This window comes from Arthrobacter sp. LFS091, from assembly GCF_047977885.1.
GTDB lineage: Bacteria > Actinomycetota > Actinomycetes > Actinomycetales > Micrococcaceae > Arthrobacter.
This window is the reverse complement of sequence record NZ_JBFPFP010000005.1, coordinates 344,345-391,734: the sequence shown is the minus strand read 5'-3', so window position 1 is coordinate 391,734 and position 47,390 is coordinate 344,345. Positions and strand designations below refer to the sequence as shown.

Annotated in this window: 45 protein-coding genes and 1 riboswitch (1 of these 46 cut by a window edge); of the genes, 12 read left to right on the top strand and 33 right to left on the bottom strand. The window is 63.4% G+C overall.

The window, feature by feature from the left end:
* From ACNQOP_RS12040 to ACNQOP_RS12015, 6 genes are all read left to right on the top strand, one after another.
* Positions 1-364, top strand: a 364-nt coding sequence (locus ACNQOP_RS12040; protein ID WP_416404563.1) for a transketolase-like TK C-terminal-containing protein, incomplete at its 5' end; no start/stop codon positions are given.
* Between the two features lie 184 nt (positions 365-548).
* On the top strand, positions 549-1,793 hold the full coding sequence (locus ACNQOP_RS12035; protein ID WP_211713534.1) for a PucR family transcriptional regulator: 1,245 nt from the start codon (positions 549-551) through the stop codon (positions 1,791-1,793).
* Positions 1,794-1,881: 88 nt separating this feature from the next.
* Complete coding sequence (locus tag ACNQOP_RS12030) at positions 1,882-2,811, top strand: ACP S-malonyltransferase (protein WP_416404562.1); 930 nt, start codon at positions 1,882-1,884, stop codon at positions 2,809-2,811.
* Positions 2,808-3,869 carry a beta-ketoacyl-ACP synthase III gene (locus tag ACNQOP_RS12025; protein ID WP_257371061.1) on the top strand — a complete coding sequence of 354 codons (1,062 nt, stop codon included), beginning with the start codon at positions 2,808-2,810 and terminating at the stop codon, positions 3,867-3,869. Before ACNQOP_RS12030 ends, ACNQOP_RS12025 begins: the two co-directional genes overlap by 4 nt.
* 116 nt (positions 3,870-3,985) lie before the next feature.
* Positions 3,986-4,231 carry an acyl carrier protein gene (locus ACNQOP_RS12020; RefSeq protein WP_175320862.1) on the top strand — a complete coding sequence of 82 codons (246 nt, stop codon included), beginning with the start codon at positions 3,986-3,988 and terminating at the stop codon, positions 4,229-4,231.
* Between the two features lie 130 nt (positions 4,232-4,361).
* Positions 4,362-5,597: a beta-ketoacyl-[acyl-carrier-protein] synthase family protein gene (locus ACNQOP_RS12015; protein ID WP_235522075.1), complete on the top strand. Its 1,236-nt coding sequence runs from the start codon at positions 4,362-4,364 to the stop codon at positions 5,595-5,597.
* A gap of 93 nt (positions 5,598-5,690) precedes the next feature.
* Here the strand turns inward: ACNQOP_RS12015 and ACNQOP_RS12010 are convergent, their stop codons facing one another.
* The 17 genes from ACNQOP_RS12010 to ACNQOP_RS11930 all read right to left on the bottom strand — a co-directional run bounded on the left by ACNQOP_RS12010 (position 5,691) and on the right by ACNQOP_RS11930 (position 18,979).
* Positions 5,691-6,194, bottom strand: coding sequence for a DUF3145 domain-containing protein (locus tag ACNQOP_RS12010; protein WP_026005636.1), 504 nt, complete (start codon positions 6,192-6,194; stop codon positions 5,691-5,693).
* A gap of 236 nt (positions 6,195-6,430) precedes the next feature.
* Positions 6,431-7,366, bottom strand: a complete 936-nt coding sequence (locus tag ACNQOP_RS12005) for a tyrosine recombinase XerC (RefSeq protein ID WP_416404561.1) — start codon at positions 7,364-7,366, stop codon at positions 6,431-6,433.
* Between the two features lie 54 nt (positions 7,367-7,420).
* A complete protein-coding gene (gene dprA / locus ACNQOP_RS12000) occupies positions 7,421-8,650 on the bottom strand; it encodes a DNA-processing protein DprA (RefSeq protein ID WP_416404560.1) in 1,230 nt (409 codons plus the stop codon).
* Positions 8,647-10,188, bottom strand: coding sequence for a YifB family Mg chelatase-like AAA ATPase (locus tag ACNQOP_RS11995; protein WP_416404559.1), 1,542 nt, complete (start codon positions 10,186-10,188; stop codon positions 8,647-8,649). The genes dprA and ACNQOP_RS11995 overlap by 4 nt, the downstream gene beginning before the upstream one ends.
* Positions 10,189-10,554 carry a YraN family protein gene (locus ACNQOP_RS11990; RefSeq protein WP_284987125.1) on the bottom strand — a complete coding sequence of 122 codons (366 nt, stop codon included), beginning with the start codon at positions 10,552-10,554 and terminating at the stop codon, positions 10,189-10,191.
* A 101-nt stretch (positions 10,555-10,655) separates the two neighbouring features.
* Entirely contained in the window at positions 10,656-10,991 is a 336-nt protein-coding gene (locus ACNQOP_RS11985; RefSeq protein ID WP_235522071.1) for a DUF2469 domain-containing protein, read from the bottom strand.
* A 79-nt stretch (positions 10,992-11,070) separates the two neighbouring features.
* Complete coding sequence (locus ACNQOP_RS11980) at positions 11,071-11,832, bottom strand: ribonuclease HII (protein ID WP_416404558.1); 762 nt, start codon at positions 11,830-11,832, stop codon at positions 11,071-11,073.
* Complete coding sequence (gene lepB / locus ACNQOP_RS11975; RefSeq protein WP_416404557.1) at positions 11,832-12,638, bottom strand: signal peptidase I; 807 nt, start codon at positions 12,636-12,638, stop codon at positions 11,832-11,834. Before lepB (ACNQOP_RS11975) ends, ACNQOP_RS11980 begins: the two co-directional genes overlap by 1 nt.
* Positions 12,639-13,316: a signal peptidase I gene (gene lepB / locus ACNQOP_RS11970; RefSeq protein WP_235522068.1), complete on the bottom strand. Its 678-nt coding sequence runs from the start codon at positions 13,314-13,316 to the stop codon at positions 12,639-12,641.
* A gap of 79 nt (positions 13,317-13,395) precedes the next feature.
* Positions 13,396-13,749, bottom strand: a complete 354-nt coding sequence (gene rplS / locus ACNQOP_RS11965; protein WP_014922079.1) for a 50S ribosomal protein L19 — start codon at positions 13,747-13,749, stop codon at positions 13,396-13,398.
* Between the two features lie 267 nt (positions 13,750-14,016).
* Complete coding sequence (gene trmD / locus ACNQOP_RS11960; RefSeq protein ID WP_416404556.1) at positions 14,017-14,817, bottom strand: tRNA (guanosine(37)-N1)-methyltransferase TrmD; 801 nt, start codon at positions 14,815-14,817, stop codon at positions 14,017-14,019.
* Positions 14,818-15,372, bottom strand: coding sequence for a ribosome maturation factor RimM (gene rimM, locus ACNQOP_RS11955; protein ID WP_257369284.1), 555 nt, complete (start codon positions 15,370-15,372; stop codon positions 14,818-14,820). It lies immediately after the preceding gene.
* A 130-nt stretch (positions 15,373-15,502) separates the two neighbouring features.
* Complete coding sequence (locus ACNQOP_RS11950; RefSeq protein WP_235522066.1) at positions 15,503-15,745, bottom strand: RNA-binding protein; 243 nt, start codon at positions 15,743-15,745, stop codon at positions 15,503-15,505.
* A gap of 1 nt (position 15,746) precedes the next feature.
* The gene (gene rpsP, locus ACNQOP_RS11945; protein ID WP_024817151.1) at positions 15,747-16,169 is read right to left on the bottom strand and encodes a 30S ribosomal protein S16; all 423 of its coding nucleotides are present in this window, start codon (positions 16,167-16,169) and stop codon (positions 15,747-15,749) included.
* A 231-nt stretch (positions 16,170-16,400) separates the two neighbouring features.
* A complete protein-coding gene (locus ACNQOP_RS11940; RefSeq protein WP_235522065.1) occupies positions 16,401-16,838 on the bottom strand; it encodes a hypothetical protein in 438 nt (145 codons plus the stop codon).
* A 106-nt stretch (positions 16,839-16,944) separates the two neighbouring features.
* Entirely contained in the window at positions 16,945-17,817 is an 873-nt protein-coding gene (locus ACNQOP_RS11935) for a VOC family protein (protein WP_284987119.1), read from the bottom strand.
* A gap of 79 nt (positions 17,818-17,896) precedes the next feature.
* On the bottom strand, positions 17,897-18,979 hold the full coding sequence (locus ACNQOP_RS11930; protein WP_416404555.1) for an amidohydrolase family protein: 1,083 nt from the start codon (positions 18,977-18,979) through the stop codon (positions 17,897-17,899).
* A gap of 84 nt (positions 18,980-19,063) precedes the next feature.
* Positions 19,064-19,171, top strand: a riboswitch (TPP riboswitch).
* Between ACNQOP_RS11930 and thiC the strand changes: the two genes are divergently transcribed.
* On the top strand, positions 19,167-21,014 hold the full coding sequence (gene thiC, locus ACNQOP_RS11925; RefSeq protein ID WP_416404554.1) for a phosphomethylpyrimidine synthase ThiC: 1,848 nt from the start codon (positions 19,167-19,169) through the stop codon (positions 21,012-21,014). Its footprint overlaps the riboswitch before it by 5 nt.
* Here the strand turns inward: thiC and ACNQOP_RS11920 are convergent.
* A complete protein-coding gene (locus tag ACNQOP_RS11920; protein ID WP_235522062.1) occupies positions 20,997-21,719 on the bottom strand; it encodes an alpha/beta fold hydrolase in 723 nt (240 codons plus the stop codon). The two genes, thiC and ACNQOP_RS11920, sit on opposite strands and share 18 nt — an antisense overlap.
* A gap of 59 nt (positions 21,720-21,778) precedes the next feature.
* The gene (gene ffh, locus ACNQOP_RS11915) at positions 21,779-23,356 is read right to left on the bottom strand and encodes a signal recognition particle protein (RefSeq protein WP_235522061.1); all 1,578 of its coding nucleotides are present in this window, start codon (positions 23,354-23,356) and stop codon (positions 21,779-21,781) included.
* A gap of 165 nt (positions 23,357-23,521) precedes the next feature.
* On the opposite strand from ffh, the gene ACNQOP_RS11910 reads away from it, so the two are divergent.
* Positions 23,522-24,922 (top strand): glucose-6-phosphate dehydrogenase, encoded by a 1,401-nt coding sequence (locus ACNQOP_RS11910; RefSeq protein ID WP_416404553.1) that lies wholly within the window; start codon positions 23,522-23,524, stop codon positions 24,920-24,922.
* A gap of 98 nt (positions 24,923-25,020) precedes the next feature.
* Here the strand turns inward: ACNQOP_RS11910 and ACNQOP_RS11905 are convergent, their stop codons facing one another.
* Together ACNQOP_RS11905 and ACNQOP_RS11900 are read right to left on the bottom strand one after the other, a co-directional pair.
* On the bottom strand, positions 25,021-25,359 hold the full coding sequence (locus ACNQOP_RS11905) for a P-II family nitrogen regulator (protein WP_017199639.1): 339 nt from the start codon (positions 25,357-25,359) through the stop codon (positions 25,021-25,023).
* Entirely contained in the window at positions 25,356-26,678 is a 1,323-nt protein-coding gene (locus tag ACNQOP_RS11900; protein ID WP_257369055.1) for an ammonium transporter, read from the bottom strand. Before ACNQOP_RS11900 ends, ACNQOP_RS11905 begins: the two co-directional genes overlap by 4 nt.
* Positions 26,679-26,903: 225 nt before the next feature.
* Between ACNQOP_RS11900 and ACNQOP_RS11895 the strand changes: the two genes are divergently transcribed.
* Complete coding sequence (locus tag ACNQOP_RS11895) at positions 26,904-28,124, top strand: MFS transporter (RefSeq protein ID WP_416404552.1); 1,221 nt, start codon at positions 26,904-26,906, stop codon at positions 28,122-28,124.
* A gap of 65 nt (positions 28,125-28,189) precedes the next feature.
* On the opposite strand, the gene ftsY is transcribed toward ACNQOP_RS11895, so the two are convergent.
* Both ftsY and smc read right to left on the bottom strand, forming a co-directional pair.
* Positions 28,190-29,395 (bottom strand): signal recognition particle-docking protein FtsY, encoded by a 1,206-nt coding sequence (ftsY, locus tag ACNQOP_RS11890; RefSeq protein WP_257369057.1) that lies wholly within the window; start codon positions 29,393-29,395, stop codon positions 28,190-28,192.
* 20 nt (positions 29,396-29,415) lie between these two features.
* The gene (smc, locus tag ACNQOP_RS11885; RefSeq protein WP_416404551.1) at positions 29,416-32,994 is read right to left on the bottom strand and encodes a chromosome segregation protein SMC; all 3,579 of its coding nucleotides are present in this window, start codon (positions 32,992-32,994) and stop codon (positions 29,416-29,418) included.
* Positions 32,995-33,344: 350 nt separating this feature from the next.
* On the opposite strand from smc, the gene ACNQOP_RS11880 reads away from it, so the two are divergent.
* Complete coding sequence (locus ACNQOP_RS11880) at positions 33,345-38,234, top strand: DUF4082 domain-containing protein (RefSeq protein ID WP_416404550.1); 4,890 nt, start codon at positions 33,345-33,347, stop codon at positions 38,232-38,234.
* Positions 38,235-38,302: 68 nt separating this feature from the next.
* Here ACNQOP_RS11880 and ACNQOP_RS11875 read toward each other — a convergent pair whose 3' ends face one another.
* The 8 genes from ACNQOP_RS11875 to coaD all read right to left on the bottom strand — a co-directional run bounded on the left by ACNQOP_RS11875 (position 38,303) and on the right by coaD (position 44,574).
* A complete protein-coding gene (locus ACNQOP_RS11875; RefSeq protein WP_284987110.1) occupies positions 38,303-39,331 on the bottom strand; it encodes a TolB family protein in 1,029 nt (342 codons plus the stop codon).
* Complete coding sequence (locus ACNQOP_RS11870) at positions 39,328-40,620, bottom strand: MFS transporter (protein WP_416404549.1); 1,293 nt, start codon at positions 40,618-40,620, stop codon at positions 39,328-39,330. Before ACNQOP_RS11870 ends, ACNQOP_RS11875 begins: the two co-directional genes overlap by 4 nt.
* A gap of 8 nt (positions 40,621-40,628) precedes the next feature.
* Positions 40,629-41,405, bottom strand: coding sequence for a hypothetical protein (locus ACNQOP_RS11865; RefSeq protein WP_416404548.1), 777 nt, complete (start codon positions 41,403-41,405; stop codon positions 40,629-40,631).
* A gap of 30 nt (positions 41,406-41,435) precedes the next feature.
* Positions 41,436-42,407 (bottom strand): bifunctional DNA-formamidopyrimidine glycosylase/DNA-(apurinic or apyrimidinic site) lyase, encoded by a 972-nt coding sequence (gene mutM, locus ACNQOP_RS11860; protein WP_284987108.1) that lies wholly within the window; start codon positions 42,405-42,407, stop codon positions 41,436-41,438.
* A 3-nt stretch (positions 42,408-42,410) separates the two neighbouring features.
* Positions 42,411-43,121 (bottom strand): ribonuclease III, encoded by a 711-nt coding sequence (rnc, locus tag ACNQOP_RS11855; protein WP_235521510.1) that lies wholly within the window; start codon positions 43,119-43,121, stop codon positions 42,411-42,413.
* Positions 43,122-43,144: 23 nt separating this feature from the next.
* Complete coding sequence (gene rpmF, locus ACNQOP_RS11850; RefSeq protein WP_011775139.1) at positions 43,145-43,348, bottom strand: 50S ribosomal protein L32; 204 nt, start codon at positions 43,346-43,348, stop codon at positions 43,145-43,147.
* Positions 43,349-43,381: 33 nt separating this feature from the next.
* Positions 43,382-43,909 carry a YceD family protein gene (locus ACNQOP_RS11845; RefSeq protein ID WP_235521511.1) on the bottom strand — a complete coding sequence of 176 codons (528 nt, stop codon included), beginning with the start codon at positions 43,907-43,909 and terminating at the stop codon, positions 43,382-43,384.
* Positions 43,910-44,073: 164 nt separating this feature from the next.
* Complete coding sequence (gene coaD, locus ACNQOP_RS11840; RefSeq protein ID WP_416404547.1) at positions 44,074-44,574, bottom strand: pantetheine-phosphate adenylyltransferase; 501 nt, start codon at positions 44,572-44,574, stop codon at positions 44,074-44,076.
* Between the two features lie 35 nt (positions 44,575-44,609).
* Here coaD and ACNQOP_RS11835 point away from each other — a divergent pair, with 35 nt between their 5' ends.
* Both ACNQOP_RS11835 and ACNQOP_RS11830 read left to right on the top strand, forming a co-directional pair.
* Positions 44,610-45,881, top strand: coding sequence for an aminotransferase class I/II-fold pyridoxal phosphate-dependent enzyme (locus ACNQOP_RS11835; protein WP_416404546.1), 1,272 nt, complete (start codon positions 44,610-44,612; stop codon positions 45,879-45,881).
* Complete coding sequence (locus ACNQOP_RS11830; protein ID WP_257369287.1) at positions 45,878-46,663, top strand: spermidine synthase; 786 nt, start codon at positions 45,878-45,880, stop codon at positions 46,661-46,663. The genes ACNQOP_RS11835 and ACNQOP_RS11830 overlap by 4 nt, the downstream gene beginning before the upstream one ends.
* Positions 46,664-46,676: 13 nt before the next feature.
* Here ACNQOP_RS11830 and rsmD read toward each other — a convergent pair whose 3' ends face one another.
* Both rsmD and ACNQOP_RS11820 read right to left on the bottom strand, forming a co-directional pair.
* Positions 46,677-47,243, bottom strand: a complete 567-nt coding sequence (gene rsmD, locus ACNQOP_RS11825) for a 16S rRNA (guanine(966)-N(2))-methyltransferase RsmD (RefSeq protein WP_284987106.1) — start codon at positions 47,241-47,243, stop codon at positions 46,677-46,679.
* A gap of 39 nt (positions 47,244-47,282) precedes the next feature.
* Positions 47,283-47,390, bottom strand: partial view of an ATP-dependent DNA helicase RecG gene (locus tag ACNQOP_RS11820; RefSeq protein WP_416404569.1) — the 3' portion only. Its footprint extends 2,148 nt past the window's final position; 108 of the gene's 2,256 nt are visible here — the last part of the coding sequence; its start codon lies off the right edge, out of view — the gene reads right to left on this strand; the stop codon is at positions 47,283-47,285.

Sequence of the window (47,390 nt, the reverse complement as noted above, 5' to 3'; positions counted from 1 at the left end):
AGACCACGCCTTCCTCAACCCCGGCCAACCCGCACCCACCCCCTTCATCACCGAACAACTCGCAGGCAAAACCGGACCCGTCATCGCCGTCACCGACTACATGAAAGCCGTGCCCGACCAAATCCGCCAATACATCCCCAACGACTTCGCCTCCCTCGGAGCAGACGGCTTCGGCTTCTCCGACACCCGCCAAGCCGCACGCCGCTACTTCAAAAACGACACCCACTCCATCGTCGCCAAAACCCTGCAACTCCTCGCCGCCAAGGGCGAAGTTGCGGAGGACGCACTGGAGAAGGCCATCGAGAAGTATCGGCTCCTGGATGTCAACGCCGGCACCACCGGCGGAGCAGGCGGCGACGCCTAAATAGTTGCCGGGCACGTCCCGCAACAACAGCAGTACCGCGACGGCGGCTTCCACCGAAAGGTGGGGGCCGCCGTCGGGCTTTAAGGGGGCAACCAGGGTGCCCGGCAGGAGGTGACGGGCAGCAACGTCAGTTGTAGCCTTCTCACAAATGGAGCTTGCCCGGGATGGGCCGTATGCTCGTTCCATGGCAGAGCCCGTCAAAACAACTTCCAAGCGCAAGGCAGCAACCCCGGCATTGTCGCCTGAAAAGGCCGAAACCCTGCGGCAGCTGCGCGCCAACGTTGGGCAACTGTCCACCAGCACCATGCGAAAGCTCGAGAAGTCACTGCCCTGGTACAGCCGCCTGAGCTCGGACGAGCGCTCGGCGCTGGGATTGGTGGCCCAGAATGGCATCGCCGCATTCGTGACGTGGTACGAGCGTCCGAGCTCGCCGTCGTGGATCCTCACCGATGTCTTTGGTAATGCCCCCACCGAACTGACGCGCTCCATCAGCCTGCAAAAGGCGCTGCAGCTGATCCGCATCGTCGTCGAAGTTGTCGAAGACCAGGTACCCGTGATCGCTCCGGAGTCGGACCAGCCATCGTTGCGCGAAGCGGTCCTGCGATACTCGCGGGAGGTCGCGTTTGCGGCAGCGGACGTTTATGCGCGTGCAGCTGAATCGCGTGGTTCCTGGGACACACGCCTTGAGGCCTTGATCGTAGATGCCATTCTTCGAGGCGAAAACACTGACGCTTTGCGGTCCCGGATCGCTGCCCTGGGCTGGAAAGCCCAGGAGAGGTTCACCGTCATGGTGGGCAATTCGCCGTCGGAACCCAGCGCCAGTTACGTCAGCGAACTGCGCCGGACGGCCGGGCGCTTCGCCGAGGACGCACTGGTGGGAATCCAGGGCGACCGGTTGATCCTCATTCTGGGCGGGGTACAGGACCGGGACACGGCCTACGTCAAACTCAGCGAATTGTTCGCCCCCGGCGCCGTCGTGTACGGACCCGAAGCCGGTTCGCTGGTCGAGGCGAGCAGTTCGGCACAAGCGGCTTTCGCGGGCCTCACGGCCGCCCGCGCCTGGCCTTCGGCCCCGCGCCCGGTGGCGGCCGATGACCTGCTCCCCGAACGTGTGGTCTCGGGCGATGACGCGGCCCGCAGGTCGCTCATCAAGAACATCTACCGGCCCCTTCTGGCGGCCTCCAATGGCTTGGTGGAGACTCTGGGAACCTACCTTGAGCTGGGGCATTCCCTGGAGGCCACAGCCCGGGAACTGTTCGTGCATGCCAACACTGTGCGCTACCGTTTGAAGCGTGTCTGCGACGTCACAGGCTGGGATCCGCTCCTGCCCAGGGAGGCGTTTGTGCTGCAAACGGCCCTGGTTGTAGGCCGGCTTTCGGCCCAACCCAAAGCCGCCCCGGAACGTCACGCGTCGCGTTCACAGAACTGAACCGTTGTAGACTTCCTACAAACTGACCCAGTGAGCTTGGTGTACCAAAACACCAGTGGATCACGTGGCAATTTGGAAAGCTGGATACGTGCTTGCAATCGTCTGCCCTGGACAGGGCTCCCAGACCCCCGGATTTTTGGCCCCCTGGCTGGAACTCCCCTCCGTCGAAGGCCAGTTGGCCTCCCTGAGCGAGATCGCAGGCATTGACCTCAAGGCCCACGGCACCACCTCTGACGAAGAAACCATCAAGGACACCGCAGTAGCGCAGCCGTTGATTGTTGCAGCCGGCCTGGTAGCTGCAAGTTCGCTCTTCGACGTCGAGCTCAGCAGCCTTCCGGTCATCCTGGCCGGCCACTCCGTCGGTGAGATCACGGCTTCCGCCCTTGCCGGCGTCCTGACCGACGCCGAAGCCATGACTTTCGTCCGTGAACGCGCCAACAGCATGGCAGCGGCAGCGGCAGTGACTCCCACCGGCATGAGCGCCGTGGTAGGAGGCGACCCCGCCGAGGTCCTGGCAGCCATTGAAGCTTCCGGCGCAACTCCGGCCAACGTCAACGGCGCGGGCCAGACAGTCGCGGCCGGCACTTTCGACCAGCTCAAGGCTCTCGCAAACAACCCGCCGGCCAAGGCCCGCGTCATTCCCCTTAAGGTTGCGGGCGCATTCCACACCTCGCACATGGCCCCTGCGGTGAGCGCTTTGGAAGCCCTCAAGCCATCGTTGTCGCCCCAGAGCCCGTCCGTCCCGTTGCTGTCGAACTACGATGGCCAGGAAGTTACGGATGGCACGGCGGCCGTCGAGAGCCTCATTGCACAGGTCTCCCGGCCCGTTCGCTGGGACAAGTGCATGGAAACAATGGTCAAGCGCGGAGTCACGGGCGTCATCGAGCTTGCACCCGCCGGGACCCTTGCCGGCCTCGCCAAGCGCGGCATGCCCGGCGTGAAGACCGTTGCAGTAAAAACCCCGGATGACCTGTCCGCGGCTCTTGCACTTTTCGCTGAATTGGAAGGACAGGCATGAGCACCCCGGTACTGAACAAGACTGCGGTCAATGAGAACGCCCGCATCCTGGGCATCGGCGCCTACCGGCCCGACGTCATAGTCACCAACGAGGACGTTTGCCAGTGGATCGACTCTTCCGACGAGTGGATCCGCCAGCGCACCGGCATCATCACCCGCCACCGCGCCGCCGCGGATGTCAGCGTGATCGACATGGCCGAAGGTGCTGCGCGCGAAGCAATCCAGCAGGCCGGAATCGAACCGTCCCAATTGGGCGCAGTCATTGTCTCGACCGTGACTCACCCTTACGCCACGCCGTCGGCCGCCGCCGCCCTCACCGAACGTTTGGGCGCGACGCCGGCACCCGCCTTCGATATCTCGGCCGCCTGTGCCGGGTACTGCTACGGCGTGGCCCAGGCTGATGCCCTGGTGCGCTCCGGCGCAGCGCAGTACGTCCTGGTGGTCGGCGCCGAGAAACTCTCGGATGTTATCGACAACCACGAGCGCACCATCTCCTTCCTGCTTGGCGACGGCGCAGGTGCAGTGGTTGTTGGCCCGTCCGACACCCCCGGCATTGGCCCGTCCGTCTGGGGTTCCGATGGAAGCAAATGGGACGCCATCGGCATGACGCACTCGCTGGAAGACGTCAAGAAACTTGGTGAGTCCGCACGGCACTCCGACGAAATCGACGACCCCGCCATTCTTTCGGCCACCCAGGATGTCTGGCCCACACTGCGCCAAGATGGCCAGACCGTGTTCCGTTGGGCCGTGTGGGAGATGGCAAAGGTAGCCCAGCAAGCCCTGGACGCTGCAGGTATCGACGCCGCAGACCTCGCGGCATTCGTTCCCCACCAAGCGAACATGCGCATCATCGACGAGATGGTCAAGAAGCTGAAGCTCCCCGAGTCCGTTGTCATCGGCCGCGACATCGCCCAGGCCGGCAACACATCAGCCGCTTCCATCCCGCTGGCCACACACCGCCTACTCAAGGAAAACCCGGAACTGAGCGGCGGCCTTGCCCTGCAAATCGGCTTCGGAGCGGGCCTGGTCTTCGGGGCGCAGGTAGTAGTCCTGCCGTAGAACCTGGAGTCCCGGTGGCCTCCAGCCAACTGAATACGACTTACAAACCCAAACCGTAACCGCGGTTTGCCCCCCTTTCCGGCAGTAGCCGGTACAAACAAGAAAAGGAGCCAACAATGGCTAGCAACGAAGAGATCCTGGCCGGCCTGGCTGAAATCGTCAACGAAGAAACCGGCCTTGCCCCCGAAGCCGTGGAACTGGACAAGTCCTTCACCGAGGACCTGGACATCGACTCCATCTCCATGATGACCATCGTTGTCAACGCTGAAGAGAAGTTCGGCGTTCGCATCCCCGACGAAGAGGTAAAGAACCTCAAGACCGTCGGCGACGCCGTCAGCTTCATCGCAAACGCACAGGCTTAGTCCTGACAACGCTGTGCCGGGCCGGGATTCCTCCTTGCGCCCGGCACAGCCGCAATAACGCCCAGAGTTTTTCTTGCCTCCCCCCGTGCATCCATCGGGAGGGCAGGCTGATCCGACAGAGAGTGATCGCATGGCACGCAAAGTAGTCATAACCGGTCTGGGGGCCACCACTCCCATCGGCGGCGACGTACCCACAATGTGGCAGAACGCGCTGAAAGGGGTCTCCGGCGCCCGTACGCTCGAAGATGAGTGGGTGGCCAAGTACGACCTCCCCGTCCACTTTGCTGCCCGGTGCTCGACGCCGGCCCTGGACGTCCTGAGCCGGGTGGAAGCCAAGCGCATGGACCCTTCCACGCAGTTTGGTGTCATTGCCGCCCGTGAGGCATGGGCGGATTCCGGTATCGGCGAGATCGACCACGACCGCTTGGCAGTGGCCTTCGCTACTGGCATCGGCGGCGTCTGGACGCTCCTGGACGCTTGGGATACCCTCCGTGACAAGGGTCCCCGCCGGGTACTTCCCATGACAGTCCCCATGCTGATGCCCAACGGCGTAGCCGCTGCCGTCAGCCTGGACCTCGGCGCCCGCGCTGGAGCACACACGCCTGTTTCGGCCTGCGCGTCCGGCACGGAAGCGCTCCACCTTGGCCTGGACCTGATCCGGTCCGGCAAGGCTGACGTGGTGGTCTGCGGTGGCGCTGAAGCAGCCATCCACCCGATGCCTTTGGCGGCGTTCTCCTCCATGCAGGCGCTCTCCCGCCGGAATGACGAGCCGGAGCGCGCTTCGCGCCCCTACGACATCGACCGTGACGGCTTCGTCATGGGTGAAGGTGCCGGAGCTTTGGTCCTCGAGGCCGAGGAGCACGCCATCGCCCGCGGAGCACGGATCTACGCAGAGCTTGCCGGAACCTCGGTGACCGCGGACGCTTACCACATCACGGCACCGGACCCTGAGGGCCTCGGCGCTACAAGGGCCCTCAAGGCTGCCATGTTCGACGGCCGCATCCAGGCTGAAGACGTTGTCCACGTCAACGCCCATGCCACGTCGACACCGGTGGGCGACAAGCCTGAGTACACTGCACTGCGGGCTGCCCTTGGCACCCACGTGGACAATGTGGCGGTCTCTGCCACCAAGTCCCAAATGGGTCACCTGCTGGGAGCTTCCGGAGCCGTTGAAGCCGTCCTGACGGTTTTGGCTGTCTACGAACGAAAGACACCGGTGACCATCAACCTCGAGAACCAGGACCCGGAGATCCCCCTCGATGTCGTGACCTCCGTTCGCGACCTGCCAGCGGGCGATATCGTCGCTCTGAGCAACTCCTTCGGCTTCGGCGGACACAACGCTGTCATCGCTGTCCGAAACGTCTAGAAGCACTGTCCAGGCCCCGGCCTGAAGACATGAAGAGGGCCCCGCCATCCGGTGGGGCCCTCTTCATTGCTATGGGGTGGTGTTTGTCTCGAGTCAGCCGACCTGGTGCAACCAACGCACGGGTGCGCCTTCGGCTGCGTGCCGGAACGGCTCGAGTTCCTCGTCCCACGCTTCACCGAGCGCGAGGGACAGTTCATGGTAAACGGCTGAGGGATCCCCCGCACCGGACTCGTAGGCATAGCGAATGCGATCTTCAGTGACCATGATGTTCCCGTGCACGTCTGTGACGGCATGGAAAATACCGAGCTCGGGTGTATGGGACCAACGGGCCCCGTCGACGCCCTGGCTCGGCTCTTCGGTAACCTCGTAGCGCAGGTGGGCCCACCCTCTTAGGGCAGACGCCAACTGCGCCCCCGTGCCGGGCGTACCGGTCCACGACAGCTCAGCCCGGAACATCCCGGGCGCAGCAGGCTGAGGGGTCCACTCAAGATCGGTCCGCTTGTCCACGACCGATCCGATGGCCCACTCAACGTGCGGGCAAAGTGCCGTCGGGGCCGAGTGCACAAACAAGACACCGCGGGTTGTTGCAACAGACATTCCATCCTCCATAGCTGTAGGTACGTCTTCCCCAACGACCTCTGCCTGGATGTTTGCTGTTGCTGCGGGTGCCATGAAATTCAAGCGTGCCCTGACAGGCTATTCATTTATATGAAGTGCTACTGACGATATTGGCACAGATATAACCCTCAAGTGTGCATTGAAGGTTTCCCCGTGGTGCTTTCATTTTGCCGTACGCTGCCGGTTTCCGCCAGTGCGGAGTTTACTTGCGCGCGTCACGCACGTGGGTGCGCTTGCTGGTAGCTCTTCCGCAGCCGATCCACGGAAACGTGCGTGTAGATCTGTGTCGTCGCGAGGCTGCTGTGGCCGAGGATTTCCTGCACAGCCCTGAGGTCCGCACCCCCGTCGAGCAGGTGGGTGGCGGCACTGTGCCTGAGCGCATGGGGGCCGGTGGCCGAAGTATCACCCAGATCCTGCAGCATTTTGTTCACCACTGCGCGGATTTGTCGTGGATCCACTCTGCCGCCCCGTGCCCCGAGGAACAATGCGGGTCCGCTCAAGGCAGTCACGACGGCTGGCCGCCCTCGCCTCAACCAGTCGTCGACGGCGACCGCCGCCGGGACACCGAATGGCACCGTGCGCTCCTTGTTACCTTTGCCCAGCACCCGGAGTGTCCGTCGGTCAGGATCGAGGTCATCAACGTCCAAGCCCGCGAGTTCACCTACGCGGACTCCGGTGGCATACAGCAGTTCCACCATGGCACGGTTCCGCACGGCCGTGGGACCGCCCTCCTCGGCCGCCGTTGTCAGGTCATCCACCATCCTGGTCACCTGCTGTTGGTGGAGGACGCCCGGCAGGGACTTTTCCCGCTTGGGGGCCTGCAACCTGACGGCGGGATCAACGCCAATCAGCTCTTCCCGCAACGCCCACGAGGTGAACGATCGTGCGGTGGCTGCTCGGCGGGCCAATGTGGCCCTGGCCATGCCTGCTTCGCTCTGGGCACCGAGCCAGCGTCGAAGGGAACCGAGCTCCAAATCTCCGAGCTCTCCGACACCTTCCTGAACAGCAAAACCGAGAAGGCTCTCGACATCGGCAATGTAGGCACGAACGGTGTGCGCAGACCTGGCGCGTTCCCCCGCCAGATAGCGCCGGAATCCTTCAACTGCGCTTTGCAGCGATTCTGGTAATGATTGGCCATCCACCCTTCCCACTGTGCCAGTAGCGGGTATCAACAGGCAGCATCAACATACCCTTCCTCGGCCCGGCTAGGCATTCTTGGCTCTCTTCCACGTTCCACGGTCCGAAGTGGCGAGCCCCAGCGCATTCAACCGTGCCAGCCCTGCACGGACGGCGTCGGGACTGAGTCCGGCCACCACCGTCAGTTTCTCTACTGAACTGGCGGATCTTAGCGGGAGGGCATCCAGGAGAATGAGGTCCTCCAGGCACAAGCCGTCGTGTACTGCGGGAGGAGATTCTTTCTCTCCACCGTCCATGTCCCCCATTGCGCCCGCCAGCTCGGCGATCTCCCCGGCATCAGTTACGCATACTGCTCCGCCGTCCCTGAGGAGGCGGTGGCAACCGGCGGAATTGGCACTGTGCACCGACCCTGGGACAGCTGCCACAGCCCTGCCCAACGTCTCAGCGTGGTGGGCTGTGTTGAGGGCCCCCGAACGCCAGCGCGCTTCCACTACCACGGTGACCGAAGCGATTGCGGCAATGAGCCGGTTCCTTTGGAGGAACCTGTAGCGAGTGGGAGCCGATCCGGGCGGTACCTCCGCGATCACAGCTCCCTGCGTCGACACGGCCCTGAGTAATTCTTCATTGCCCGACGGGTAGAAACGATCAACCCCGCCTGCCATGACCGCAATGGTGGGTATGTCGGCACTCCCACCGCTCAAGGCCCCACGGTGCGCATGGGCGTCAATCCCGTAAGCGCCGCCTGAGACCACCGTGTATCCGCGTTGCGCAAGGGTGTAGGCGAAGTCTCCGGTCACTGATGCGCCATAGCTGGTACTGTCCCTTGAACCAACAAGTGCCACGGCCTGTCGGGCAGTGGGAAACGGCTGCTCGTTGCCCCTCCACCACAGGCAAAGTGGCTCCTGCAGACCGAGGTCGGCCAGCTGCGCCGGCCACAGCTCATCTCCTGGAACAATGACTCTCCCACCCAAGCGCCGCATTGTCTCCATGTCGCGCTCAGGGGCGAGGTCGGCGACGCGCGGTGCCCAACGCCGGAGGCTGGCGGCGAGGCCTGGCCACGTGGCAGGGCCTCCCTCGTCCATGAGGAGCTCGGAGATTTCCTGCTCCAGCGTGGGCCCAGTACCCAGTTCCCCCGTTGCCACTCCCAGGGCATCGATGGCTCCGACAGCCCGCACCAGGGCCAGGCCCACTGAGTCTTGCGGCTCCATGAGCCGCGCCAGCGCCGCCCGGGCTATGCGTTCCTTTTCCTGACTGGTTGTTGGCACGTGGCTTGGTCCTTTCGTGTAATTGCGTCTCATGCTGCGGATGCAGCCTGGCGGAGTCCGAGGCCCTGTCCGATGTGGTTGATATCCGGCCTGTCCGTTTGGTCCAGGTCCGCCAGTGTCCAGGCCAGCCGAAGGACGCGATCGTAGCCGCGCGCTGTCAGTGCACCTCGTTCAAGGGCAATGTCCAGCACCCGAGTGGTTCCCGGAGGTAACTTCAGCTCTCCGCGCAGCACGCGACCGGGCACCTGCGAGTTGGCCTCGAGACCGAAAGGTACAAGGCGCTCCAGCTGCCGTGACCGCGCCGCCAGTACCCGGTCCGCGACTGTGGCGGTGTCTTCTTCTTGTGACGCACTGCCAAAGTCCGCCAGTGACACCCGCTCCACCTGCAGTTGAATGTCCACCCGATCCAGCAGTGGACCCGATATGCGCCCGAAGTACCGGCGCCGCATCATCGCCGTACATGTGCAGTCCGTCCCTTTGCCGGTCGCCTTGCCGCACGGACACGGATTCGCGGCCAGTACCAGCTGGAACCGGGCCGGATAGGCTGCAGTGCCCGCCGACCTGTGGATGACCAGTTCGCCGCTTTCCAGCGGCTGGCGGAGGGCATCGAGTACCCGGCGCTCGTATTCCGGTGCCTCATCCAGGAAAAGGACGCCCCGGTGTGCCCGCGACGCCGCACCTGGACGGGGAAGTCCCGAACCGCCACCGATAATGGCCGCCGCAGTGGCGCTATGGTGGGGGTTTTCAAAAGGGGGCCTGCGGATCAAGCGCGCCGCTGACGACTGGATCGCGGCCAGGGAGTGGATTGCGGTGACTTCCATGGCAGCCGTATCAGCCAAGTCAGGCAGCAACCCGGGCAACCGTTCGGCCAGCATGGTTTTACCGGCCCCCGGCGGTCCGGTCAGGAGCATGTGGTGCCCGCCGGCTGCAGCGACTTCCAAGGCCCTGCGCGCCTCTCCCTGCCCCGAAACGTCACAGAGGTCAGGCTCCGGGAACCCGGTGGTGTCGTCATCCTCGGCAGTGTCAGTCCCCGATGGCTCGTAGTCCAGTACGAGGTCCTTGGGGTCTGCACCGAAATCGTAGGCGAGCCGCGCGAGCGTTTTGTACCCGTGAACCTTTGCCCCGGGCACCAGCGACGCCTCGGCGGCATTCGCCTCCGCCACGACGATGTCCGGAAAGCCTGCCTGCACGGCGGCCATAACCGCCGGGAGGATTCCACGAACAGGACGCAGCCGTCCATCCAGGCCAAGTTCTGCCATGAACACCGTCCTGCCAATGGAGCGGACATCGTTGGCTGCACAAAGGACAGCCATGGTGATGGCGAGGTCGAAGCCGGATCCCCGCTTAGGCAGTGAAGCCGGAATCAGATTGGCCGTGATCTTTCGCCGGCTCAGTGGGATGCCGGAGTTCTGGGCGGCGGAACGAATCCGTTCCTTGGCCTCGTTCAGTGCCGCGTCCGGAAGGCCCAGGATCACGAAACTCGGGAGCGTTTGTCCAATGTCCGCTTCGACCTCGACGATGTAGCCATTCAAGCCAACCAGGGCCACGCAGTAGCTGCGCCCCACCCCCATCTAACCCACACCCCGCAGGTGCTCCAGCAGGGGTCGCCCGATGCCGTCGTCGACAACGCCAACGACGTCAATGCGCCGGCGCAAGGCCCTCACCTCGTGGGCACGGCACCACGACGACGCGAGCCGGTGCAGGCGGGCCAGCTTGGCTGGACCTACGGCTTCGAACGGATGTCCGTAATCCAGGCTTCGACGGGTCTTGACCTCAGCGACTACGAGGATGTCGCCCTCGAGGGCCACAATGTCAATTTCGCCGTCCGTGCAGCGCCAGTTGCGATCTATGATCCGCATTCCCTGGGTCTCCAGGAACTCAGCGGCCAATGCTTCGCCATGTTGGCCAAGCAAGTCTTTTGCTCTCATGACCATCACCTCCGCTACCAGCTTTCAGGCTGGCAACGGCGGACGGCAGGGGGTCACTGCGCTATGTGGGTAACTCCCCGGTAGTCACGCTTGTGGAGGAACACTTGGGACTAGTTGCCAAGGTCGCCGAGTCCGCCGTCCTTCGGTAGCGCCAGGTCTTCACTCTTCGGAAGTTCTTCCACGTTGACGTCCTTGAAGGTGATGACCCTGACGTTTTTCACAAAGCGGGCCGAGCGGTACACGTCCCATACCCAGGCATCCTGCAACGTGAGGTCAAAGTAAACTTCACCATCCGCGCTGCGGGCCTGGAGGTCAACATGGTTGGCAAGGTAGAACCGCCGCTCAGTTTCGACTACGTAACTGAACAGTCCGACGACGTCCCTGTATTCACGGTAGAGCTGCAGCTCCATGTCGGTTTCATAGTTCTCAAGGTCCTCGGCGCTCATGCTTCCATCTTGCACCATCTTCAGGACGTGACGCGCCACCCGGGCCCGGCCTGGGGCTTGGGAGCGTCCATGGAGCGGATCAGTCGGCTCCGGAGCTGGTCAGGTTCCAGCTCGTCCGGTGGTAGGCGCTGGGACCTTGCTGCCGGATCATCTCCCTGTGGGCGGAGGTGGCATAGCCCTTGTTGACATCCCACCCGTAGGCAGGCAGCTCGGAGTGCAGGTCAACCATGATGCGGTCCCTGGCCACTTTGGCCAGGACACTGGCTGCCGCGACACTGAGGCAGCTCATGTCGGCCTTGACCTTGGTGTGGACGGGAGCTTCGCAGGCGGGACCCGCTGGGGTGTCAAAGAGGGAAGCCTGGACCTCGGGTGAAAGCCAGTTGTGGCTGCCATCCAGTAGCACGATGTCCGGGGTGATCCCGCCGGCCAGGATGTCGAACCACGCCCGCGTACCTGCCAGGCGCAGCGCGGCGATAATGCCGATCTCATCGATTTCCCGGGAACTCGCGTGACCCACGGCGCATGCCACAGCCCAGTCCCTGACCAAGGGCTCAAGCCGTTCGCGGTCCTCGGGCTTGAGCAGTTTGCTGTCCCGGACATCGGCCAGCAGGCCATGGTCGGCGAGGTTCACCACGGCGATCCCCACGCTCACGGGACCGGCCAACGCGCCTCGGCCTACCTCGTCCACGCCCGCAAGCAGGCTCACACCTGGAGCCAGGAACGTACGTTCGTGGTCAAGGGTGGGAAACCCAACGGCTTTCTTTGCCTTGGGCGCGGCTTTCTTGCCCTTGGATTTCGCTGGGGACTTGCCCGTCGTGACGGCTGCCGTGGTGGTTGTCATTACTTGGTCGCTGTTGCCTTGGGGACATCCCGGAAGACGTCTGAGTGGTTGTCGAGTATTGTCCATCGACTCACAGGCCACGCGATGACGGTCGCTTTACCTTCAATGTCGTCGATGTTGATGAACCCGCCGTTGACTTCCTGGTGAGCCCGGGAATCGGCCGAGTGGTTGCGGTTGTCGCCCATGACCCAGACCTTCCCTTCAGGAACCACGACGTCGAATGCGCTCGGTTGGGGAATTTCCGCCGGGTTAATGTACGTCTCATTCAGCGGCACCCCGTTGACGCTGACGCGTCCTTGGGCGTCGCAGCAGGAGACGTGGTCGCCGGGGAGGCCGATGACACGCTTAACGAGGTGCTGATCGGTGTTATCGGCCATCAGCCCCACGAATTCGAGGCTGTCGTTCAACCAGTCCATGGGCCCGGCGGGCTTTTGCGGTACGGGTTCGAGCCAGGCCTGGGTGTCCTTGAACACCACTACATCACCGCGGGACAGGTCGAACGGGCCCGGAACCAGGAGGTTGATGAAGATCCGGTCGTTGACATCCAAGGTGCTTTCCATGGATTCCGAGGGGATATAGAACGCCCTGAACAGGAAAGTCTTGAGCAGGAAGGACAGCACCAAGGCAATCGCTACAACGGTGACGATCTCTTTCACCCAAACGAGGACGGGATTCCTGTGCGTCTTCCCGGGAGCATCAGCGTCATCCGGGCTCGTCTCCGCCAAGCCGGCAGTACTTGCCGTTCCGTCCGAGAGCCGTGCGTCGTCGTCGTACCTCTCAGGGTTCCCGGGAGCTTTGTCCGGCATCTACTGTCCGTTCTTCAAAGGTGTTTCAGCCTGCGCGGAGCGAGGCATCTCTGCAAATCTATCAAGTGGCCAGACGATCTGGACCGGCCGGCCGATAACCCGTTCCACGGGCACCATACCGCCGCCCGGTGCACCCAGCAGTCCGCGGGAGTCCGCTGAACGGGAACGGTGGTCGCCCATCAGCCACAGACGACCCTCCGGCACCACGACGTCGAACTTCTGCTTGCTGGGTTCATCCCCTGGGTACACATAGGGTTCATCAACAGGCTGATCGTTGACTGTGAGTCTTCCGTCGGCCGAGCAGCACCGGACGTGGTCGCCGGCGACTCCTATGACCCGCTTGACGTACGTGGTGTCACTTCCCGTAAGTCCGAACCACTGGCTCGCCGCAGAAACCGCATCGACCAACGGGCCTTGGCCGCTGCTGAGCGGAGCGAATGAACCGCGGCCATCGAAAACGACCACGTCACCCCGGCGGATTGGCTCCGACGCGTAGGCCGTGCGGGAAACAAGGATCCGGTCCCCGGTTCCGAGGAGGGGTTCCATGGATTCGGAGGGAATGTAATAGACATCCAGCCACAACGAGCGCACCAAACCACTGATGGCGACAGCAAGGACCAGTGCGAGCAAAACAAAACGCCAGCCCTGTTTCCGGGGCTGGCGTTCTGATGTGTCCATGACTCGTATCCCTGTTGCGTTGCGGATTGCTCCGGAACTACCGGGCACGAATCCTGGACCCGTTGCGTAAGTCGCAGGACTACTTGGCGAAGTCGCGCTTTTCCTTGATCTTCGCAGCCTTACCGCGCAGTGCACGCATGTAGTAAAGCTTGGCGCGGCGGACGTCACCCTTGGTGACGACCTCGATCTTGTCGATGATCGGGGAGTGTACCGGGAAGGTACGCTCTACGCCGACACCGAAGGAAACCTTGCGAACGGTGAAGGTTTCGCGAACGCCGTCACCCTGGCGGCCCAGGACGAAGCCCTGGAATACCTGGACACGGGAGTTCTTGCCTTCGATGATGTTGACGTGAACCTTGAGGGTGTCGCCCGCACGGAACTCAGGAACATCGTTACGCAGCGATGCTGCATCTACGCTATCGAGGATATGCATTAATCCACTCCTGGTGAACGCCACAGGTCATTCACTTTGGGTTACGGCGGACAAGCCCGGGGGCACTTAAAGCCACCGGAAATTTCCGCCGAAGTTTCTTAGTGTCCGGTTCCGCCACTGATTGGCGTCACCGGGTTGCCCGACTGTTGGCTGAACTCCCCCTGTGGCAGGTGTCAGCCCAGCAGACACAAGGGTTAATTCTGCCATATGCGCTGCCGTCGGGCCAACTGTCAGGTCCCTTGAACGTTCGACGGCGGGAGCGCGCCCTTAGTTTGCGGCGTCGCCACCGGGCCGCGGACGCAAACGGCCGTCGACGACGTCGTACCCGAGGTCCGCCAAAGCGTTGCGGTCAGCGCGACTCAACGCACCGGCGTCGAACGCTTCCAGAAGGTCCGGACGGCGCTCGGCTGTCCGCCTGAATTGCTCGTGGCGGCGCCATTGGGCGATCTTGCCGTGGTTGCCACTGAGCAGGATGGCGGGGACCTCATGGTCGCGCCATGCGGAGGGCTTCGTGTACACCGGGTATTCCAGCAAACCGTCGGAGTGGGATTCCTCAACCAAGGACTCAGGATTGCCGACAACCCCCGGGAGGAGGCGCCCAATGGCTTCCACCATGGCCAGCACGGCTACTTCGCCACCGTTGAGAACATAGTCTCCAAGGCTGACGGGACGAACCGTGAAGTGGTCCTGCGCCCAGTCGATGACGCGCTCGTCGATGCCTTCGTAGCGTCCGCAGGCAAAGACGAGTTGGTCCTCTTCGGCAAGTTCGTAGGCCAGGGCTTGGTTGAACCTCTCCCCTGCCGGCGAAGGAACGATCAGTACGGGCTTGGAACCTTCACGGGCCCCTGCTACGGATTCGAGGGCCTGGGCCCACGGCTCAGGCTTCATCACCATCCCTGCCCCACCGCCATAGGGGGTGTCATCCACGGTGCGGTGCCTGTCCGTGGTGAAGGAGCGGAGATCGTGAACGTTAAGTTCGAGCAATCCGTCCTGGCGGGCCTTGCCTATGAGCGAAAGCTCAAGCGGGGCAAGGTATTCGGGAAAAATGCTGACGACATCAATCCTCATTCAGGCATCATCCCCGGTGCCGTCCTTGGACTCCTCCGCGGTGGACTCGTTGATCTCAAATAGGCCGGCAGGAGGGGTGACCAGGATGTAGCCGTCCTCGACGTTGACTTCAGGCACGATCTCGTCGACGAATGGAATAAGGATTTCCTTGCCGTCCGGGGTCTTGACCGTCAGCAGGTCCTGGACCGGGAGCGTGGTGAGTGCAGCGATGGTGCCCACAACCTGCGAGCCAACCCGCGCTTCAAGGCCAACGAGCTCGTGCTCATACCAGCCTTCATCATCGTCCTCGTCATCCAGTTCCTCGGTTTCGATGAAGAGCTTGGCGCCGCGGATGACTTCGGCAGCGTTGCGATCGGCAACTTCCTCGAAGCCCAGCAGGAGGATGTCCTTGTTCCACCGTGCGCTGCGGATGGTCAGGGGGCCGGCAGAGGCCGGCTCCACGACAAACTCGGTACCTGCGACAAAGCGCTCCGACGGGGCGTCGGTGAGTACCTGCACCGTGACCTCGCCGCGGATGCCGTGGGGTTTGCCGATCCGGGCCACCTGGAGCTGCATGGGTTCCTCTGAATTCTTGTTGTTCCCGCGCCGCCAGGCAGCCACGGTAATGAATGTTGGATAAAGCAATCCGGCCCCTCCACCATATTCGGTGAAGGGGCCGGACCTAAGACAAGATGTGCTGAGCGCGTTACCGGCGACGGTCGGTGTCGACGACGTCGACCCTGACCTGCTCGCCACCAGCCAAAGCCGCAACAACTGTGCGCAGTGCGCGGGCTGTGCGTCCTTGACGGCCGATTACCCGTCCGAGGTCCTCTTGGTGAACTCGCACCTCAAGGGATTCCCCGCGGCGGTTGTTCTTGGCACTGACCTTGACATCCTCAGGACTGTCAACGATCCCACGAACCAAGTGCTCGAGCGCTTCGGACAGCAACTTACTCAGCCTCGGTGGTCTCTGCTTCAGCCTCGGCCGGAGCCTCAGCAGCTTCGTCCTTCTTGGCCTTCTTGGTGATGGCTTCCGGGATGATGACGGAACCCTTCTCCGGTGCTACGAAGGCTTCCTTCGGAGCTTTGGTCTTCAGGGTGCCTTCCTGGCCCGGCAGGCCCTTGAACTTCTGCCAGTCACCGGTGATCTTGAGGATCGCAGCAACCTGCTCGGTCGGCTGGGCGCCAACGGACAGCCAGTACTGGGCGCGCTCGGAAGCGACCTCGATGTACGACGGCTCTTCGGTGGGGTGGTACTTGCCGATTTCTTCAATGGCACGGCCATCGCGCTTGGCGCGGGCATCCATGACGACGATGCGGTAGTACGGTGCGCGCATCTTACCGAAGCGCTTAAGGCGAATCTTTACGGCCACTTTTGTGGTCACTCCTGTTTCTGAAACGAGGTGAACCCGACGTTCTGCACCCGTGGGGCGGGCCATACTGGACGGTTCGAAGGACAAGATACGGGCACGGAGAGAGGGGCCGCACCGATCAAGTACCTGTCCATTGTGCCAGATGCCCGGTGCAATTACGACTTAGGCCGCAAAGGGTGGCGTGTTCTTGGTCACTCCGGACGGATCGTATCCGCGAAAACCGGGCAACTGTCAGGCGGACCAGACGTAGAGTCCGGAGCGGTCGGCTTTTTCCACATCCGTGGCGAGGGCGGCCAGTTGCTGGACGTACTGGCGCGATTGGGTAGCGTCAAAGGGCATGTCGTCCTGGGCGGCCCAGGCCGCAGCAACATCATCAAGGACGTTGCCATCGCCCTCACTTTCATAGGTGAGCAGTTCGGCAAGCGCGCGCACCATGGCCTCGGGAACTCCGAGGAGGGCATCACTCGTCACATCCACCAGGGCGAGCTCATAGTCTGCTCCCGCAGCATGGACGGCCTGTCCGGCGAGGTCGCCCAGCTGTTCTACCTCAAAGTCGGTGATGCCTTCGATCCTGACGGCGGGGCCCGTGGCTTCGGCACCGCGATCCAGTGCGGCTGCCCGTTTGAGTGCTTCGTCGTGGGTGGCTACAAATATTTCGGCAAAGCCCATGGAAAGTACTCTCAATCCTTCGTGCTGACGGGGCGGCGGCACGGGAACCGAAAGGTTCCGCGCCGTCAATGCCCAGCTTAGTGCAGCCATGGGCTGCCAGGACGATTCAGCGAACGGCGACGCGCAGCTTGTTCCGCCATGGGTCGTCGAACCGAAGCTCAGCGCCGGTGTGGTGGTTCTGGACGCCCGCCACCTTCAGCCGGTCCGCCAGCATCGCGACGTCATCAGCCGTGGGGACCTCGATCAGGACTTCCCCAAGCCCCAGCGTGTCCTTTCGGGGTCCGGCACCGCGACTGTTCCACACGTTCATGGCCATGTGGTGGTGGTACCCACCGGCGGAAACGAACAAGGCCTGGCCGTGCCAGCCCGCCGTCCGCTCGAACCCCAGGGTTTCCACATAGAACCTTTGCGCAGTTTCAACGTCCCCCACTTGGAGGTGCACGTGGCCGATCCCGGCGGCTGCCTCCCGCTGGCCGGTCACGGCAGCCTCACTCAGGTGCTGCTGCAGGAACCGCTGCGGCGGGAGTGCGACGTTGTCCATGACGACGTTCTTGCCGTCCCACTGCCACAGTTCGCGGGGCTTGTCATAGTAGAGCTCAATACCGTTGCCCTCGGGGTCGGTGAAATAGAACGCCTCGCTGACCAGGTGGTCGGCGCTTCCGGCAAAGGCGCGCGGCTCGTATTCTGCCGCCGTGGCAATGGTGGCCGCCAGGGATGGCTGGTCCTCAAAGAGGATGGCGGTGTGGAACAGGCCCGCTTCCCCACGGCCCGGGATCTGCAGACCTGAGGCAGGCGCCAGGTGGACAACAGGCTTTCCCGTGCGGCCCAAGTACAGTCCGCCATCCTGCTCGGCCACGATGTCCAGGCCCAAGGCGCGCTGGTAGTAGTCGCTCATGACCTTCATGTCGCCTACCTTGAGCATGACGGTGCCCATGGTGAGTTCGGCAGGAAGAAGATCCTGGCTGTTTGCTGTAGTCATGTGAAGCTCCTGGGTTTGAGGCTGCCGCCCTTTCGGCACCTTCTACTAGTACTAAATTACTTGAAGCTTCAATTTATTCCTAACGGATGATCCCGCCACGTAAAACGATGTGCTGGAGTTCGGCCACGGTGTTGAGGGCGACCCGCGGATCTTCACGGCAGAGAACGACGTCGGCACTCGCCCCTTCGCTGATGGCTTCGGCACCCAGCCACGCCCTTGCGCCCCACGTTGCGGCCTCCAGGACAGCGGAAGGCGGCAGGCCGGCGTCGTGCAGTTCCTTCATCTCGTCCGCAATCCGGCCGTGCTTGATCACGCTGCCGGCATCGGTGCCCGTGTAGATGGTGACACCGGCTTCGAAGGCCTCCAGCACGCGGTCGTGGCGGCGTTCCCACAGCTTCGCCATGTGATCTGCGTAGACGGGGAACTTGGGCGCGGCCTGGGCGGAAATCTCCGGAAAAGTCGCAATGTTGACCAGCGTAGGGACAATCGGAACGCCCTGCTCCACAAGCCGCGGAAGGTGCCGCGGCAAGAGGCCCGTAGCGTGTTCGATGCAGTCGATATTGGCGTCCAGCATGTCGTCAATGGTGTCTTCTGCGAAGCAGTGGGCCGTAACCCTGGCTCCCTCATCGTGCGCGGCCGAAATGGCGTCCTTGACCAGCTTGGCCGGGAAGGACGCGGCCAGGTCACCAATGCCGCGATCGATCCAGTCGCCCACGAGTTTCACCCAGCCATCGCCGTCACGGGCTTCTTTGCGGACGGTCTCCACGAGCTGTTCGGGATCGATTTCATGGCCCAGTCCTCGGAGGTACCGCCGGTCCCTGGCTATATGCCGGCCAGCCCTGATCAGTCGCGGCAAATCCGCGCGCCCTTGGACCCAGCGCGTGTCACTGGGCGATCCGGCATCACGGATCAACAGTGTGCCGGCCGCCAGGTCTGCCCTTGCCTGGGCGAGGGTGGTCTGCTCATCAACCGCACCGCCCGGCCCCAAACCGATGTGGCAGTGGGCGTCGACAAAGCCGGGCAAGACCCAGCCGTCGAGCACAACGTCCGGTGCCGCCACCGGCTGGATGAACGTCAGGCGACCGTCAACGGACCACATGCCCCTGCGCTCCCTGCCTGCTGCTACGAGCACCGTACCGCTGAATTCGATGATGTTGGCCATGGCAAAAAGCCTAGCCCTGTACGTGCCTGGCAAGCCTGCAACGCCATATGACTGTGCGGCCGCAGGCAGCTGTGGTAGCTTCGTCTACGACCACACGGGGGCCCCTGCAGGGGCTGAGATCGGACTGAGGCAGTCTGCGACCGTTGAACCTGTCCGGGTAATGCCGGCGAAGGAAGTGAGCAGTCCCTTGAGCACCACAGAAACACAGCACAGCCCTGCCCAAAACGCGACCGTCGTTAAGACCGGGGCACCGGAAACCGTGACGCAGTCGCTGAAATCCCACTCGCTGGGGTGGCTTGAAGATCCCGAACATGGCATTCGCGTTCCTGTCACCGAGATCGCACTGGAACCCTCCCCCAATGGCCAAGCCAACCCGCCCCTGCAGGTTTATCGAACTGCCGGACCGGGCAGTGATCCGAGAGTCGGGCTGGAACCGTTCCGTGCACCCTGGATCGAAGGCCGGGGCGACACGGAGCCGTACTCGGGCCGTGAAAGGAACCTGCTCGACGACGGCAAGTCCGCGGTCCGGCGCGGTGCGGCATCGGCGGAGTGGAAGGGCGCACAACCGGTGCCCCGCCGCGCCGTCGAGCAGAAGACCGTCACACAGATGCACTACGCCCGGAAGGGCATCGTGACGGAGGAGATGCAGTTCGTGGCCTTGCGCGAGAACTGCGATGTCGAATTGGTCCGCAGCGAAGTTGCCGCCGGACGCGCCATCATCCCCAGCAACATCAATCACCCGGAATCCGAACCGATGATTATCGGCAAGGCGTTCCTGGTCAAGATCAACGCCAATATTGGCAACTCCGCGGTGACCAGCTCCATCACCGAGGAAGTCGACAAACTGCAGTGGGCGGCGCAATGGGGTGCCGATACGGTCATGGACCTCTCCACCGGCGATGACATCCACACCACGCGGGAATGGATCATCCGCAACTCCCCTGTTCCAATCGGCACGGTTCCCATTTATCAGGCACTCGAAAAGGTCAACGGCGAGGCCAATAAGCTCACGTGGGAGATCTTCCGCGACACCGTGATTGAACAGTGCGAACAAGGGGTGGACTACATGACCGTCCATGCCGGGGTGCTGCTGCGCTACGTCCCGTTGACTGCCAATCGCGTCACCGGCATCGTTTCCCGCGGCGGCTCGATCATGGCCGGCTGGTGCCTGGCCCACCACCAGGAGAACTTCCTCTACACCCACTTCGACGAACTGTGCGAGATCTTCGCCAAGTACGATGTCGCCTTTTCGCTCGGCGACGGGCTGCGTCCCGGCTCCATCGCGGACGCCAATGATGCCGCGCAGTTCGCAGAGCTGGACACCCTTGCCGAGCTGACCCAGCGGGCGTGGGAGTTCGATGTCCAGGTCATGGTTGAAGGCCCGGGGCACATCCCCTTCCACTTGGTACGTGAAAACGTCGAACGCCAGCAGGAACTGTGCAAGGGTGCCCCGTTCTACACACTGGGCCCCTTGGTCACGGATGTGGCGCCCGGCTACGACCACATCACCTCGGCCATTGGCGCGACCGAAATCGCCCGCTACGGCACGGCAATGCTCTGCTATGTGACACCCAAGGAACACCTTGGCCTGCCGAACAAGGACGACGTCAAAACCGGTGTGATCACCTACAAGATCGCCGCCCACGCCGCTGACCTCGCCAAGGGGCACCCTGGCGCGAACGAGCGCGACGATGCACTGTCCAAAGCCCGCTTCGAGTTCCGCTGGCGCGACCAGTTCGCCCTGTCCCTCGATCCTGTGACAGCCGAGGCGTTCCACGACGAAACCCTGCCCGCCGAGCCGGCCAAGACCGCACACTTCTGCTCGATGTGCGGGCCGAAATTCTGCTCCATGCGGATCAGCCAGGATATCCGCGATGAGTACGGTTCAGCTGAAGCGCAGGCCGCAATCGCCGGCATGTACAGCGGCATGAGGGAAAAGAGCCAGGAGTTCCTGGCTTCCGGCGGGAAGGTCTACCTGCCGGAACTGCAGGTACCCGGCACTGCGGGCAATGGCAGCTCAGGACGCCTGAACTGACATGGCCCGTCCCACGTCCGCGACAAACGAGCGGATGATGTGATCGCCATCCACTGAATCCTGGGGCCGGTGCCCGCCCGCTGCTACCCGGCGGAGGGCGCCGGTCTCCTGGAGGTATCCCGCAATTTCCTCGTAAAGCGGCTCCCAACCACCCGTAAGGACCAAGGTGGGAACGCCGGGCACAATGTGAAGCGGTGCCTCCCATGGCGGTGCCTGGAGCCTGAGGCGCCGCGCAGACTTCCGGGCCTCCGGCGTGTCCAGTCCCCCGGTTTCGGCCGAGAAAGCCCTGCGGAAGTATTCCCGCTGGTAGTCGGCGTCGTTCAATTGTGCCCGGACGTCGAACAACGGCTCCATCAGCGCACGGTGGGAGGCCGTGGCCGGCAGTTCGGCTGTCAGCGACAAGCACGCCGGCTCCACCAACGACAGCGAATGCACAAGATCAGGACGCTCAATAGCTGCCAGCATGGCGGAAATGGCGCCCTGTTCGTGCGCCACGACGTGGCCTCCACCGGCATCGGCCAACGCATTGATCACGATGGCGACATCTGCTGCCACATTGGATGGCGCCGGTTCCTCGACCGCCGAAAAGCCGTGCCGCCTCAGGAACAGGGCGTCATAGGCCAGCGCCATGCCGTGTTGCTTCGGCCATGCTGCGGCGCCGAAACTCCCCAGGCCGTGAACGAAGACTACGCGCTGCTTGTGCATTGGTTCAGCCTATTCCACGGCTCTGACATCCCAACTGCCTGGCAGCTGGGACGCACTGTCTACTTACCGAGGAACTTGTCGAAGCCCTTGGGAAGGTTCAGCGACGACGGGTCGAAGTCCGCCGCGCCTTGCCCAAAAGCCGCGCCCGTGGGGGCCGCTGAAGCAGCGTTTGCCCGTTTGGCCTCCGCATCGCGAAGTTCCTGGGCTGCCTTGGCCGGGTTGCCGGACCGTGCCTTCTTCTTGGGAGTGTTCTTCCCGTTCTTGCGTCCGCCAGGGCCACCGAGGCCGGGCATCCCAGGCATACCCGGCATGCCACCGCCCTGGGCCAGCTTCTTCATCATCTTCTGTGCCTGGGCGAAGCGTTCCAGCAGGCCGTTGACCTCGGAGACATGCACGCCGGAACCCTTGGCGATGCGGGCGCGGCGGGAACCGTTGATGATCTTGGGAGCAACACGCTCGTGCGGTGTCATGGAACGGACGATCGCCTCGACGCGGTCGATCTCTTTTTCGTCGAAGTTCTCCAGCTGCTGACGGATGTTTTGAGCACCCGGCATCATCATGAGCATCTTCTTCATGGAGCCCATGTTGCGGATCTGCTGCATCTGGGCGAGGAAGTCGTCAAGGGTGAAGTCTTCCTGGTCGGCGAACTTCTTCGCCATCCGGGCGGCTTCATCCTTGTCCCATGCCTTCTCGGCCTGCTCGATCAGGGTGAGGACGTCACCCATGTCGAGGATGCGGGAAGCCATGCGGTCCGGGTGGAAGAGCTCAAAGTCGTCCAGGCCTTCGCCGGTGGAGGCAAACATGACGGGCTTGCCGGTCACGGACGCCACGGAAAGCGCGGCACCACCGCGGGCGTCGCCGTCGAGCTTTGACAGGACGATGCCCGTGAAGTTGACGCCCTCGTCGAAGGCCATCGCCGTGTTGACGGCGTCCTGGCCGATCATGGAGTCGATCACGAACAGGACTTCGTTGGGGATGATCGCCTGGCGGATCCGGCGTGCCTGATCCATCATTTCGGCGTCGACGCCCAAGCGGCCGGCGGTATCAACGATCACGACGTCGTGAAGCTTCTGGCGGGCTTCCTCGACGCCGGCCTTGGCGACGGCGACCGGGTCACCGGCAGGGTGTTCAAGTTCCGAGGTAGCGCCGGGGTGCGGAGCGAAAACCGGGACACCGGCACGCTGGCCAACAACCTGGAGCTGCGTCACTGCATTGGGACGCTGAAGGTCGCAGGCAACCAGCATGGGGCTGTGGCCCTGGGCCTTGAGCCACTTGGACAGCTTGCCGGCGAGGGTGGTCTTACCGGCACCCTGGAGGCCCGCGAGCATGATGATGGTGGGGCCGTTCTTGGCCAGGCGGATCCGGCGGGTCTCGCCACCGAGGATTTCCTTCAGTTCCTCGTTGACGATCTTCACGATCTGCTGGCTGGGATTCAGTGCACCTGAAACTTCGGCACCGAGCGCGCGTTCACGGATGCGTCCAGTGAATTCGCGGACCACCGATACGGCGACGTCCGCATCCAACAGGGCGCGGCGGATCTCCCGGACCGTGGCATCGACGTCAGCCTCGGTGAGGCGGCCCTTGCCACGGAGGTTCTTGAAGGTTGCTGTCAACCGGTCAGAGAGTGAATTGAACACGCGCCGTGCACTTCTTTCGATGGTCTACGAATGGCGGCCAATGCGGCACGCCAGAGTCTTGACGATTCTTGCCCCGGCACGATGACTCAACTACGGGATGACTCAACTACGGGACTCGACTATCTAGGGTACCAAGTCGCACCTCCAAGATGGCATGCTGGCACGGTGACCAGTAAAACAACTGTAAAAACATTGCTCATCCTCGGAGCATCCGGAGACTTGACGGGCAGGCTGCTGCTCCCGGGCCTTGCTGGACTGTTGGCCGCGGGTGGCGCTCCAGGCTTGCGTTTGGTGGGAGCCGGCTCTGATCCTTGGTCTCCGGACCAGTGGAGGGAACGGGTCGACGGCGCTTTCGCCGCCGCGTCGAAGGAAGCCGACGCCCAAGGCAAGGCGGCTTTGGCTGCCGTGGCCGGCAGCACCGAATACCACCAGCTGGACGTGACGGCCGAGGGACCGCTGGCAGAGTTGCTGTCGCAGCTGGAGGGTCCGGTCGCGATCTACTTCGCGTTGCCGCCCCACGTCAGCCAGAAGGCCTGCGAGGTTTTGCACCCTGGACAGTTGCCGGCCGGAACCCGCCTGGTCATGGAAAAGCCATTTGGATCAGGTACCGAATCGGCGCGCGAATTGAACAAGACGCTGGCTGCGCTGGTGCCGGAGGACCACATCCATCGGGTGGACCATTTCCTGGGCAAGGCAACAGTGCTGAATATCCTCGGCCTCCGCTTCGCCAACAGGTTCCTGGAACCGGTGTGGAACCGGGACCACATCGAAAAAGTGGAGGTCATCTTCGACGAAGACCTCGCCCTTGAGGGCCGTGCCCGCTACTACGACACCGCCGGCGCGCTCCGGGACATGATCCAAAGCCATCTCCTGCACATCATGGCGTTCCTGGCCATCGACGCGCCGGCCACCATTGGGGAACGCGACCTGCGGGACGCCGTCGCCACCGTATTGCGTGCCAGCAGCATCAAGGCCCCCTACAACCTGTCGACGCGTCGTGCCCGGTACACGGCAGGAACCCTGGGCGAACGTACCGTGCCCGACTACGCCGCGGAGGAAGGCGTGGATCCTGCCAGGAACACCGAAACCCTTGCGGAAGTCCGGGTGGACATCGACAACTGGCGTTGGAGCGGCGTCCCGTTCATCCTCCGCTCGGGCAAGGCCATGGGACAACGCCGCAAGGAAGCAGTCATCACGTTCCGCCCGGTCCCCCACCTCCCCAAGGGCTTCTCCGGCGTGGACTCCCCCAATCAGTTGCGGATCGGTTTCGGGCCCGACGTTTTGGAGCTCGACGTCGATGTCAACGGCCCCGGTGACATCTTCAACCTTGACCGCGCAAGCCTGGTGGCCGAACTCAACGCGGCCGGGATGCTGCCCTACGGCGAAGTGCTCGAAGGCATCCTGACAGGCGATCCGCTCCTGTCCGTCCGGGGCGACACCGCTGAGGATTGCTGGCGGATCATCGAACCCGTCCTCAATGCTTGGGCGAACGGCGAGGTGCCCCTGGAAGAATACGCCGCCGGCAGCGCCGGGCCCGCGAACTGGCCCACCGGCGTCGAGGACTAAACGTCGAAGACTAAACAAGGCAACACAAAGCGGGCCGGGTACCTTGTCTGGTACCCGGCCCGCTGCCGGTGTTTGAGTAACGAGTGGTAGCCGGTGGCCTAGATGGCCGCCGCGCCCCGTTCACCCGTCCGGACCCGGACTGCTTCATAGACATCCACGGTCCATACCTTGCCGTCGCCGGCCCTGCCGGTATTCGAGCTGGCGATGAGGACATCCAGGATGTCGTCCGCCTGTTCGTCCGTGGCCAGGACCTCGATCCGGATCTTTGGCAGCAGGTCCACGTTATACTCGGCTCCGCGATACACCTCGGTGTAACCCCGCTGCCGGCCGTAGCCGCTGGCTGCACTGACCGTCAGGCCCTGAACCCCGTATGCTTCGAGGCCTTCCCGGACTGCTTCGAGCTTTTCGGGACGGACGATCGCTGTGATGAGCTTCATGCCTGGACACTCTCCTTGCCTTCTGCGGGAGCCTTCTCTTCGGACTTTCCGGTCATCGCCTCATGGAGCGGCTGGAAGCTGCCCCCGTGGCCGTTGACGCCGAACTCGTACGCCGTCTCAGCGTGCAGGCTGAGGTCGACGCCCACGTTCTCCTGCTCAGTGGAGACCCTGAAGCCCATGGTCTTGTGGATGGCGAGGGCGATGATTGCCGTCATGATGGCCGAGAAGACGATTGCGATGCCTGCCGCTGCGAGCTGTGCCCACAGTTGGGTCAGGCCGCCGCCGTAGAAGAGGCCGCCGGCGGTGACGCCTTCGCTCGGAACTGCAATGAAGCCCAGAGCCACCGTGCCGATGATGCCGGATACGAGGTGGACACCCACGACGTCCAGGGAGTCGTCAAAGCCCCAACGGAACTTCAGTCCAACCGCCAGGGCGGAAGCGACACCGGCCACAACGCCCAGTCCCAGTGCACCGACCGGGCTGACGTTGGCACAGGCGGGAGTGATGGCCACCAGGCCGGCAACCACACCGGATGCTGCGCCCAGGGAGGTGGGGTGTCCGTCGCGGATGCGTTCGGTGATGAGCCAGCCGATCATTGCCGCTGCGGGAGCTGCGAGGGTGTTGACCCAGATCAAGCCACCCTGCTCAGCCGTGGTCGCTGCGCCGCCGTTGAAACCGAACCAGCCAAACCATAGGATGGCCGCACCGAGCATGACGAACGGGATGTTGTGGGGGCGGTGGTTCGGGTCTTTACCGAAACCGCGACGGTTACCGATGATCAGGACCAGGACAAGTGCTGCCACACCGGCATTGATGTGCACCACGGTGCCGCCGGCGAAGTCGATTGCCGGGCCGAGGGCCTTTCCGATTGCACCCTCCGGGCCGAACAGGCCGCCACCCCACACCATGTAGGCCAGGGGGCAGTAGACCAGCGTGACCCAGACCGGGACGAAGATGGTCCACGCGCCGAACTTGGCGCGGTCTGCGATTGCGCCACTGATGAGCGCAACAGTAATGATGGCGAAGGTGGCTGCGTAACCGACCTTGATCAGGCCATCAGGGGTGGAAATGCCTTCGAGGCCGAAAGTGGCGAACGGGTTGCCCACGATTTCAAGGAAGCCTTCGCCTGAGCTCATCGATGCGCCCCACAGCACCCAGACAACTCCGACGATGCCGATGGAGATGAAGCTCATCATCATCATGTTCAAGGCAGCCTTGGCGCGTGTCATGCCGCCGTAGAAAAATGCCAGACCAGGTGTCATGAACAGCACGAGTGCCGCCGCCACCATGACCCATACGTGACCTGCGGTAAGTTCCATGGTGCACGTTCCTCTCTTGCTTTGGTTCTGCGGTTCTACCGCTGTCCTGACGCCTTTTGCGTCCTGCTTAAGAGTTTTGTGCCGCTGTGTTTCACCTGCGCAGGTTTTATATTGCGGGCCGGTTACAACAACCTCCCCAACGTAAATGGTGCATATCCCCGCTGTTACGGATATGTTTCAGGCGTCAGACTTCACCCGAAAACCAACCCGAAGGACCCCAACCGCATGACCCAACCGCCCAGATCCGTCAAAGCACCAAGGATCCGGCCTGAGAAGACTCCCCTGCCACGCGACATCAAGGTGATGTTGGCCGCGGCGTTCCTGATTGCGTTGGGCTTCGGCCTGGTGGCACCCGTGCTGCCCCAGTTCGCCACCACTTTTGACGTTGGTGCAACTGCAGCCGCCGTGATCGTGAGCATCTTCGCTTTCATGCGCTTGGTCTTCGCCCCGGCCGGCGGTGCTTTGATCGGCAGGTTCGGTGAGCGAAACGTCTACGTTTCAGGTCTTCTGATTGTTGCCGTGTCCACAGCGGCATGCGCCTTCGCCCAGGATTATTGGCAACTGCTGATCTTCCGTGGGCTCGGTGGTGCGGGCTCTGTGATGTTCACCGTCGCGGCCATGGGCCTGCTGATCCGGCTGGCTCCGCCCGAACGCCGCGGGCGGGTATCGGGGGCGTATGCCTCGGCATTCCTGATCGGCAGCGTGTTGGGTCCGGTTGTGGGCGGCTTGCTTGCGGGCTTCGGACTCCGCGTTCCATTCCTTGCCTACGCAGGAGCGCTGCTCGTGGCTGCTGCGGTGGTCCGCACCATGCTTAGCGGCGAGGGACAGGCCGCGACCAATGCAAACCCAGCTCCTGCCATGACCCTGAAGGAAGCACTTGCAGACTCGGCCTACCGCGCCGCAGTGTTCTCCAGTTTCGGCAACGGCTGGGTGACTTTCGGGGTTCGCATGGCCACCATCCCGCTGTTTGCGGCGGCGGTGCTGCAGTCGAAGCCGGAGACGGCTGCCTGGGCACTGGCCATCTTCGCGGTGGGCAATGCCAGCGCGCTGACATTCTCCGGGCGGCTGGCGGATGCCTGGGGACGGAAACCCCTGGTGGTGCCCGGACTCGTCATCACAGGGTTGGCTACTGCCGTGATCGGCTTGACCACGGATTTGCTGGCCTTTCTTGCCGCTTCGGCTGTGGCGGGATTCGGCTCAGGTTTGCTGGGGCCGGCGCAACAGGCCGCCGTCGCCGATGTCATTGGCCGGGGACGTTCCGGCGGCAAGGTCCTCGCAGTGTTCCAGATGGCCGCGGACACCGGCGCCATTATCGGCCCCATCGTCGCCGGGCTTTTGGCCGATGTTCTGGGCTACGGCTGGGCATTCGGCATTACGGGTGCGGTGCTGCTGGTGACTGCCATCGCGTGGCTCCCCGCGCGTGAACCCCTGGGAAACAAAAACTGACCGACAGCAAGAGGTGCGGAACACCCCTGCTGCCGGCCAGTTAACCGTGTTGTGCTGCTGAGCTGCTAGTTGAGCAGCGCGTCCACGAAGCTTTCCGCATCGAACGGTGCGAGGTCATCCGGGCCTTCGCCCAAGCCAATGAGCTTCACCGGAACACCCAGCGACTTCTGGATGGCCACCACAATGCCGCCCTTTGCCGTACCGTCCAGCTTGGTCAGAACGATGCCGGAGATGTTGACCACCTCAGCGAAAACGCGGGCCTGGTTGAGGCCGTTCTGGCCCGTTGTGGCGTCCAGGACCAGCAGGACCTCGTCCACCTCGGCGAGCTTCTCGATGACCCGCTTGACCTTGCCCAATTCGTCCATGAGGCCGGTCTTGTTCTGGAGTCGTCCGGCGGTATCCACCATGACGACGTCGACTTCCTGGTCGATGCCGGCCTTGACGGCCTCGTAGGCAACCGACGCCGGGTCCGCCCCTTCAATGTCCGACTTCACGGTGGGCACGCCCACGCGCTGCCCCCACGTAGCGAGCTGCTCGGCTGCGGCAGCACGGAATGTATCAGCAGCGCCGAGCAACACGTCCTTGTCTTCAGCCACGAGGACACGGGCCAGCTTTCCCACCGTGGTGGTCTTGCCCACGCCGTTGACGCCGACGACAAGGACGACGGCGGGCCGGTCGCCCTTGCGTTCGACGTTCAGGGAACGGTCCATGCCCGGGTCCACCAGCTTGATGAGCTCTTCGCGCAGCATGGCCTTGACCTCTTCCGGGCTGCGGGTACCCAGAACCTTGACACGTTCACGAAGCGCGTCAACCAACTGCATGGTGGGTTCGGTGCCGAGGTCGGCGAGCAGGAGAGTCTCTTCAACCTCGTCCCACACGTTTTCGTCGATTTTGTCCCCGGACAGAAGCGCCAGGAGGCCTTTACCCAGGATGTTGTTGGATTTGACCAGGCGGGCACGGAGCCGGTTCAGGCGGCCCTCGACGGGGTCCGGTGTATCAATGGCGATGGTTTCGAGCCCGGCGGCGTCGTCGGGAACATCGGTGCCGGCAACCGTTCCGTCAAAGGTGGGTGCCGGTGCTTTGACGGCGTCCGGGTGGTCCTCCACCAGAGTTCCGCCGCCTGCTGCCGAGGACTGGACGGGGTCGTTGGCGTCCCGCGGCCCAGGGTATTTGGCCCCGGATTTCCGGGCCTTCAGCAGTACCGGCACGAGTCCGCCGACCACTACGAGCGCAGCGACAATGGACAGAATTATGGGAAGGAAATCGTTCACTCCCCTACCTTCTCATATTGCTAAGCCCCGGCACCGAGCCTCTGGCTGATGACGGTGGAGACTCCGTCGCCGCGCATGGTCACCCCGTAAAGGGCGTCCGCTACCTCCATGGTGCGCTTTTGGTGGGTGATCACGATCAGCTGGCTGGACTCACGCAGTTCCTCGAAAATGGTGATCAGCCGGCCCAGGTTGGTGTCGTCCAATGCGGCTTCAACCTCATCCATGACGTAGAAGGGCGAGGGCCGCGCCTTGAAGATTGCCACCAGCAGCGCAACGGCCGTCAGGGAACGCTCGCCGCCGGAAAGCAGCGACAACCTTTTGATCTTCTTACCGGCAGGCCGTGCTTCCACTTCAATTCCCGTGGTGAGCATGTCGTCGGGATCGGTCAGGACAAGCTTGCCTTCGCCCCCTGGGAACAGGCGCGCGAAGACGTGGTCGAACTGGGCGGACGTGTCAGCAAAAGCCTCGGTGAAGACTTGCTGGACGCGGTTGTCCACTTCCTTGATGATGTCCAGCAGATCCTTGCGGCTGGACTTAAGGTCCTCCAGTTGGGAGCTGAGGAATTGGTGGCGTTCTTCCAGTGCGGCAAATTCCTCAAGCGCCAGGGGGTTCACTTTTCCCAGGGATGCGAGGTCGCGCTCAGCCTTCCTGAGCCGTTTCTCCTGCTCCGCGCGGACGAACGGGACTCCTTGAACCACTGGTTCGCCATTCTCATCCACCGGTGCCCGCAGCTCGGCCCACTTGTCGGTGGTGGTTCCGGCGGGCAGGGGCACGGGCTGGTCCGGACCGTAATCAGCAATCAATTGTTCAGCCGATAGCCCCAGTTCTTCGATGGAGCGCGTTTCCAGGGCTTCGATGCGCAACCGCTGCTGGGTGCGCGCCATTTCGTCCCGGTGCACGGAGTCGGTCAGCTCAGCGAGTTCCTTGGCCAGGGCATCGTTTGCAGAGCGGACCCCTCCCAGTTCCCGCTCCAACTGCTCACGCGTTTGCTCCGCAAGATCTCGCTCACGCCCGGCAAGGTCAACTGATATGTCCACGAAGCGCAGGGTCTGCTCCACAGCCGACGCGACGGCGGCCGCTCGTTGAGCCTGGGCACGTCGACGCTGTGCCCTGCGCGCGGCCTCTTCACGGGCGCGTCGCTCGGTAGCGGCAGCACGCTCCAGGGATGCCGCCCTGTTACTGATGGCGCCGAGTTGTTCTTCCGCAGTCCGGAGGGCCAGCCGGGCTTCGGTCTCCAGCGCACGGGCAGTCCTGGCCTGCGCTGCGAGCTCGTCACGCTGGTCCGTGGACGGCTCTTCCTCGGGAGCTTCCTGGGCCGCTGCAAGGCGTTCCGCGGCGACTTCAAGGTCCAGTTGGGCCTCGGCGATATTGGCCTCGGCCTTTGCCATGGACGCGGCAAGGCGGTCGCTTTCGCCAACGGCGCTGCGCAGGATGGAGTTCAGGTGCCCCAACCTCTCCGCGACGGCGGCCAGGCGGGCATCCGATTCGTGCAGCCGTTCCAGCGCGGCGTCGGCGCGGTCCTGTGCTTCGGCGCGCCGGGCCTGGGCGCCGGCCAGGGCAAAGCGTCCACGCTCCAAACGGGCAGTAACCTCCTGGAGGCGGGCCCCGGCGTCGTCCACTGCTGCCTGGACTTCCAACAGCGACGGTGCGTTCGTTGAGCCGCCCACGACGGTGAGGGTGGTCAGGACATCCCCCTCCAAGGTGACGGCCGTAAGGTCCGGCCGTTCCGCGACCAGCGAGGCTGCCGCCTGGACGTCATCGACGACGACGGTCCCGGCCAGGAGCGCCAGCGTACCTTGGGCAGCGGGGTCGCCGATTTTCACGACGTCGGCAACCCAGCGACAACCGTCCGGAAGCGGGCTGCTGCTCCGAAGGGCCTGAACGTCGGTTCCACCGTCGGCCAAGAGCAGCGTCGCACGTCCGGCGTCGTCCTGCTTCAACAACCCGATGGCGGCAACAGCGTCGGCGGCACCGCCAACCACTACCGCGTCGGAGGCGCTTCCCAGGGCGGCGGCAACGGCGGCCTCGTATCCCGGTTCGACGCTGATCATGGCTGGCAGCGGACCAAGGGTCCCCTCCGCCGCGAGGAGCCGGCCGGAGCCGTCCTTGCGTTTAAGTCCCAACTGCAGTGCGTCCCGACGGGCCGTCAACGAGTCACGCTCGCGAACAGCGTCCCGCTCGGCAGCTTTGAGCTCTTCGATCTCCGCGAGGACTGCGTCCAGGACCTCGGTGGCTTCCTCATACTCGGCGTCGAGGCTCTCTTCCCCATCCTCGACACCGGCCACTTGGGTTTCCAGTGCCGTGAACTCGCTTTGGGCCTTCCGGCGCCTTTCGTTGCCCGACGCAAGAGACTCCCGGAGCCGGCCGCGCTCAGCTTCGGCAGCTTCTGCACGGGAACGTGCCGCGGCCACCTGGCCAGCCAGCCTGGCCAGGCCCTCCCTGCGGTCTGCCGCAGCCCTCAGCATTGCGGTAAGCCGCTTGTCCTCCGCGGCCGCGAGCGCTTCCGCCCCGTCCTTGGCGACGGTGGCTTCGAGGAGCGCCGCTTGCTTGGCGAGGATGTCATGTTCCAGTGCCGCTTGTTCCTCACGGACGCGCGCCGCTTGCCGTTCAAGCTGGTCCGGATCGCGCCCAGAGTCCACGGCCCCTTCGGAAGAACCGAGGAGCCGACGGCGTTCGGTAGCCAGGGAGCCAAGGGATCGCAGGCGCTCCCGCCCGGCGGAGAGCTGATACCAATGGTCGCGGGCCGCGTTGAGCCGCGGGGTCGCCTCTGCGGCCTGCTGCTCCAGGGCCGCCTGACGTTGACGGCCCACCAGCAGGCCGGCCTCGACCACCTGGCGCCGTTCCTTGAGTGCAGCTTCGTCGGCGACGTCCTGTTCGAGGGAGGTTGTCAGTTGCACGAGGTCGTCCGCGAGGAGCCGGGCGCGGGCGTCCCGGACGTCGAACTGGACCGTCTGTGCCCGTCGCGCGATCTCCGCCTGCTTGCCCAACGGTGTGAGTTGCCGTCGGATTTCCGCAGTCAGGTCGCCAAGCCGGGCAAGGTTGGCCTGCATGGCCTCGAGCTTCCGGACCGTCTTTTCCTTCCGGCGGCGGTGCTTGAGGATCCCGGCTGCTTCCTCGATGAAGCCCCGACGGTCTTCAGGGGTGGCATGCAGGACACGGTCCAACTGCCCTTGCCCGACGATGACATGCATTTCCCGGCCGAGGCCTGAGTCGGACAGCAGCTCCTGGATGTCCAGGAGCCGGCATGGCGCACCATTGATGGCGTATTCAGACCCACCCGTGCGGAAAAGGGTGCGGGAGATCGTGACTTCGCTGTACTCGATAGGGAGGGCGTTGTCAGCGTTGTCAATGGTGAGGGACACATGTGCCCGCCCCAAGGGAGGGCGGCCTGACGTCCCGGCGAAAATCACGTCTTCCATCTTGCCGCCACGCAGCGTTTTTGCGCCCTGCTCGCCCATGACCCAGGCCAACGCGTCCACCACGTTGGATTTGCCCGAGCCGTTGGGGCCGACGACGGCGGTGACGCCGGGTTCGAAGTCGAACGTCGTGGCCGACGCAAAGGACTTGAATCCGCGGACAGTCAGACTTTTCAAATGCAAGGCGCTTCGGTTCTCCTGGATGGACCGTTGGTTGTATCCCCAAATCTACTGCCGATAGGGCGAAATACAGGGATCTGATGCCGGAATGCCTTGCGGGCGGCCAGCCGCACCCCTACACTCCTGCCAAGGGTTACATGGACTTTTCGTTCCGGTGATCCGGCCCAGGCTCGAACTGTTGTTGGCCTGCACCGGATCCGGTCCCGTTTTTCGGAACGACGCGCCCATGTGGCGAACCCGTGTTCCACAACTGAAGATCTAGGTTTGACCCTGGCTGGGGAGTGACAAGCCGGGACCTGCGCATTACCCCGCGGGCCCGTCTTAGCTATCGGCGTACCACTCCAGGAGTTCTGATGCCCGGTCCTTCAGCTTCCCGACCACAGCGAATCTTCAAGGGTCTCCTTTTGCCCGTGGTGATCGCCCTGGTGGGGGCCCTTTTGCCCCTCAGCGCAACGACGGCGATGGCTGTGGGACCCTGCGACCCCGTGGTGAACGCGGTGGCCTGTGAAAATTCGAAGCCCGGCAGCCCGCCCTCGGAGTGGGACATCAATGGCGCGGGCGATGACACCATCCAGGGCTTCGCCACGGACATCAGCGTCAATGCCGGCCAGCCCATCCGGTTCAAGGTCGACACCAAGGCGCCCACCTACACCATCGCGATTTACCGGACCGGCTGGTATGGGGGCAACGGAGCCCGCAAGATCGCCGATGTGACACCGTCCGTATTGCGCCAGACCCAGCCGGCCTGCCGCAGCGATGTCACCACCGAGCTTTACGATTGCGGTACCTGGGCCGTTTCGGCAACGTGGCAGGTTCCGGCGACAGCTGTGTCCGGTGTCTACATCGCGCTCCTCACACGCCCTGATACCGGCGCAAAGAGCCACATCACGTTCATTGTCCGCAATGACGGCAACCGTTCCGCCGTCGTCTTCCAAACGGCGGACGAGACCTGGCAGGCCTACAACACGTACGGCGGCTCGGACTTCTATCAAGGTGCCGCGAACGGCAGGGCCTACAAGGTCAGCTACAACCGGCCGATGGCAACCCGTGATGGTCCGAACGGGCGGGACTTCTACTTCGCCAACGAATACCCGATGGTCCGTTTCCTTGAACAGAACGGCTACGACGTCAGCTACATCAGCGGCCTGGACGCGGACCGCAGCGGCGCGGAGCTGCTGAACCACAAGGTGTTCCTTTCGGTGGGGCACGATGAGTACTGGTCCGGTCCGCAACGGGCCAACGTCACCGCCGCCAGGGACGCCGGCGTGAATCTTCAGTTCCTTTCGGGGAATGAGATGTATTGGCGGACCCGGTTCGAACCCTCAACAGTGGACGGCACAGCGAACCGCACCCTGACCTGCTACAAGGAAACCTGGGGAAATGCCAAGATCGACCCCAGCACCCAGTGGACAGGCACGTGGCGCGACCCCCGTTTCGCCTCGCAAGCCAACGGTGGTGGCCTGCCCGAGAACGCGGTGACCGGGACCATGTACATGTCCAACCACTCCGACTTGCCTATTACCGTGAGTTCGGACGAAGGCAAGACAAGGCTTTGGCGGAATACGTCCCTGGCATCGTTGCCTGCAGGTTCTTCCACGGCGCTGGCAGCCCACACGGTGGGTTACGAATCCGACGAGGACCTGGACAACGGCTTCCGGCCAGCCGGCCTGGTCCGGTTGTCAACCACTGTGGGAAGTGTTCCCGAGTACCTCCAGGACTTCGGCAATACCGTCAAGCCGGGCAATACCACCCATAACGTGACCCTCTACCGGGCAGCAAGTGGCGCCCTGGTCTTCTCAGCCGGCAGCGTCCAGTGGACGTGGGGGCTGGACCAGGAGCACGACGGCGCCGGCGCACCTGCCGATGCCAGGATGCGCCAGGCGCAGGTCAACTTACTCGCCGACATGGGCGCACAACCCGCCACCCGGGCAGCCGGCCTTGTTGCCGCTGTTGCGAGCACTGACACCACCAAACCCACCGCAACCATCTCTGCTCCGGCCAACGGTGCCACGGTGGCACAAGGCAGCAGCGTCACCGTTACGGGAACTGCCAGCGATGTTGGAGGCGTCGTGGCCGGCGTCGAAGTCTCCACCGACGGCGGCACAACCTGGCACCCGGCCCAGGGTAAGACGAGTTGGAGTTACACCTACGTGCAGAAGGGCCTTGCCACGGCAACCGTCCAGGCACGGGCCATCGACGACAGCGCCAACGTGGGTGCTGCCGTGAGCCGCAACCTCACCCTCAACGGCCCCTACAGTGTCTTCGGCCAAACAGTTCCCGCTGTCCAGGACTCCGGTGATGGCGGGGCTTATGAAATGGGCTTGCGCTTCACGCCCTCTGTGGATGGCTTCATCACAGGCGTCCGTTTCTATAAGAGCACCGCCAACACCGGAACCCACACAGGCTCCTTGTGGAGCTCCACCGGCGAGCGCCTGGCCACGGCCACATTCACCAATGAGACCGCTTCGGGGTGGCAATCAGTCCTGTTCGCCCAAGCAGTCCCCGTGGCTGCAGGCCAGAAGTACACAGCCTCGTTCTGGGCCCCCAACGGCCACTACGCCACCAAGGACTATCAGTGGGCCAGCTTTGGTTTCACTGACGCCCCGTTGAAGGTAGCGGGCGGATTCGGGGCGGAGCCGGCCGGCGTGTACAGCACATCGCAAAGTTTCCCGACCACCAGCTACAACGGTGGCAACTACTTCGCAGACGCCATCTTCAGCACTGTAGATACCTCCCCCATGACAGTTTCGGGCCAGACACCCATCCCGTCGTCGTCGAGCGTAGCGGTCGACACCAAAGTGAGCGCGGTATTTTCCAAGCCGGTCACCCCGGCCAGCGTCCAACTGACGTTGCAGTCGCCGTCCGGGCCAGTAGCGGGCACTACCGCATATGACGCCGCCACGCGGCGGGCTACTTTTACGCCGTCGAGCGCATTGGCGTTCAGTACCCAGTTCACGGCAACCTTGGCAGGCACTGACTCCACCGGTGGTCCAGTGACGGCGGGTGGGACCTGGTCCTTCACGACGGCGGCGACCCTCCCGGTTCCCGGCGCGTGCCCCTGCAGCCTTTTCGATGACTCTGTCACACCAGGGATAGCGGAACTGCGGGAAGGCGTACCCGTAACCCTTGGTGTGAGGTTCTCGAGTGTTTCGGCAGGCCAGGTGCTTGGCGTCCGCTTCTACAAGTCCGCCGGCAACACGGGCACCCACAACGGCGCCCTGTACACGGCAACCGGCCAGCAGCTGGCCACGGTCGCGTTCACCAACGAAAGCAGTTCCGGATGGCAGACGGCCATGTTCAGCCAACCCATCCAGATGGCTGCGAATACGGACTACATCGTGTCCTACAAGTCCCTGACCGGGACGTATTCGGCCACGACCAACGGATTCGGTTCGGGTATGAGCGTAGGACCACTGCGGGCACCTTCTGACGCTGGCGCTTACACGTACAGCGGAGATTTTGCTTCCTCCAGGTCCACAACCAGCTACTTGGTGGACGTCGTGGTCACAGTGCCGAACACTCCATTCACTGTGGGTTCCCAATCGCCGTTGCCCAACGCCTCCAGTGTCCCCCTGAACACCACGGTCAGCGCCGTGCTCTCCGAGGCCGCCGTAGCGTCGAGCGTGAGCACGACGTTGAAAGTAACCGGCGGAGCCGCCGTAGCCGGGACGTCCAGCTACGATCCAGCAACGCGTAAAGCCACGTTCACTCCCACAGCCGCCCTCGCAGCAGGGACGGGTTATACGGCCACGGTGACAGCTACGGCGCAGTCCGGTCAGCCGATGTCGGGCGGCGGGACCTGGACCTTCACCACGGTTCCGGCACCGAGGACCCCTGGTGTGTGCCCATGCACTCTGTACCAGGACACGGTGACGCCAACGACGCCGGATGCCAACGACGGCGTGCCGTTGTCCCTGGGCGTCAGGTTCGCGAGCGACACAGCCGGGCAAGTCACCGGCGTGCGCTTCTACAAGGCGGCCGGCAACACCGGCACGCACACCGGTTCGCTCTACACCGTCAGCGGACAACTGCTCGCTACCGTCACATTCACCAATGAATCCAGCAGCGGATGGCAGACAGCCGTGTTCAGTCAACCGGTGAACATCGAGGCCAACACGGAATACGTGGCAGCGTACAAGTCTCCCACCGGCAGTTACTCCTACTCTGCGGGCGGATTCGGTCCGGGCTTCACCAGTGGACCGCTGCGCACGGACACAGATTCTGGAGAATATGCCTACAACAGCGACTTCCCCAATGCGTCCACCACTGCCAGTTACCTGGTGGACCTGGTCTTCGCTACGCCAACAGCACCCCTCACTGTAACGGAGCAGGTTCCGGCACCGGGCGCCACGGACATCCCCACCGACGTGAAACCGTCCATCACCTTCTCCTCCGGGATCAACGCCGGTTCGTCCTTTACCCTGACGGCTAACGGCTCATCCATTGCCGGCACGGCCGCTCTCTCCTCCGATAGCCGGACGGTCACGTTCACGCCGGCCGGCCCCCTTCCCAACAGCACGGTCATCTCAGCCAGCGTGGCCAACGTGGTCTCCCAACAGGGGCAGGCGTACCCCACCACCAACTGGCAGTTCACAACTGCAGCCCCGACCGTCCAGGTGTCCACCATCTTCGGTTCACTGACCCCCCAGACAGCGTCCGCCTCGGATGCCCTGTCTGTGGAGTTGGGCACGGCCTTCACCGTTTCCCAGGCGGGCAACGTCACGGGCATCCGTTTCTACAAGGGGACCGGAAACACAGGAACCCACGTCGGCTCGCTCTGGAACTCGGCGGGCACGCGGCTGGCACAAGTGACCTTCACCAATGAGACGGCAACAGGATGGCAGACCGCCACACTGGCCACGCCCGTGGCGTTGTCGACCGGCCAGACCTACGTGGTTTCCTACCGTGCCCCCGTCGGCCGGTACTCGTATACGCAAGGCTTCTTCAACCAGACCTGGACGTCCGGCGTCTTCACCGCTTCCGGGCCCAATAACGGGCGCTACCGGTACGGCTCAGGAGGCGTCATGCCGGCCAGCTCGTTCGGGGCGACGAACTACTTCGTGGACGTTGTCTACTCAAGTGCCGCACCCGCCCAGCAAGCGGCGGCGGCGCCGTCCCCGTCGCCTACCGCCACAGCCACGCCTACCCCGACAGCTACGGCAACGCCTACTGCGACACCGAGCCCGTCACCGAGCCCGACGCAGTCCGGTGGTTTGCTCTGCGGGCTGTTGCCGCTCTGCTGATCACACAGCAGAGGACCTAGTTAACGGGTGGCTTGCTCAACGGGTGGCTTGCTCAACGGGTGGCTTGCTCAACGGATGACGCTGGGCGACCACGCGTGGGCAATGAACATAGCCGGTTGCGAACCGGGAGTGGTGCCCAGCTGCCAGATGTTGCTGTCCCCTTCCACGGCCTCATCCGCCAACCCGTAAAGAAGGTTCTGGTTGTCCAGCCATTCAATCTGGTCATCGACGCTTCGCTTCTCGGAAAGGACCGTCTCTTGCCCGGTGGCGAGGTCAAGCACAGCCACCTTCCAATGCGCAGCCAAAGCACCGCCGTCGTTCTTCTTGAAGGCAATCCTGGTCCCGTCGGGCGAAATCGATGGGCACTCCACATTGTCGTGCACAGCGGTCAGCGTCTTTGCTGAGATACTTCCGCGGACCAACCAGATCCGCCCCGACGACGCCGCCGTGGCGTAGAAGGCATCCTTTTGTCCCGGCACGAACGTTACTCCCCAGATGTTCCTGTCAGTGGCCACCAGCCGTTGTCCGTTGACCAGGAGGGCGTAGTCCTCCAGGTTTTCGGGTGTTCCTCCCGACTGTGTGATCTCCGTGGCCGTCGAGAACCCGGCGGTCGCATACGAGTGGCCCGTGACAAACACGGTGGTGGCGATCATTGAGCCATCAGGACTGATCCGTGTCCTGCTGGGTATGCCCTTGATGGGCCACGAGCTTTGGGGTTCCCAGTCCCGGTTCAAGAGCGAAGCTTCGAACGCGGTCACCAGCCCGCGGTTGGTCTTCAGGCAGACGGAAGACTCCTTTGTTCCATACACACGGTCGCATTCCTGTTCGCTGACGGACCTGGCTCCCGCCGGAGCCGAGAGGGGAACGGTTGCTGCGTGGCCGTATCCCTGCCCGGAAGCTGTGTTCCGGAAGAGGACAAAGGGAACGCTTGGCAGCGGTTGCGCTGCCGTGACACCCACGGTCGAGGCCGCAGAGCGGCTCTCCTCAAACCGCTGATAGGCCCCCACCGCGTAGATTCCTGCTCCTGCCAGGACCAAGGCAGTCACGGCCAGCAGAAGGCCCCACCTAACCTTTCCCAGGCCCAGCGCTTCACTCATGCGTCGGCGTTAACGACATTGGCTGGCGAAGTGCCCCGCAGGATGAAAATGACGGCCACAACCACGCACCCCAGCAACGCGCCCGCTATCACCATGGCTGACGATGCACCCGCCGCGTACCAGAGCACACCGAAGCCGGCTGAAGCGATCATCCTGGTGAGCGCCACAACTGTCTGGGCCGAAGCGATACCCGTGGCCAGTTTCCCGGGCGGGGTCAGTTGGCTGGCCAATGCGGCCAATACGCCGTCGGTTGCCGCGTAAAACGCACCCAGCAGAACCAGGCAACCCACTGTGGTAGCAAGTCCACCGATGGGCGAAGCCGCGAGGAGATAGGTGGCCAGGAGCGCCACGTGGCCGCCAACAAATACCGGGATCTTGCCTACCCGGTCAGCCAATCGTCCCATGGGAACCGCAAACGCCAGGAAGACCACGTTGGTGCCTACGAACAACAGCGGGAACCACTGGACAGCAAAAGAGTCCCTGGCCTGCAGGACCAGGTAGATAAAGCCGTCGCCAATGGTCACCAGGCCTAGGAGCCCGGCAGCGATCAGCACCTTTCCCAGGCCCGGCTCCTTCAGGTGGCTCCACGAAAAAGCGAACAGCCGGCGCCCCTCGCGTTCGGCTGCGTCCGGCAGCCCATCCGCCCGGACGTCCGGCACAATCAGCCCCAGGACGGCAACGCCAATCACAGCGAACGCAAGCGAGACGACAAAAACCGTGCTGAAACCGTTGGGAATCATCAGCAGGACAAAGAACGCGATCAACGGTCCGGCTGCTGCCCCGATATTGTCCAGCATCCGGTGCACCCCGAAGGACCTGGCAAGATGCTCAGGCTGCGCGGACACTGAAATGAGCGCATCCCTGGGGGCAGTGCGTATACCTTTGCCGATCCTGTCCCCCGTGACAATCGCGGCAATCGCCCAGAATCCCCCGGCGAACAGGAAACCTATCCTTGCAACCATGGACAGGCCATACCCGGCCAACGCAATTCGTTTTGGATGGCCGCTCCGGTCCGCTGCCCAGCCCGCGGCAATTCTGACGATCGCGCTGGCGCCTTGATTGATCCCGTCAATGAAACCAAATGCGATCGTGGACAACCCCAGGAAGCCGGTCACGTACAGCGGGAGAATGGCTGTGACCGATTCCGAGGAGACATCCGTGACCATGCTGACGATGCCCAGCCATACGATCACCGGTGACAACCGGAACGGCACTCCACTCGGCAGTGCCGTTTCCATACCTTGCGGCTTGGCCCGTTTGCCGCCCCGGTCTGAAAGCGAAATGTACATGGCCGCCCCTAGCCCGCCGTCGTATGCAGGGTGCCCAGCAGTTGGAACCGCGAAGCGCCGGTACCCGTCGTCGTCACGGAAACTGTCACGGTATCGCTGCCACGAACGAACCGCGTGGCCACAGCACCGTCAGCGGCGGGAGCTTGCTCAGACCAGAACCCACGGGACACCAGGGACTGGCTGAAGGAGCCCAGCACTTCGCTTTGGGGTTTGGCCACGATCCCATCCGCTGCCACTTGAAGGGCATTGCCCGAGGTCGACACTGAGGTGGAACCTATGGTTGTTCCGGCAGGCAGGGTGAGAATGTCAGCCGGCCACCCGTCCACCACCTTGCCGGCAGCCGTACCCGGCGCAGGCAAGGCACCCGAGATCAAGGGGGCGGGCGCGGATGGTTCGGGCAAGCCGGAAGGGGTCGCGGTCACCGGTGGAAGGACTTCCAGGGGTTTGGCGGTGGACTGGCCGTCGCCGCCGGTCTCCGGGCCGGCGCCAGCCTGGTTCGACGACGGGCTGCCGGACACCGGGGTGCCCTCGCCCGGGCTTGCGCCGGCCGGAGCACCCTGGGTGCCGCTGGAGCTGGGGGCTGGGCGTGAAGTGGAGGAATCCTGCGCAGTGGTGGACCCGGTCCTTCCAGCCATTTGATCGAAAATTACTGCCACGGCGGCGACCAGCAGGGCAAGGCAAATACCTGCGATGACCAGCCGCCGCGCCATCATGGTTTGGCCGGGCTGGGTACGCCGCCAAGCGGCTGATTCGGGGCCACGCGTTTCATGGGGACAGTCTGCCATCGCGATCCGGATTCCGGAACAGTTTTGGCGCTACCAACGCCCATTCCGCGGGCGTGGTTGGCACACAGGGCAGGTATAAGAGGAGCGGTTCATGAACTGCTCCCGTTTGATGACACTTCTGAGCCCGGTTGCTTCGCAGCGCGGGCACAGCTCACCAGCCCGCCCATAAGCGTTAAGGGAACGGGAAAAGTACCCCGAATCACCGTTCACATTCACGTAGAGGGAATCAAAACTCGTCCCTCCTGCAGCCAACGCAGCATTCATGACCTCTTGCGCGGCCACCACCAGGCGCTCGGCATCGGAACGGCGAAGGGTGTCCGTGGCCCGGGCGTAGTGGAGGCGTGCGCGCCACAGTGCTTCATCGGCGTAGATGTTGCCAATTCCCGAGATGACACCCTGGTCCAGGAGCGCCCTCTTGAGGCCCGTCTTGCGGTTCTTGATCTTTCGGTAGAACGCATCGAATGAAAAGTGCGGGTCGAGCGGGTCCCGGGCGATGTGCGATGCTTCTTCTGCGATCTCGGGCAGGGGCGATTCGCCAAGGCCGCCAGGGCCGCCGTCGACGGTTGGGATCAACGACGTGACGAAGAGTCCACCGAAAATGCGTTGGTCGACAAACCGCAGCTGCTCCGGCATGCCGTCCACCGGGCTGAGCTTGATCCGGACCTTGAGGTGCTTCTCATCCGGCACCGCCGGATCCTGCATGAGCAGCTGGCCGCTCATTCCCAGATGGGCCATCAGCGCCACGCGCGGCATCTCCAAAGCGGTGGCCGCGTGCGTGGTGCCAGCAGGGTTCTCCATGGCCAAGGGCATCCACAGGAACTTCCCGCGTCGAACGACATCCAGCACGGTTGCATGTTCGAGGTTCCCCACGAAATCCTCGGTACCCAAGGCATGCCGCCGGATGGAGCGGGGATCAATGACGTCGACGCCGGTGATGGTCCGGCCACGCACCCAGCGGGCCAGACCTCGGCGTACTACCTCTACTTCAGGGAGTTCCGGCATCCGTCAGGCTTGGGCCGGACCGGCAGCTGATGAGTCCATGGCGGTGAGTGCACGCCAGGCATCGGCAGCAGCTTCCTGCTCCGCCTCTTTCTTGGAATGGCCAGAGCCGCGACCATAGGGGGTCCCACCGATGTTCAGGACGGCTTCGAAAGTCCTGGCGTGATCGGGACCGGAGCCCTCCACGGCGTAGTGGATGGCCCCAAGCTGGCGGCTGGCCGTCAGCTCCTGGATGCTCGTTTTCCAGTCCGTGCCGGCACCAAGGGCGCCTGCGTCCTTCAGGAGCGGACCTACCAGGCGCATGACCAGTTGGCGGGCGGTTTCGATATCGTTCGAAAGGTACGTGGCACCGATCAGGGCTTCCATGGTGTCAGCCAGGATGGACGCTTTGTTCTTGCCGTCGGTCAGCTTCTCGCCTTGCCCGAGGTAAATGAACTCGCCGACGCCGATGGAGCGCCCAATGCCGGCCAAAGCCCGCGTACTGACGACGGCGGAACGCCGCTTGGCTAGTTCGCCTTCAGGCAGCGAGGGGTTCTCACGGTATAGGGAATCGGTGACCGAGAAGCCCAGGATGGAGTCGCCGAGGAACTCGAGGCGCTCGTTGGTGGGGATCCCGCCGTTCTCATACGCGTATGAGCGATGTGTGAGAGCAAGACGAAGCGTCTCGGTGTCAATGGAGACACCGAGACGCTTCAGAAGCTCTTCAGTTGAAGACATCCTTAGTCAGCCTGTACGGCAGATTAGGCGTCTGCGACCTTGCGGCCCTTGTATTCAAGGAACAGCGCGGTGCCGGCAGAGTCAGTGACGACCTTTGCCTGGTGCGGCAGGCTGTAGGTAACCTGACCGTTTTCGATGGTCTTGACCAAGTTGGGGGCAGTTGCCTTCCACTGGGCACGGCGGGCGCGTGTATTTGCGCGAGACATTTTCCGCTTGGGAACAGCCACGGCTATCTCATTTCTCTCTTAGACGAACACTTACTAATCGGTTTGCCGGTCAGTCTTAGCCAGATCAGCTAGGGCAGCCCAGCGAGGGTCAATGACCTCGTGGTGGTGCCCCGGCTCGTCTTCCAGGCGCGCTCCACATTCGGAGCACAGACCCTGGCAGTCTTCCCGGCACACCGGCTGGAACGGCAGCATAGTGACAACTGCGTCCCGCAACACCGGCTCAAGATCGATCAGATCGTACTCGACTCGACGTTGCTCTTCATCGTCTTCCTCGTCGGAAAGCTCAGCGCCTTCGTAGAAGAAAAGTTCTTGCACATTGACCTCAAGGTCATACGCAAGGGGATCCAGGCATCGCCCGCACTCGCCGGTTACTTCGACGACGGCGGAGCCAGATACCAGAATTCCTTCGTGTACGGCCTCCAAGCGAAGATCCAGCTCGATATCCGAGCCTTCCTTCACGCCAATGAGCGCCACACCAAGGTCACTTGGCGCAGGTACATGCTCGTTGAGTGTCCGCATGGTCCCTGGACTGCGTCCAAGGTCCTTGACTACCAGCGCCAAGGGCGAACTTGCATCTCGCTTAATGAGAACTCCTGTAGAACATATGACCGACGTACCATCTTAGCCTGATCTCGCTGGAGGACTCAAACCGACGCCGGGCGCGCGCAAAGGCGCGGTGGTTTCAGCTGGGGACTCTGCGTGAAGGCGCAAGGTACCCGTCAAGCTTACCCTTTGCGTGGCGGTTCGGTGGGCGGCTCGCCAGCGAGGAGCCGTTTCAGCACGGACTTGGGAACAAAATCGGAGATATCGCCCCCCAGCACGCTGATCTCCTTGATCAGGGTGGAAGAAAGATGCACGTAATGCGCCTCCGCCGGCAGGAAGACGGTTTCGACGCCGGTCAGCTGGCGGTTCATGGTGGCCATGGGCAGCTCGTAGTCAAAGTCCGAAGAGGACCGAAGACCCTTGACGATGGCAGAAACGCCCCGGTTCCTGCAGTACTCGGCGAGGAGCCCTTCACCCATGGGCTCCACGATGATTCCGCGCAACGACGCCAGCGTTTCGCGTGCCATCTCCATGCGGTCTTCGAGGCTGAACCGGTACTTCTTGGCGTAGTTCGTCGATACCGCCACGATAACTTCGTCAAACAAGCCGGCAGCCCGGGCGATGACTTCGAGATGTCCGTGGTGGATAGGGTCAAAAGATCCAGGGCATACCGCGCGTCTCATGAGACGAACCTACCCCATGGCTCTGCCGGGATACCATGGCTCCCATGGCATCCGCAGGCATCAGCCCCCTTGATACACACGCCGGCAACGGATCCCCCCACGGTACGGACAGCGCCGCCCCGTGGCAGCGGGCAGCCCTCGGAGCGAACCTGTTGTCGCCCAATGGAGGGCTCGGAGTCACCATCTTCGAGGAAATGACCACGCTGGCGGTATCCACGGGCGCCATCAACCTGGGCCAAGGCTTCCCCGACGAGGACGGCCCGTCGAAGATCAAGGCCGCCGCCCAGGATGCCATTGCATCCGGAGCCAACCAGTACGCTCCGGGCAAGGGCATCCCCGCGCTGAGGGAAGCAATCGCGGCCCACCAGAAGCGGTTCTACGGATTGGAACCCAATCCCGACACGGAAGTACTGGTCACCACCGGCGCTACCGAGGCAATCGCCGCGGCGCTGCTGGCCTTCGTGCAACCCGGCGATGAAGTCCTGACCTTCGAGCCGTTCTACGACTCTTACGGTGCCATCATCGGCTTGGCAGGCGCCAAACACGTCACCGCTCCCCTGCTGGCGCCGGACTTCATGCCTGACCTCGACGCCTTGGAAAACGCGTTCAGCAGCCGGACCAAGGTTGTCCTCCTCAACAACCCGCACAACCCCACCGGTGCTGTCTTCCCCCAGCAGGTCCTGGCAAAGGTCGTTGAGTTGGCGGCAAAGCACGACGCCATCATCGTCAGCGATGAGGTGTACGAGCACCTGACATTCGGCCCGGCCCACATCCCCGTCACGTCCCTGCCGGGAGCGGCCGGACGGACCATCACCATCTCCTCCGCCGGAAAGACGTTTTCCTTCACCGGCTGGAAGATCGGCTGGCTGAGCGGCCCGGAACACCTCGTAGCGGCTGTGCGCACTGTGAAGCAATTCCTGACCTACAGTTCCGGCACGCCCTTCCAGAGCGCCATCGCGGTGGGCCTCGCACTACCGGACGAGTTCTACACCGGCATCGCAACGACCCTTAAGCGCAAGCGCGATATCCTCGCCGCGGGCCTGCGTGCCGCTGGATTTGGGGTGTACTCCCCCAGCGGAACGTACTTCATCAACGTCGATACAGCCCCCCTGGGCATCAGCGATTCCGTAGACCTGGCACGGCGGCTGCCCGGCCTGGTAGGAGTGGCAGCAATCCCCGTTCCAGTGTTCTGCCACCCTGAAGGCGCCGAGCGGACCCGTTCCCTGCTGCGCTTCGCGTTCTGCAAGAAGACCGGGGTTCTGGAAGAAGCTGCCGAACGCCTGGCCACGCTCAAGGACCGGCTCTGAACCCCGCCCAGCCCCATGCCACCCGCTTCCTCCGGACGACGGGCCAACACGCCACCATCGAGGCCGACACCCTCATAAACGGCAGCTTCGTCCTCAGCATCGGCGGAGCAGAACAATCCCACGTCAACCTCCAGGACCCGGCAGAGATCTTCTACGAGTACCTGCGCAGGATCGGACACGTGGTGGACCTTGCAGCAGAACCGGGCAAGCCCCTCACCGCCTTGCACCTCGGAGCCGGCGCCCTCACCTTGGCCCGCTACATCCAGGCCACCCGTCCGGGTTCGGACCAGTATGCCGTTGAGCTCGAGCGCGAACTCCTGGATTTCGTCCTCCAAAAGCTGCCCATGCCCGACGGCACCGCATTGAGCACCCATATCGGCGACGCCCGCGACGCGTTGGGTGAGCTGCCCGCCCACCTGACGTTCGACGTCGTTATCCTTGACATCTTCTCCGGACCCGAGGCACCAGCCCACATCGCCTGCCAGGAGTTCTACGAAGAGGCAGCCGCAAGGTTAAGCCCGAACGGCGTCCTGATCATCAACGTGGGCGATGAGCCCGCCCTGACCTTGGTACGCAGCCAGGTGGCTGCATTGCGGGCAGCGATGACGGACGTCGCCGCCTTTGCCGAATCAGGCATGTTCGAGGGCCGGTACCCGGGCAACATCGTCCTGGTGGGCACCCAAAAGCCATGGCCGCCCGGTTGGACCGCTGAGCTCCTTGCCCGCGGACCGCATCCGGCCGCAGTACTCACAGGCGTCGACCTCGATCGCATCACAGGCTAGGCAGGGACACGCCTCAGGACGGCTCCGCGAACCACAGTTTGGTCTCGCCGTATTTCTTGTCCGCGAAGCATTCCAAGGACTGCGGCCACGCGGGTTCGGGACTTCGCGAACTTCGCTCCACAACTACTACTGCAGCCTCGTCCAGGTGCGGTGCCAGTTTGGCAAGCACAGCGCTGAGGGCATCTTCGTCCAACGGGTACGGCGGGTCCAGGAAGACCAAGTCCCACACATCAGCTTCACCGGCACGTTCAAGGAACGATTCCACCTTTGACCTGTGGACCGATACCCTCTTGCCTCCAAGCACCTGGTTCACCAGGTCGGCATTGCGCTGGCAGACATCGCTGGCCCTGGCGTCAAACTCCACCAGATCAACGCTGCGGGCGCCACGGCTGGCGCTCTCGACTCCCAGCGAACCCGAACCGGCGTAGAGGTCCAGGACCCGGAACCCATCAATAACCGCCAATGACTCCAAGCGGGAGAAGAGCGCCTCCTTGACCCGGTCCGTCGTGGGCCGCGTCGCTGTTCCGGGCACGCTCGCCAAGGGATTGCCGCCGGCGACACCGGCAATGATGCGGCTCATAGGGTGGTAGCTTTCAGGTAATAAAGCGTCCCTGGACTCTTAACCGCGTTCAAGGAACGCCTCCTTTTCGGGATTCAAATAGTCGTCGATTGCCGCAGCGAGGGCCGGCTGGTTACCCAAGGCAGGGTCTTCTGACACAAAGGCCTG

What these genes read in the sequence shown, in the direction of transcription:
- ACNQOP_RS12020 (WP_175320862.1), top strand. Translation starts at nt 3,986, where the DNA reads ATGGCTAGCAACGAAGAGATCCTGGCCGGCCTGGCTGAAATCGTCAAC.
- ACNQOP_RS11985 (WP_235522071.1), bottom strand. Translation starts at nt 10,991, where the DNA reads ATGAGCGCCGAGGACCTTGAGAACTATGAAACCGACATGGAGCTGCAG.
- ACNQOP_RS11940 (WP_235522065.1), bottom strand. Translation starts at nt 16,838, where the DNA reads ATGGGCTTTGCCGAAATATTTGTAGCCACCCACGACGAAGCACTCAAA.
- ACNQOP_RS11900 (WP_257369055.1), bottom strand. Translation starts at nt 26,678, where the DNA reads ATGGAACTTACCGCAGGTCACGTATGGGTCATGGTGGCGGCGGCACTC.
- ACNQOP_RS11875 (WP_284987110.1), bottom strand. Translation starts at nt 39,331, where the DNA reads ATGAGTGAAGCGCTGGGCCTGGGAAAGGTTAGGTGGGGCCTTCTGCTG.
- ACNQOP_RS11905 (WP_017199639.1), bottom strand. Translation starts at nt 25,359, where the DNA reads ATGAAGCTCATCACAGCGATCGTCCGTCCCGAAAAGCTCGAAGCAGTC.
- lepB (WP_235522068.1), bottom strand. Translation starts at nt 13,316, where the DNA reads ATGGACACATCAGAACGCCAGCCCCGGAAACAGGGCTGGCGTTTTGTT.
- trmD (WP_416404556.1), bottom strand. Translation starts at nt 14,817, where the DNA reads ATGAGGATTGATGTCGTCAGCATTTTTCCCGAATACCTTGCCCCGCTT.
- rplS (WP_014922079.1), bottom strand. Translation starts at nt 13,749, where the DNA reads ATGCATATCCTCGATAGCGTAGATGCAGCATCGCTGCGTAACGATGTT.
- ACNQOP_RS11980 (WP_416404558.1), bottom strand. Translation starts at nt 11,832, where the DNA reads ATGACAACCACCACGGCAGCCGTCACGACGGGCAAGTCCCCAGCGAAA.
- ACNQOP_RS12035 (WP_211713534.1), top strand. Translation starts at nt 549, where the DNA reads ATGGCAGAGCCCGTCAAAACAACTTCCAAGCGCAAGGCAGCAACCCCG.
- lepB (WP_416404557.1), bottom strand. Translation starts at nt 12,638, where the DNA reads ATGCCGGACAAAGCTCCCGGGAACCCTGAGAGGTACGACGACGACGCA.
- ACNQOP_RS11835 (WP_416404546.1), top strand. Translation starts at nt 44,610, where the DNA reads ATGGCTCCCATGGCATCCGCAGGCATCAGCCCCCTTGATACACACGCC.
- ACNQOP_RS11880 (WP_416404550.1), top strand. Translation starts at nt 33,345, where the DNA reads ATGCCCGGTCCTTCAGCTTCCCGACCACAGCGAATCTTCAAGGGTCTC.
- ACNQOP_RS11920 (WP_235522062.1), bottom strand. Translation starts at nt 21,719, where the DNA reads ATGCACAAGCAGCGCGTAGTCTTCGTTCACGGCCTGGGGAGTTTCGGC.
- mutM (WP_284987108.1), bottom strand. Translation starts at nt 42,407, where the DNA reads ATGCCGGAACTCCCTGAAGTAGAGGTAGTACGCCGAGGTCTGGCCCGC.
- ACNQOP_RS11865 (WP_416404548.1), bottom strand. Translation starts at nt 41,405, where the DNA reads ATGGCAGACTGTCCCCATGAAACGCGTGGCCCCGAATCAGCCGCTTGG.
- ACNQOP_RS11995 (WP_416404559.1), bottom strand. Translation starts at nt 10,188, where the DNA reads ATGGGGGTGGGGCGCAGCTACTGCGTGGCCCTGGTTGGCTTGAATGGC.
- rimM (WP_257369284.1), bottom strand. Translation starts at nt 15,372, where the DNA reads ATGCAGCTCCAGGTGGCCCGGATCGGCAAACCCCACGGCATCCGCGGC.
- ACNQOP_RS12015 (WP_235522075.1), top strand. Translation starts at nt 4,362, where the DNA reads ATGGCACGCAAAGTAGTCATAACCGGTCTGGGGGCCACCACTCCCATC.
- ACNQOP_RS12010 (WP_026005636.1), bottom strand. Translation starts at nt 6,194, where the DNA reads ATGTCTGTTGCAACAACCCGCGGTGTCTTGTTTGTGCACTCGGCCCCG.
- ACNQOP_RS11870 (WP_416404549.1), bottom strand. Translation starts at nt 40,620, where the DNA reads ATGTACATTTCGCTTTCAGACCGGGGCGGCAAACGGGCCAAGCCGCAA.
- ACNQOP_RS11935 (WP_284987119.1), bottom strand. Translation starts at nt 17,817, where the DNA reads ATGACTACAGCAAACAGCCAGGATCTTCTTCCTGCCGAACTCACCATG.
- coaD (WP_416404547.1), bottom strand. Translation starts at nt 44,574, where the DNA reads ATGAGACGCGCGGTATGCCCTGGATCTTTTGACCCTATCCACCACGGA.
- ACNQOP_RS11895 (WP_416404552.1), top strand. Translation starts at nt 26,904, where the DNA reads ATGACCCAACCGCCCAGATCCGTCAAAGCACCAAGGATCCGGCCTGAG.
- dprA (WP_416404560.1), bottom strand. Translation starts at nt 8,650, where the DNA reads ATGAGACGCAATTACACGAAAGGACCAAGCCACGTGCCAACAACCAGT.
- ACNQOP_RS11930 (WP_416404555.1), bottom strand. Translation starts at nt 18,979, where the DNA reads ATGGCCAACATCATCGAATTCAGCGGTACGGTGCTCGTAGCAGCAGGC.
- ACNQOP_RS12025 (WP_257371061.1), top strand. Translation starts at nt 2,808, where the DNA reads ATGAGCACCCCGGTACTGAACAAGACTGCGGTCAATGAGAACGCCCGC.
- rnc (WP_235521510.1), bottom strand. Translation starts at nt 43,121, where the DNA reads ATGTCTTCAACTGAAGAGCTTCTGAAGCGTCTCGGTGTCTCCATTGAC.
- rsmD (WP_284987106.1), bottom strand. Translation starts at nt 47,243, where the DNA reads ATGAGCCGCATCATTGCCGGTGTCGCCGGCGGCAATCCCTTGGCGAGC.